General features: G+C 68.4%; 53 protein-coding genes, 1 tRNA gene and 1 pseudogene (1 of these 55 running past the window's edge). 33 read left to right on the top strand and 22 right to left on the bottom strand.

Annotated features, from left to right (window positions below):
* The 17 genes from A5781_RS02790 to A5781_RS02710 all read left to right on the top strand — a co-directional run.
* Window positions 1-839, top strand: partial view of a hypothetical protein gene (locus A5781_RS02790; protein WP_067200822.1) — the 3' portion only. 334 nt of this gene lie to the left of the window's left edge; the window shows 839 of its 1,173 coding nt (coding positions 335-1,173); its start codon lies off the left edge, out of view; it ends in the stop codon at window positions 837-839.
* Complete coding sequence (locus A5781_RS02785; protein ID WP_067200819.1) at window positions 836-2,896, top strand: penicillin-binding protein 2; 2,061 nt, start codon at window positions 836-838, stop codon at window positions 2,894-2,896. The genes A5781_RS02790 and A5781_RS02785 overlap by 4 nt, the downstream gene beginning before the upstream one ends.
* Before the next feature lie 169 nt (window positions 2,897-3,065).
* On the top strand, window positions 3,066-4,595 hold the full coding sequence (locus A5781_RS02780; protein WP_067201043.1) for a UDP-N-acetylmuramoyl-L-alanyl-D-glutamate--2,6-diaminopimelate ligase: 1,530 nt from the start codon (window positions 3,066-3,068) through the stop codon (window positions 4,593-4,595).
* Window positions 4,592-6,130: a UDP-N-acetylmuramoyl-tripeptide--D-alanyl-D-alanine ligase gene (gene murF / locus A5781_RS02775; protein WP_067200816.1), complete on the top strand. Its 1,539-nt coding sequence runs from the start codon at window positions 4,592-4,594 to the stop codon at window positions 6,128-6,130. Before A5781_RS02780 ends, murF begins: the two co-directional genes overlap by 4 nt.
* Window positions 6,127-7,206, top strand: coding sequence for a phospho-N-acetylmuramoyl-pentapeptide-transferase (gene mraY, locus A5781_RS02770; protein WP_067200813.1), 1,080 nt, complete (start codon window positions 6,127-6,129; stop codon window positions 7,204-7,206). The genes murF and mraY overlap by 4 nt, the downstream gene beginning before the upstream one ends.
* Window position 7,207: 1 nt before the next feature.
* Window positions 7,208-8,665, top strand: a complete 1,458-nt coding sequence (gene murD / locus A5781_RS02765; RefSeq protein ID WP_156624342.1) for a UDP-N-acetylmuramoyl-L-alanine--D-glutamate ligase — start codon at window positions 7,208-7,210, stop codon at window positions 8,663-8,665.
* A gap of 6 nt (window positions 8,666-8,671) precedes the next feature.
* Window positions 8,672-10,306, top strand: a complete 1,635-nt coding sequence (gene ftsW / locus A5781_RS02760; protein ID WP_067200810.1) for a putative lipid II flippase FtsW — start codon at window positions 8,672-8,674, stop codon at window positions 10,304-10,306.
* Complete coding sequence (murG, locus tag A5781_RS02755; RefSeq protein ID WP_067200807.1) at window positions 10,303-11,523, top strand: undecaprenyldiphospho-muramoylpentapeptide beta-N-acetylglucosaminyltransferase; 1,221 nt, start codon at window positions 10,303-10,305, stop codon at window positions 11,521-11,523. Before ftsW ends, murG begins: the two co-directional genes overlap by 4 nt.
* A complete protein-coding gene (gene murC, locus A5781_RS02750; protein WP_067200804.1) occupies window positions 11,520-12,980 on the top strand; it encodes a UDP-N-acetylmuramate--L-alanine ligase in 1,461 nt (486 codons plus the stop codon). Before murG ends, murC begins: the two co-directional genes overlap by 4 nt.
* Window positions 12,977-13,918 (top strand): cell division protein FtsQ/DivIB, encoded by a 942-nt coding sequence (locus tag A5781_RS02745; protein WP_067200802.1) that lies wholly within the window; start codon window positions 12,977-12,979, stop codon window positions 13,916-13,918. Before murC ends, A5781_RS02745 begins: the two co-directional genes overlap by 4 nt.
* A 223-nt stretch (window positions 13,919-14,141) precedes the next feature.
* Entirely contained in the window at window positions 14,142-15,293 is a 1,152-nt protein-coding gene (gene ftsZ, locus A5781_RS02740) for a cell division protein FtsZ (protein ID WP_066957092.1), read from the top strand.
* A 101-nt stretch (window positions 15,294-15,394) separates the two neighbouring features.
* A complete protein-coding gene (gene pgeF / locus A5781_RS02735; RefSeq protein ID WP_197503667.1) occupies window positions 15,395-16,099 on the top strand; it encodes a peptidoglycan editing factor PgeF in 705 nt (234 codons plus the stop codon).
* A gap of 5 nt (window positions 16,100-16,104) precedes the next feature.
* Entirely contained in the window at window positions 16,105-16,887 is a 783-nt protein-coding gene (locus A5781_RS02730; protein WP_067200798.1) for a YggS family pyridoxal phosphate-dependent enzyme, read from the top strand.
* Between the two features lie 62 nt (window positions 16,888-16,949).
* Complete coding sequence (locus A5781_RS02725) at window positions 16,950-17,591, top strand: cell division protein SepF (protein WP_067200795.1); 642 nt, start codon at window positions 16,950-16,952, stop codon at window positions 17,589-17,591.
* Window positions 17,592-17,737: 146 nt separating this feature from the next.
* On the top strand, window positions 17,738-18,028 hold the full coding sequence (locus A5781_RS02720; RefSeq protein ID WP_046187069.1) for a YggT family protein: 291 nt from the start codon (window positions 17,738-17,740) through the stop codon (window positions 18,026-18,028).
* A 260-nt stretch (window positions 18,029-18,288) separates the two neighbouring features.
* Window positions 18,289-19,098: a DivIVA domain-containing protein gene (locus A5781_RS02715; protein WP_067200792.1), complete on the top strand. Its 810-nt coding sequence runs from the start codon at window positions 18,289-18,291 to the stop codon at window positions 19,096-19,098.
* 96 nt (window positions 19,099-19,194) lie between these two features.
* Window positions 19,195-19,518 (top strand): hypothetical protein, encoded by a 324-nt coding sequence (locus tag A5781_RS02710; RefSeq protein WP_067200788.1) that lies wholly within the window; start codon window positions 19,195-19,197, stop codon window positions 19,516-19,518.
* 3 nt (window positions 19,519-19,521) lie between these two features.
* Here the strand turns inward: A5781_RS02710 and A5781_RS02705 are convergent.
* The 5 genes and pseudogenes from A5781_RS02705 to A5781_RS02685 form a co-directional block, all read right to left on the bottom strand.
* Window positions 19,522-20,205, bottom strand: a pseudogene (locus tag A5781_RS02705) (phosphoribosyltransferase); the annotation flags it as partial.
* A gap of 32 nt (window positions 20,206-20,237) precedes the next feature.
* Window positions 20,238-20,624: an STAS domain-containing protein gene (locus A5781_RS02700; protein WP_067200785.1), complete on the bottom strand. Its 387-nt coding sequence runs from the start codon at window positions 20,622-20,624 to the stop codon at window positions 20,238-20,240.
* Window positions 20,621-21,703, bottom strand: a complete 1,083-nt coding sequence (locus A5781_RS02695) for a B12-binding domain-containing protein (RefSeq protein ID WP_067201026.1) — start codon at window positions 21,701-21,703, stop codon at window positions 20,621-20,623. Before A5781_RS02695 ends, A5781_RS02700 begins: the two co-directional genes overlap by 4 nt.
* A gap of 17 nt (window positions 21,704-21,720) precedes the next feature.
* On the bottom strand, window positions 21,721-23,382 hold the full coding sequence (locus A5781_RS02690; protein ID WP_067200781.1) for a PP2C family protein-serine/threonine phosphatase: 1,662 nt from the start codon (window positions 23,380-23,382) through the stop codon (window positions 21,721-21,723).
* A gap of 200 nt (window positions 23,383-23,582) precedes the next feature.
* Window positions 23,583-23,668 (bottom strand) — tRNA-Leu (locus A5781_RS02685).
* Between the two features lie 115 nt (window positions 23,669-23,783).
* On the opposite strand from A5781_RS02685, the gene A5781_RS02680 reads away from it, so the two are divergent.
* Entirely contained in the window at window positions 23,784-25,130 is a 1,347-nt protein-coding gene (locus A5781_RS02680; RefSeq protein ID WP_197503663.1) for a M20/M25/M40 family metallo-hydrolase, read from the top strand.
* Window positions 25,131-25,159: 29 nt separating this feature from the next.
* Window positions 25,160-25,690 (top strand): YbhB/YbcL family Raf kinase inhibitor-like protein, encoded by a 531-nt coding sequence (locus A5781_RS02675; RefSeq protein WP_067200775.1) that lies wholly within the window; start codon window positions 25,160-25,162, stop codon window positions 25,688-25,690.
* Window positions 25,691-25,869: 179 nt separating this feature from the next.
* On the opposite strand, the gene A5781_RS02670 is transcribed toward A5781_RS02675, so the two are convergent.
* Genes A5781_RS02670 through A5781_RS02660 form a run of 3 tightly spaced genes read right to left on the bottom strand, consistent with a single transcriptional unit; the run spans window position 25,870 to window position 28,270 of the window.
* The gene (locus A5781_RS02670; RefSeq protein ID WP_197503672.1) at window positions 25,870-26,940 is read right to left on the bottom strand and encodes a quinone-dependent dihydroorotate dehydrogenase; all 1,071 of its coding nucleotides are present in this window, start codon (window positions 26,938-26,940) and stop codon (window positions 25,870-25,872) included.
* 26 nt (window positions 26,941-26,966) lie between these two features.
* Window positions 26,967-27,221 carry a DUF5703 family protein gene (locus A5781_RS02665; RefSeq protein WP_067200769.1) on the bottom strand — a complete coding sequence of 85 codons (255 nt, stop codon included), beginning with the start codon at window positions 27,219-27,221 and terminating at the stop codon, window positions 26,967-26,969.
* Window positions 27,218-28,270: a YncE family protein gene (locus tag A5781_RS02660; protein WP_067200766.1), complete on the bottom strand. Its 1,053-nt coding sequence runs from the start codon at window positions 28,268-28,270 to the stop codon at window positions 27,218-27,220. The genes A5781_RS02665 and A5781_RS02660 overlap by 4 nt, the downstream gene beginning before the upstream one ends.
* A gap of 125 nt (window positions 28,271-28,395) precedes the next feature.
* Here A5781_RS02660 and A5781_RS02655 point away from each other — a divergent pair, with 125 nt between their 5' ends.
* From A5781_RS02655 to A5781_RS02625, 7 genes are all read left to right on the top strand, one after another.
* Window positions 28,396-28,698 (top strand): hypothetical protein, encoded by a 303-nt coding sequence (locus A5781_RS02655; protein ID WP_067200764.1) that lies wholly within the window; start codon window positions 28,396-28,398, stop codon window positions 28,696-28,698.
* A gap of 72 nt (window positions 28,699-28,770) precedes the next feature.
* The gene (locus A5781_RS02650; RefSeq protein ID WP_067200761.1) at window positions 28,771-29,523 is read left to right on the top strand and encodes a histidine phosphatase family protein; all 753 of its coding nucleotides are present in this window, start codon (window positions 28,771-28,773) and stop codon (window positions 29,521-29,523) included.
* 63 nt (window positions 29,524-29,586) lie between these two features.
* The gene (locus A5781_RS02645) at window positions 29,587-30,174 is read left to right on the top strand and encodes a DUF3090 domain-containing protein (protein ID WP_067200757.1); all 588 of its coding nucleotides are present in this window, start codon (window positions 29,587-29,589) and stop codon (window positions 30,172-30,174) included.
* Window positions 30,158-30,973: an SCO1664 family protein gene (locus A5781_RS02640; RefSeq protein WP_082939195.1), complete on the top strand. Its 816-nt coding sequence runs from the start codon at window positions 30,158-30,160 to the stop codon at window positions 30,971-30,973. Before A5781_RS02645 ends, A5781_RS02640 begins: the two co-directional genes overlap by 17 nt.
* Window positions 30,974-31,072: 99 nt before the next feature.
* Complete coding sequence (locus tag A5781_RS02635) at window positions 31,073-31,861, top strand: 3'(2'),5'-bisphosphate nucleotidase CysQ (protein WP_067200751.1); 789 nt, start codon at window positions 31,073-31,075, stop codon at window positions 31,859-31,861.
* Between the two features lie 24 nt (window positions 31,862-31,885).
* The gene (mshC, locus tag A5781_RS02630; protein WP_067200748.1) at window positions 31,886-33,121 is read left to right on the top strand and encodes a cysteine--1-D-myo-inosityl 2-amino-2-deoxy-alpha-D-glucopyranoside ligase; all 1,236 of its coding nucleotides are present in this window, start codon (window positions 31,886-31,888) and stop codon (window positions 33,119-33,121) included.
* Between the two features lie 18 nt (window positions 33,122-33,139).
* Window positions 33,140-34,021 carry an SDR family oxidoreductase gene (locus tag A5781_RS02625; protein WP_067200745.1) on the top strand — a complete coding sequence of 294 codons (882 nt, stop codon included), beginning with the start codon at window positions 33,140-33,142 and terminating at the stop codon, window positions 34,019-34,021.
* A 10-nt stretch (window positions 34,022-34,031) separates the two neighbouring features.
* Here A5781_RS02625 and A5781_RS02620 read toward each other — a convergent pair whose 3' ends face one another.
* Entirely contained in the window at window positions 34,032-34,922 is an 891-nt protein-coding gene (locus A5781_RS02620; protein WP_067200743.1) for a PAC2 family protein, read from the bottom strand.
* Between the two features lie 422 nt (window positions 34,923-35,344).
* Here A5781_RS02620 and metH point away from each other — a divergent pair, with 422 nt between their 5' ends.
* Window positions 35,345-39,127: a methionine synthase gene (gene metH / locus A5781_RS02615; protein WP_067200740.1), complete on the top strand. Its 3,783-nt coding sequence runs from the start codon at window positions 35,345-35,347 to the stop codon at window positions 39,125-39,127.
* Window positions 39,128-39,163: 36 nt separating this feature from the next.
* Here the strand turns inward: metH and A5781_RS02610 are convergent, their stop codons facing one another.
* Genes A5781_RS02610 through A5781_RS02565 form a run of 10 tightly spaced genes read right to left on the bottom strand, consistent with a single transcriptional unit; the run spans window position 39,164 to window position 49,650 of the window.
* On the bottom strand, window positions 39,164-39,931 hold the full coding sequence (locus A5781_RS02610; RefSeq protein WP_156622633.1) for a mannan-binding family protein: 768 nt from the start codon (window positions 39,929-39,931) through the stop codon (window positions 39,164-39,166).
* Window positions 39,928-40,644, bottom strand: a complete 717-nt coding sequence (locus tag A5781_RS02605) for a tetratricopeptide repeat protein (RefSeq protein WP_067200737.1) — start codon at window positions 40,642-40,644, stop codon at window positions 39,928-39,930. The genes A5781_RS02610 and A5781_RS02605 overlap by 4 nt, the downstream gene beginning before the upstream one ends.
* A gap of 29 nt (window positions 40,645-40,673) precedes the next feature.
* The gene (locus A5781_RS02600; RefSeq protein WP_067200734.1) at window positions 40,674-41,933 is read right to left on the bottom strand and encodes an MlaD family protein; all 1,260 of its coding nucleotides are present in this window, start codon (window positions 41,931-41,933) and stop codon (window positions 40,674-40,676) included.
* Window positions 41,930-43,144, bottom strand: coding sequence for an MlaD family protein (locus tag A5781_RS02595; RefSeq protein ID WP_197503661.1), 1,215 nt, complete (start codon window positions 43,142-43,144; stop codon window positions 41,930-41,932). The genes A5781_RS02600 and A5781_RS02595 overlap by 4 nt, the downstream gene beginning before the upstream one ends.
* Window positions 43,141-44,256, bottom strand: a complete 1,116-nt coding sequence (locus A5781_RS02590) for an MCE family protein (protein WP_067200728.1) — start codon at window positions 44,254-44,256, stop codon at window positions 43,141-43,143. The genes A5781_RS02595 and A5781_RS02590 overlap by 4 nt, the downstream gene beginning before the upstream one ends.
* Complete coding sequence (locus A5781_RS02585) at window positions 44,253-45,308, bottom strand: MCE family protein (RefSeq protein WP_067200725.1); 1,056 nt, start codon at window positions 45,306-45,308, stop codon at window positions 44,253-44,255. The genes A5781_RS02590 and A5781_RS02585 overlap by 4 nt, the downstream gene beginning before the upstream one ends.
* The gene (locus tag A5781_RS02580; RefSeq protein WP_067200722.1) at window positions 45,301-46,356 is read right to left on the bottom strand and encodes an MlaD family protein; all 1,056 of its coding nucleotides are present in this window, start codon (window positions 46,354-46,356) and stop codon (window positions 45,301-45,303) included. Before A5781_RS02580 ends, A5781_RS02585 begins: the two co-directional genes overlap by 8 nt.
* On the bottom strand, window positions 46,353-47,936 hold the full coding sequence (locus tag A5781_RS02575) for an MlaD family protein (protein ID WP_067200719.1): 1,584 nt from the start codon (window positions 47,934-47,936) through the stop codon (window positions 46,353-46,355). The genes A5781_RS02580 and A5781_RS02575 overlap by 4 nt, the downstream gene beginning before the upstream one ends.
* A gap of 9 nt (window positions 47,937-47,945) precedes the next feature.
* Window positions 47,946-48,809 carry an ABC transporter permease gene (locus tag A5781_RS02570; RefSeq protein ID WP_067200715.1) on the bottom strand — a complete coding sequence of 288 codons (864 nt, stop codon included), beginning with the start codon at window positions 48,807-48,809 and terminating at the stop codon, window positions 47,946-47,948.
* 1 nt (window position 48,810) lies between these two features.
* Entirely contained in the window at window positions 48,811-49,650 is an 840-nt protein-coding gene (locus tag A5781_RS02565; RefSeq protein ID WP_067200712.1) for an ABC transporter permease, read from the bottom strand.
* Between the two features lie 306 nt (window positions 49,651-49,956).
* Between A5781_RS02565 and A5781_RS02560 the strand changes: the two genes are divergently transcribed.
* The 5 genes from A5781_RS02560 (at window position 49,957) to A5781_RS02540 (ending at window position 53,771) form a co-directional block, all read left to right on the top strand.
* Entirely contained in the window at window positions 49,957-50,559 is a 603-nt protein-coding gene (locus A5781_RS02560) for a TetR family transcriptional regulator (protein ID WP_067200709.1), read from the top strand.
* Window positions 50,560-50,615: 56 nt separating this feature from the next.
* Window positions 50,616-50,897 (top strand): phosphoribosyl-ATP diphosphatase, encoded by a 282-nt coding sequence (locus A5781_RS02555; protein ID WP_066946853.1) that lies wholly within the window; start codon window positions 50,616-50,618, stop codon window positions 50,895-50,897.
* 2 nt (window positions 50,898-50,899) lie between these two features.
* Complete coding sequence (hisG, locus tag A5781_RS02550; protein ID WP_067201021.1) at window positions 50,900-51,757, top strand: ATP phosphoribosyltransferase; 858 nt, start codon at window positions 50,900-50,902, stop codon at window positions 51,755-51,757.
* Window positions 51,758-51,879: 122 nt separating this feature from the next.
* On the top strand, window positions 51,880-52,389 hold the full coding sequence (locus A5781_RS02545; protein ID WP_067200706.1) for a DUF4126 domain-containing protein: 510 nt from the start codon (window positions 51,880-51,882) through the stop codon (window positions 52,387-52,389).
* Entirely contained in the window at window positions 52,386-53,771 is a 1,386-nt protein-coding gene (locus A5781_RS02540; protein WP_067200702.1) for an FAD-containing oxidoreductase, read from the top strand. Before A5781_RS02545 ends, A5781_RS02540 begins: the two co-directional genes overlap by 4 nt.
* An 88-nt stretch (window positions 53,772-53,859) precedes the next feature.
* Here A5781_RS02540 and A5781_RS02535 read toward each other — a convergent pair whose 3' ends face one another.
* Complete coding sequence (locus A5781_RS02535) at window positions 53,860-55,155, bottom strand: DEAD/DEAH box helicase (RefSeq protein ID WP_067200699.1); 1,296 nt, start codon at window positions 55,153-55,155, stop codon at window positions 53,860-53,862.
* Window positions 55,156-55,419: 264 nt separating this feature from the next.
* Window positions 55,420-56,298, bottom strand: coding sequence for a RecB family exonuclease (locus A5781_RS02530; RefSeq protein WP_067201019.1), 879 nt, complete (start codon window positions 56,296-56,298; stop codon window positions 55,420-55,422).
* 73 nt (window positions 56,299-56,371) lie between these two features.
* Between A5781_RS02530 and trmI the strand changes: the two genes are divergently transcribed.
* Window positions 56,372-57,214: a tRNA (adenine(58)-N(1))-methyltransferase TrmI gene (trmI, locus tag A5781_RS02525; RefSeq protein WP_067200696.1), complete on the top strand. Its 843-nt coding sequence runs from the start codon at window positions 56,372-56,374 to the stop codon at window positions 57,212-57,214.
* A 62-nt stretch (window positions 57,215-57,276) separates the two neighbouring features.
* Here the strand turns inward: trmI and A5781_RS02520 are convergent, their stop codons facing one another.
* Complete coding sequence (locus A5781_RS02520; protein WP_066946832.1) at window positions 57,277-57,570, bottom strand: DUF503 domain-containing protein; 294 nt, start codon at window positions 57,568-57,570, stop codon at window positions 57,277-57,279.
* Window positions 57,571-57,671 lie beyond the last annotated feature (101 nt).

Genomic DNA, 57,671 nt, shown 5'->3' with positions numbered 1-57,671 from the left:
CAAGCAAGGTTCCGTTCGTCGTCTTGGTCATCGGTGCGCTTGGCCTGGGGCTGGGCCTCACGCTGTGGTTGTCCACGGATTCCGCCGAGCGCTCCTACAAGTTGAGTCACGCCCGCGAGAAGACGCGGCTGCTGCAACAGCAGAAGGAGGCGCTGGAACGCGATGTGCGCGAGGCGGAATCCGCCCCGGCGCTGGCGGAGGCGGCCCGCAAACAGGGCATGATCCCGACGCGAGACACCGCGCATCTGGTCCAGGACCCGTCCGGCAACTGGGTGGTGGTCGGGACGCCCAAGCCGGCTGACGGGGTGCCGCCGCCGCCGTTGAACAGCAAGCTCCCCGACCAGGGCCCGCCGCTGCCCCCGGCGCCGCCGGCGCCCGCCGCGGAGGTCCCGGTCCGGCTGCAGCCCGATCCCGCGGCGCCGCCCGCACCGGCGGGGTCCGGGCCCGAGGCGCTGCTACGCGCACCGGACGGGGCGTCGACACTGGGCGGCCAGCACCTGGCACCGGCCGGGCCTCAACTGCCGGCTGCGCCGGGTGTGCCGGTTGCGCCGGGTGTGCCGGTTGCGCCGGTCACCGGGCAGGCCCCGGTGCTGCCGGCGCCGGGGCTGCCCGCGCCGGCGGGACCCGCACTCGCTCCGGCGCCCGCCGAGGTGTCGATCCCGTTGGGCGGCTTGCCCATTCCACCGCCCGGGCAGCTGCCCGCGCCGCTACCCGCGGAGGTGCCGGTTCCGGTGCAGCGCGGGCCGGCCCCCGCGGCTCCCGTGGTCCCCCTCGCTCCGGTGCTCGGGCCGCAGCCCGTGGCGCCGGGCCCCGTCGCGACGCCAGGTGCGCCCCGGTGAGCCGCGGCGACTCCTCGCGCAACCGCCGGTCGCAGCCGACGCGCGGTCCCCGTAAGGCGCAGGAAGCCAAGGGGGTTCGCCAGCCCAAGCGGCGTGCGAAGCAGCAAGCCGAGGACGTCCGGGAGCCGAAGCGGTTCCGGAAGGCCAAGGAAGCCAAGGACGCCAAGAAGGCGCGCCCGGCCGACCGGCCGGACGCCGCCGCCACCGGGCACTCGGCGCGGGAGCGGCGCACCCGGCTGGTGCAGGCGGGCACCCGCGGCGCGTCGTTCGTCTTCCGGCATCGGGCCGGGAACGCCGCCATCGGGGCCTTGATCGTGGTGGCCGCGGTCCAGTTGTTCGTCCTGCAGGTGACCAACGCGCCGGCGCTGCGCGCCCAGGCCGCGGGCCAGCTCAAGGTCACCGACGTCGAAAAGGCGGTGCGCGGCAGCATCGTCGACCGCAACAAGGATCAGCTGGCTTTCACGACCGAATCGCGCGCGTTGACGTTCCAGCCCAAGAGGATTCGCAAGCAACTGGAAGAGGCCAAGAACAAGAACTCGGTGGCCCCCGATCCCCAGCAGCGCCTGCGAGATATCGCCAAGGAGGTCTCCACCCGGCTGGGCAACAAGCCGGACTCCGCGACCGTGCTGAAGAAGCTGCAAAGCGACGAGAACTTCGTCTACCTGGCGCGCGCCGTCGATCCGGCCGTCGCCAGCGCGATCTCCGACAAGTACCCCGAAGTCGGTTCGGAGCGACAGGATCTGCGCCAATATCCGGGCGGGTCGTTGGCGGCCAACATCGTCGGCGGCATCGACTGGGACGGGCACGGGCTGCTGGGGCTGGAGGAGTCCCTGGACTCGGTGCTGTCCGGAACCGACGGCTCGGTCACCTATGACCGCGGATCCGACGGCGTCGTCATCCCCGGCAGTTACCGCAACCGGCACCGGGCGGTAAACGGTTCGACGGTGCAGCTGACCCTCGACGACGACATCCAGTTCTACGTCCAGCAGCAGGTCCAGCAGGCGAAGAATCTCTCTGGCGCGCACAATGTCTCGGCGGTCGTGCTGGACTCGAAGACCGGCGAAGTGCTGGCCATGGCCAACGACAACACTTTTGACCCGTCGCAGGACATCGGGCGCCAGGGTGACAAGCAGCTGGGCAACCTGGCGGTGTCCTCGCCGTTCGAGCCGGGCTCGGTGAACAAGGTCATCACCGCGTCGTCGGTGATCGAGTACGGCCTGTCCAATCCCGATGAGGTGCTGCAGGTGCCCGGGTCGATCCAGATGGGCGGGGTGCCCATCCACGACGCGTGGGACCACGGCGTGATGCCCTACACAACCACCGGCGTGTTCGGAAAGTCTTCCAACGTCGGCACTTTGATGCTTGCGCAGCGCGTCGGACCGGAACGCTTCTACGACATGGTCCGCAAATTCGGTCTCGGGCAACGCACCAACGTGGGCCTGCCCGGTGAGAGCGCCGGGCTGGTGCCGCCCATCGACCAGTGGTCGGGCAGCACCTTCTCGAACCTGCCTATCGGGCAGGGCCTTTCGATGACGCTGTTGCAGATGGCCGGCATGTATCAGACCATCGCCAACGACGGGGTGCGGATACCGCCGCGGATCGTCAAGGCCACCATCGCGCCCGACGGCACCCGGACGGAAGAACCGCGTCCCGACGGCGTGCGGGTGGTTTCGGCGCAGACGGCCCAGACCGTCCGCAACATGCTGCGCGCCGTCGTGCAACGCGACCCGATGGGTTACCAGCAGGGCACCGGGTCGGCCGCCGCGGTGACGGGCTACCAGATGGCCGGCAAGACGGGTACCGCGCAGCAGATCAACCCGGCCTGCGGCTGCTACTTCGACAACGTCTACTGGATCACCTTCGCCGGCATGGCCACCGTCGACAACCCGCGTTACGTCATCGGCATCATGATGGACAACCCGGATCGCAACGCGGACGGTACGCCGGGCCACTCGGCGGCCCCGCTGTTCCACAACATCGCCGGCTGGCTCATGCAGCGCGAGAACGTGCCGCTGTCGCCCGACCCCGGTCCGCCGCTGACACTGCAGGCAACTTAGCGGCGATCGCGAGCGCGGCGTATGCCGGGCGCTGCGGGTCGCCGCCAGGCAACCCACGTCACCTCCCCGCACGGCGGGAACGCCTCATGGCCGATGCGCCTAGGTAGGGTGTCATGGCCGATCATGAGGATCACGCGGGTCTGCAGGGAGGTGTGAACAGGTGGTGCCGATGCCCACGGGGCTGCGGCCCAGCGCCGGTGCTGGCACGCGCCTGCCCGCACTGGCGGCCCAGGTCGGGGCGGTGCTCGCCGACCACGCCGCGGTGGTGCCCGACGTCGCGGTCACCGGCGTCACGCTGCGTGCCCAAGATGTGCGGCCCGGCGACCTGTTCGCCGCGCTGACCGGCGCGTCGACGCACGGGGCCCGCTACGCGGCCGAGGCGATCGAGCACGGCGCCGTCGCGGTCCTCACCGACGCCGCCGGGGTGGCGGAGATGGGTGCGTCGGCATCGGCCGTCCCGACGCTGGTGCACCCGGCGCCCCGCAACGTGCTCGGCGCCCTGGCCGCCACGGTCTACGGGCACCCGTCGGAGCGGACAACGGTGGTCGGGATCACCGGAACCTCCGGCAAGACCACCACGACGTATCTGGTCGAATCCGGGCTGCGCGCCGCCGGCCGGACGGCCGGGCTGATCGGCACGGTCGGCATCCGCATCGCCGGCGCGGACGTTCCGAGCGCGCTGACCACCCCGGAGGCCCCCGCGCTGCAGGCCATGTTCGCGGCGATGGCCGAGCGCGGGGTGGACACCGTCGTTATGGAGGTGTCCAGCCACGCGCTGGCGCTGGGCCGGGTGGACGGCACCGGGTTCGCGGTGGGCGCCTTCACCAATCTGTCCCGCGACCACCTCGACTTTCACCCCACCATGGCGGATTACTTCGAGGCCAAGGCGAAGCTGTTCGATCCGGCGTCGCCGCTGCGGGCCCGCCGGGTTGTGGTCTGCATCGACGACGACGCCGGGCGCGCGATGGCCGCCCGGGCCGGCGACGCGATCACCGTCAGCACCGCCGACCAGCCCGCGCATTGGCGCGCCATGGACGTGACCCCGTTGGGCGGCGGGGGACAGCAGTTCACCGCAATCGACCCCGCCGGCGTGCGCCATCGGGTCGGCATCCGGCTGCCGGGGCATTACAACATCGCGAATTGCCTTGTCGCGCTGGCGATTTTGGATGCGGTGGGCGTGTCTCCGGAGCAGGCTGCGCCGGGGCTGCTCGAGACCCGGGTGCCCGGCCGGATGCAAGACATCGACTGCGGCCAGGATTTCCTCGCGCTGGTCGACTACGCACACAAGCCGGGCGCGTTGCGGGCGGTGCTGACCACCCTGGCGCGTCCGGGGCGCCGGCTGGCGGTGGTGTTCGGCGCCGGCGGCGAGCGCGACCCGGGCAAGCGGGCGCCGATGGGCGCGACGGCGGCCGAGCTGGCCGACCTGGTCGTCGTCACCGACGACAACCCGCGCGGCGAGGACCCCGCCGCCATCCGCCGCCAGATCCTGGCCGGGGCGGCCGCCAGCGGCGGTGCGGCCGAGGTGGTCGAGATCGGCGACCGACGGGCGGCGATCGAACACGCGGTGGCCTGGGCCGGGCCGGGCGACGTGGTCCTGGTGGCGGGCAAAGGCCACGAAACGGGCCAGCGCGCGGCGGGGGAGGTCCGCCCCTTCGACGACCGGGTGGAGCTGGAACGAGCGCTGAAGGCGCGGCGATGATCGACCTGACCGTCGCGCAGATCGCCGACATCGTCGGCGGCACGCTGGCCGACATCTCGCCGCAGGCCGCCGCCGGGCTCCGCGTCACCGGCACCGTCGAATTCGACTCGCGCGCCGTCGGTCCCGGCGGCCTGTTCCTCGCGCTGCCGGGGGCCCATGCCGACGGGCATGACTACGCGAACGCGGCGGCGGCGGCCGGCGCGGTCGCCGTCCTGGCGGCCCGGCCGGTGGGGGTGCCCGCCATCGTCGTGCCTCCGGCACCGACGGCCCGCCGCGCCGACGGCGGCCTGGCCGGGGTGCTCGAACACGACACCGACGGCTCGGGCGCGGCGGTGCTGGCCGCGCTGGCCAAGCTGGCCCGGGCCGTGGCCGCGGAGCTGGTGGCGGGCGGGCTGACCATCGTCGGAATCACCGGCTCGTCGGGGAAGACGTCGACCAAAGACCTGGTGGCCGCCGTGCTCGAGCCGCTGGGCGAGGTGGTCGCGCCGCCCGGGTCGTTCAACAACGAGCTGGGACACCCCTGGACGGTGTTGCGCGCGACGCGCAGCACCGACTACCTGGTGCTCGAGATGTCGGCCCGCCATCCCGGCAATATCGCCGCGCTGGCCGAGATCGCCCCGCCGACGATCGGGGTGGTCCTCAACGTCGGGACCGCCCACCTCGGCGAGTTCGGCTCCCGGGAAGCCATCGCGCGTACCAAATCCGAACTGCCCCAATCTGTTCCGTCATCCGGAGTGGTCATCCTCAACGCCGACGACCCGATTGTGGCGGCGATGGCCGACCTCACCGAGGCGCGGGTGGTGCGGGTCAGCCGGTCCAGCCGCACCGATTCCGGTCCCAGCGACGTCTGGGCCGACGGAGTGTCGCTGGACGAACTGGCCAGGCCCCGCTTTACCCTGCACGCGATGGACAGCGCGGTCGAGGTGCGGCTGGGCGTGTACGGCGACCATCAGGTCGCCAACGCGCTGTGCGCCGCCGCCGTCGCGCTGCAATGCGGCGCCACCGTCGAGCAGGTCGCCGTCGCGCTGGCGCACGCCGGGCCGGTGTCGCGGCACCGGATGCACGTGACCACCCGCGGGGACGGGGTCACGGTGATCGACGACGCCTACAACGCCAACCCCGACTCGATGCGCGCCGGACTGCAGGCGCTGGCCTGGATCGCCCACGGCGCCGACGAAAAGCGCAGGAGCTGGGCGGTGCTGGGCGAAATGGCCGAGCTCGGCGAGGACGCGGTGGCCGAACACGATCGCATCGGCCGGCTGGCCGTGCGCTTAGATGTGTCTCGACTTGTCGTCGTGGGAAGTGGGAGGTCGATGAGCGCCATGCACCACGGAGCGGTCATGGAGGGCTCGTGGGGAGCTTCCGGTGATCGTGGGGCCGTCAACGTGGCCGATGCCGACGCCGCCCTCGCGTTGCTGCGGGCCGAAGTCCGGCCCGGCGACGTGATCCTGGTCAAGGCCTCCAACGCGGCCGGGCTGGGCGCGCTGGCCGACGCGCTGGCCGCAGACGACACCGAGAGCGGGACGGGCGCGTGAGGCAGATCCTGATCGCGGTGGCCGTCGCGCTCGCTGTGTCAATCCTGTTGACGCCGGCGCTGATTCGGTTGTTCACCCGGCAGGGCTTCGGCCATCACACCCGTGAGGACGGGCCGCCCAGCCATCACGCCAAGCGCGGCACGCCGTCGATGGGCGGGGTGGCGATCCTGGCCGGCATCTGGGCGGGATACCTCGGGACGCACCTGGCCGGGCTGGCCTTCGACGGCGAGGGCGTTACCGCGTCGGGTCTCCTGGTGCTGGGCCTGGCGACCGTGCTCGGTGGCGTCGGCTTCCTCGACGATCTGATCAAGGTTCGCCGGTCGCGCAATCTCGGGCTGAACAAGACGGCCAAGATCGTCGGGCAGGTAGCCGCCGCGGTGCTGTTCGGGGTGCTGGTTTTGCGGTTCCGCAATGGCAGCGGGTTGACACCGGCCAGCTCGGATTTGTCCTACGTGCGCGAGATCGCCACGGTCACTTTGGCTCCGGGGCTGTTCGTGTTGTTCTGCGTGGTGGTCGTCAGCGCCTGGTCAAACGCGGTCAACTTCACCGACGGCCTCGACGGGCTGGCCGCGGGGTGCATGGCGATGGTCACCGCCGCCTACGTGTTGATCACCTTCTGGCAGTACCGCAACGCCTGCGTCACCGCTCCGGGCCTGGGCTGCTACAACGTGCGTGACCCGCTGGACCTGGCGCTCGTCGCGGCCGCCACCGCGGGCGCCTGCATCGGCTTTTTGTGGTGGAATGCCGCTCCGGCAAAGATTTTCATGGGGGATACCGGATCACTGGCGCTGGGCGGCATCATCGCGGGCCTGTCGGTGACCAGCCGCACCGAGATCCTCGCCGTCGTGCTGGGGTCGCTATTCGTCGCCGAGGTCACTTCGGTGGTGCTGCAGATCCTGGCCTTCCGCACCACCGGGCGCCGGGTGTTCCGGATGGCGCCCTTCCACCACCACTTCGAGTTGGCCGGCTGGGCCGAAACCACGGTGATCATCCGCTTCTGGCTGCTCACGGCGATCACCTGCGGTCTGGGCGTGGCCCTTTTCTACGGTGAGTGGCTGGGCGCGATCGGTGCCTGACGTGCCCGGGCTCGAGCCCTTGGTGCCGGGCGCACCCGTGCTGGTGGCCGGCGGCGGCGTCACCGGCAAGGCGGTGCTGGCGGCCCTGGCCCGGTTCGGCGCGGCGCCGACCCTGTGCGACGACGACCCGGCCACGCTGCGGCGCTACGCCGAAGCCGGCGTGGCGACCGCGACCACGCCGGCGGCCACGCAAAGCGTTGCGGACTACGCGCTGGTGGTCACCAGCCCGGGATTTCGGCCGGACACACCGCTGCTGGTCGCCGCCGCGGCGGCGGGCGTGCCGGTCTGGGGCGACGTGGAATTGGCCTGGCGGTTCGACGCGGCGGGCCAGTACGGGCCCCCGCGGCGCTGGCTGGTGGTGACCGGCACGAACGGCAAGACCACCACGACGTCGATGCTGCACGCGATGTTGACCGCCGCGGGCCGGAGCAGCCTGTTGTGCGGCAATATCGGCGATCCGGTCCTCGATGTCCTCGACGCGCCCGCCGAGCTGCTGGCCGTCGAGCTGTCCAGCTTCCAGCTGCACTGGGCGCCCTCGGTGCGGCCCGAGGCGGGCGTCGTCCTCAACATCGCCGAAGACCACCTGGATTGGCACTCCACCATGGCCGAGTACGCGGCGGCCAAGGCGCGGGTGCTCGACGGCCGGGTGGCGGTCGTGGGGCTCGACGACGCCCGGGCGGCCGCGTTGCTGGATACCGCCGCGGCCCCGGTGCGCGTCGGCTTCCGGCTCGGCGAGCCGGCGACGGGCGAACTGGGCGTGCGCGACGGCCAACTCATCGACCGCGCCTTCGCCGACGACCTCGCGCTGCTGCCCGTCGAAACGATCCCCGTGCCGGGGCCCGTCGGCATCCTGGACGCGCTCGCCGCGGCGGCGCTGGCGCGCAGCGTCGGTGTGCCGGCCGGGGCGATCGCCGATGCGATCGCGTCCTTCCGGGTGGGCCGGCACCGGGCCGAGGTGGTCGCGGTCGCCGACGGGATCACCTACGTCGACGACTCGAAGGCCACCAACCCGCACGCCGCCGAGGCGTCCGTGCTGGCTTACCCCCGCGTGGTGTGGGTGGCCGGCGGTTTGCTCAAGGGCGCATCGGTGGACGCCGAGGTCGCCAAAATGGCCCCCCGGCTGGTCGGCGCGGTGCTCATCGGCCGAGATCGCGAAGAGGTTGCAGAGGCGTTATCGCGACACGCGCCGGATGTGCCCGTCGTCCAGGTTGTGACAGGCGAGGATGCTGATATGAATGCGACGGCTGTGGTTGTTGGTGCAGATGTGACAGAAGTGAAACCTTCGGGCGGGGATCTCGGCACTTCCGTCATGACCGCGGCGGTGGCCGCGGCCCGCGACCTGGCCCGGCCCGGCGACACGGTGTTGCTGGCGCCGGCCGGCGCGTCGTTCGACCAGTTCAGCGGGTATGCCGACCGTGGCGACGCCTTCGCTGCCGCCGTCCGCGCGGCCACCCGGTAGGCGGGCGTGGGTAATCCGCTGGCCCGGCTGAGAGGCCGGGGCAAAGCAACCGAAGCGACCGCCGACACCGCCGCGGCCGAGCCGGGCGAGGCCGACGCCGACGAGGCGACCGGCCCCGTGAGCACCGCCGGCACTTCGGAGGCCAAGCCGGCCGCGAAAACGCAGGTCAAAAACGAAGAGCGCAGCCGGTTCGGCGCCTGGCTGAGCCGGCCCATGACCTCCTTCCACCTGATCATCGCGGTGGCCGGGCTGCTGACCACGCTCGGCCTGATCATGGTGCTGTCGGCGTCGGGGGTGCGGTCCTACGACGCCGACGGGTCGGCCTGGGTGATCTTCGGCAAGCAGGTGCTGTGGACGGTGATCGGCCTGATCGCCTGCTACGCCTCGCTGCGCATGTCGGTGCGGTTCATCCGCCGCGTCGCCTTCACCGGGTACGTCGTCACCGTCATCCTGCTGGTGCTCGTGCTGGTGCCGGGCATCGGAAACCTGGCCAACGGGTCGCGGAAGTGGTTCGTCATCGCCGGCTTCTCCATGCAGCCGTCCGAGCTGGCCAAGATCGCCTTCGCCATCTGGGGTGCGCATCTGCTGGCGGCCCGCCGGCTGGAGCGGGCCTCGCTGCGCGAGATGCTGATCCCGCTGGTCCCGGCCGCGGTCATCGCGCTGGCGCTGATCGTGGCCCAGCCCGACCTCGGGCAGACGGTGTCGCTGGGCATCATCCTGCTCGCGCTGCTGTGGTACGCCGGGCTGCCGCTGCGCGTCTTCGCCACCTCGCTGCTGGCGGTCGTCATGGCCGGCGCGATCCTGGCCATGTCCGCGGGTTACCGCTCGGACCGGGTGAAGTCCTGGATGAACCCCGAGAACGACCCCATGGACACCGGCTACCAGGCCCGCCAGGCGAAGTTCGCCCTGGCACACGGCGGCATCTTCGGCGACGGCCTGGGGCAGGGCGTGGCCAAGTGGAATTACCTGCCCAACGCCCACAACGACTTCATCTTCGCGATCATCGGCGAGGAGCTGGGCTTCGTGGGCGCGTTCGGCCTGCTCGTCCTGTTCGGGTTGTTCGCCTACACCGGGATGCGCATTGCCCGGCGCTCGGCCGACCCGTTCCTGCGGCTGTTGACCGCCACCACGACGATGTGGGTGCTGGGCCAGGCGTTCATCAACATCGGTTATGTGATCGGGATCCTGCCGGTGACCGGCATTCAGCTGCCGCTCATTTCCGCGGGCGGAACCTCCACGGCGGCAACGCTTTTCATGATCGGGATCATGGCCAACGCGGCCCGTCACGAACCAGAGGCGGTGGCCGCGCTGCGTGCCGGCCGCGACGACAAGGTGAACCGGTTCCTGCGGCTGCCCCTGCCCCAGCCGTACGTGCCGACCCGGCTGGAGTCGTTCCGCGACCGCAAGCGCGGCGGCAAGCAACCGGCCAAGGGTGCCCCGTCGCGCAACGGCACCCGGAAGGCCGCCCAGGCGCCCGCCCGCAAGCGTTCCCGCAAGGCTGAGGAACCGCTGCGGCCGGCCTTCTCCAGCACAGCCGCCCGGCCGGCCCGCAAGGCGGTGCATCATGGATCTGGCCAGCGGTACGCCGGCCAGCGCCAGGCACGGCGCGCTCGCGCATTGGAAGGTCAGCGTTACGGGTGAACGACACGGTCAGCAAGCCGGCCGGCGGGCGGGGGGCAACCCCCCAGCCCGCCGGTGCCGCGTTGTCGGCTCTTAAGCCCCTCAAGCCGCTGTCGGTGGTGCTGGCCGGCGGGGGCACCGCCGGTCACGTGGAGCCCGCGATGGCGGTGGCCGACGCGCTGAGCGCGCTCGATCCGCAGGTTCGCATCACCGCGCTGGGCACCCACCGCGGGCTGGAGACCCGGCTGGTGCCCGAGCGCGGTTACCACCTCGAGCTGATCACGCCGGTGCCGCTACCGCGCAAGCCCAGCGGCGACCTGGCCCGGTTGCCCCCGCGGGTGTGGCGCGCGGTCCGGGAGGTGCGGGCCGTGCTCGAGGCGGTCGACGCCGACGTCATCATCGGCTTCGGCGGATATGTGGCGCTACCGGCGTACCTCGCCGCCCGCGGGATTCCCCGCGGTCTCGGCCGCAGGCGCCGCGTCCCGGTGCTGATCCACGAAGCCAACGCCAGCGCCGGGCTGGCCAACCGGGTCGGCGCCCGCCGTGCCGACCGGGTGCTCGCCGCGGTGCCCGATTGCGGGCTGCCGCGCGCCGAGGTGGTCGGGATACCGGTGCGGGAGGCCATCACCTCGCTGGACCGCGCCGCCCTGCGCGCCGAGGCGCGCAGGCACTTCGGCTTCGCCGACGACGCGCGGGTGTTGCTGGTGTTCGGCGGCTCGCAGGGCGCCGTGTCGCTGAACCGGGCCGTGTCCGGGGCCGCCGCCGACCTGGCCGCCGCGGGCGTGTCGGTACTGCACGCGCACGGACCGAAAAACACCCTCGAGCTGCGACAGAGCCAACCCGGTGACCCGCCGTACGTGGCGTTGCCCTATCTCGACCGGATGGACCTGGCCTACGCCGCCGCCGACCTGGCGATCTGCCGGTCGGGGGCCATGACCGTCGCCGAGGTCTCGGCGGTCGGCCTGCCGGCCATCTACGTGCCGCTGCCGATCGGCAACGGCGAGCAGCGGCTCAACGCGCTGCCCGTGGTCAACGCCGGGGGCGGAATGGTGGTCGCCGACGCCGCCTTGACGCCGGAGCTGGTCGCCCGCGAGGTGGCCGGGCTGCTCAACGACCCGCCGCGGTTGGCGGCGATGACGACGGCCGCCGCGCGCGTGGGGCACCCCGACGCGGCGCGGCAAGTGGCACAGGCGGCGCTGGACATCGCCAGGAAGGCAGCGGCGGGAGGGCGACGGTGAACGCCGAACAGCTGCCGCCCGAGCTGCAGCGGGTGCACATGGTGGGCATCGGCGGCGCCGGCATGTCGGGCATCGCCCGCATCCTGTTGGACCGCGGCGCGCTGGTATCCGGGTCGGACGCCAAGGAGTCGCGCGGCGTGCACGCGTTGCGGGCCCGGGGCGCGTCGATCCGCATCGGCCACGACGCGTCGTCGCTCGACCTGTTGCCGGGCGGCCCGACCGCGGTCATCACCACCCACGCCGCCATCCCGAAGACCAACCCCGAGCTCGTCGAAGCCCGGCGGCGCGGCATCCCGGTGATCCTGCGGCCGGCGGTGCTGGCCCGCCTGATGGACGGGCGCACGACGCTGATGGTCACCGGCACGCACGGCAAGACCACGACGACGTCCATGTTGATCGTGGCGCTGCAGCATTGCGGACGTGACCCGTCGTTCGCGGTCGGCGGCGAGATGGGGGAGGCCGGAACCAACGCCCATCACGGCAGCGGCGACTGCTTCGTGGCCGAGGCCGACGAAAGCGACGGCTCGCTGCTCGAGTACACGCCCAACGTCGCGGTGGTCACTAATATCGAGGCCGATCACCTGGACTTCTACGGCAGCGCCGACGCCTACGTCGGGGTGTTCGACGCCTTCGTGGAGCGGCTCGCCCCGGGGGGAGCGCTGGTGGTGTGCGTCGACGACCCGGGCGCTGCCGCGCTGGCGGGGCGCACCGCCGAGTTGGGAATCCGGGTGCTGCGCTACGGATCCGCGCCGGAAAAGGACCACGCCGCCACCCTGTTGTCCTGGGAGCAGCAGGGCACCGAGGCGGTCGCGCACGTCCAGCTGGCGGGCGAAAAGTATCCCCGGGTGATGCGGCTGTCGGTGCCCGGACGGCACATGGCGCTCAACGCGCTGGGCGCGCTGCTGGCGGCGATCGAGATCGGCGCCCCGGTCGACGCGGTGCTCGACGGGCTGGCCGGATTCGAGGGGGTGCGCCGCCGGTTCGAACTCGTGGGCAACGCCGGGTCGGTGCGCGTCTTCGACGACTACGCCCACCATCCCACCGAGATCAGCGCCACGCTGGCGGCGGTCCGCACGGTCCTCGAGCAGAGCGGCGGCGGTCGCAGCCTGGTGGTGTTCCAGCCCCATTTATATTCGCGCACAAAGGAATTCGCCGCGGAGTTCGGTCACGCACTCGATGCGGCCGACGAGGTGTTCGTCCTCGACGTCTACGGCGCGCGCGAGCAACCGCTCGCCGGTGTCAGCGGCGCCAGCGTCGCCGAGCACGTCAGCGCGCCGGTGCGCTACCTGCCCAACTTCTCCGCCGTCGCCGAGCAGGTGGCCGCGGAGGCCGGCCCCGGCGACGTCATCGTCACCATGGGCGCGGGCGATGTGACCTTGCTCGGGCCGGAGATCGTGACCGCGCTGCGGGACAGGGACAACCGCAGCGCGCCCGGCCGGCCGGGGGTGTTGCGATGACCCAGCCGAACGACGCCGAGGACACGGGCAATCTGCACGTGGGCGAGCCCGCCGGCGACGAGGTCACCGAGCCGCTGTTCGTCGGGGGACCCGGAGCCGAAACCCCGGTCACACCGGACGAATTCGAGGGACCACGCCGGCGGGCCCGCCGCGAACGAGCCGAACGCCGCGCCGCGCAGGAGCGCGCCACCGCCATCGAGGAAGCCCGCCGCGAGGCCAAGCGCCGGGTGAGTGGACGCACGGTCGACGAGCCCAAACCCGTCGCGCGGGGCGTGGTCCGTGGCCTGAAGATGCTGTTGGTGACGGTGTTGCTGGTCGTCTTGGGGATCGGGCTGGCGCTGATCCTCTACTTCACGCCCGCGATGTCGGCCCGCAACATTGTCGTGGTCGGCACCGGGGTGGTGACCCGGGAAGAGGTGCTGGACGCGGCGCGGGTGCGGCCGGGGACGCCGCTACTGCAGATCAACACCAACCAGGTCGCCGACCGGGTGGCGGCGATCCGGCGGGTGGCCAGCGCGCGGGTGCAGCGGCAGTATCCGTCGGCTCTGCGCATCACCATCGTCGAGCGAGTTCCGGTGGCGGTGAAGGACTTTCCGGACGGTCCGCACCTCTTCGACCGTGACGGCGTCGATTTCGCGACCGGGCCGCCGCCGCCGGCGCTGCCGTACCTCGACGTCGCCGACCCCGGCCCGAACGACCCGGCGACCAAGGCCGCGTTGCAGGTGCTGACCGCGCTGCGGCCCGAAGTCGCGGGTCAGGTGGGCCGGGTCGCGGCCCCCTCGGTGGCCTCGATCACGCTCACGCTGGGCGACGGTCGCGTCGTCATCTGGGGGACGACCGATCGCACCGACGAGAAGGCCGAGAAGCTGGCCGCGCTGCTGACCCAGCCCGGACGGACCTACGACGTCTCGAGCCCGGATCTCCCAACGGTGAAGTAGCGGCGCCCCGTGTGACCGCCGTAACAGAAAAAATTTGCGGGCGGCGCTTCGGCGCGCCTGCGGGGTTAGGGCGCGCCATACCCATACCGTTCTGGTTGCGCGGAACTACTTGACATAACTCTAACTCTATGGTTGAGGTTGAGGGTTTGCCAGGGAGGACCGCGGACGCTCGGGAAGGAAACCCGTCGCGCAGAACTGAGCCCACCAGGGAGGAAAACGAATGATGACCCCCCCGCATAACTACCTGGCCGTCATCAAGGTCGTGGGTATCGGTGGCGGCGGCGTCAACGCCGTGAACCGAATGATCGAACAAGGTCTCAAGGGCGTGGAGTTCATCGCGATCAACACCGACGCGCAGGCGCTGTTGATGAGCGATGCCGACGTCAAGCTCGACGTCGGCCGCGACTCCACCCGCGGGCTGGGCGCCGGCGCGGACCCGGAGGTCGGCCGCAAGGCCGCCGAGGACGCCAAGGACGAGATCGAGGAGCTGCTGCGCGGAGCGGACATGGTGTTCGTCACCGCCGGCGAGGGCGGCGGGACGGGCACCGGCGGCGCGCCGGTCGTGGCCAGTATCGCGCGAAAGCTGGGCGCGTTGACCGTCGGCGTGGTCACCCGGCCGTTCTCGTTCGAGGGCAAGCGGCGGGGCAACCAGGCCGAGAGTGGCATCTCGTCGTTGCGTGAGAGCTGCGACACCCTCATCGTGATCCCCAACGACCGGCTGCTGCAGATGGGCGACGCCGCCGTGTCCCTGATGGATGCGTTCCGCAGCGCCGACGAGGTGCTGCTCAATGGCGTCCAGGGCATCACCGACCTGATCACCACGCCCGGCCTGATCAACGTCGACTTCGCCGACGTCAAGGGCATCATGTCCGGCGCGGGCACGGCCCTGATGGGCATTGGCTCCGCGCGCGGCGAAGGACGCTCGCTCAAGGCGGCCGAGATCGCGATCAACTCACCGCTGCTGGAAGCGTCGATGGAGGGCGCCCACGGCGTACTGATGTCGATCGCCGGCGGCAGTGACCTCGGCCTGTTCGAGATCAACGAGGCGGCCTCGCTGGTGCAGGACGCCGCCCACCAGGACGCCAACATCATCTTCGGCACGGTCATCGACGATTCGCTGGGTGACGAGGTGCGCGTCACCGTCATCGCAGCGGGTTTCGACGCCGCCGGCGCCGGCCGCAAGCCCGTGGTGGGTGGCACGGCGGCGGAGAAGGGCGGGGCGCACCGGATCGAGTCGGCGAAGGCCGGCAAGCTCACCTCGACCCTGTTCGAACCCGTCGACGCCGTCAGCGTGCCGGTCCACACCAACGGCGCCACGCTGAATATCGGCGGTGACGACGACGACGTCGACGTGCCGCCGTTCATGCGTCGCTGAGGGTCTCGATTTGCTTGCCAGTGCGCGACAAACCGGCCACGAAAATCAGGGGCTGGATGGCGCTGCCCGCCGGCAGGCAGTGCACTCCGGATACTGAAAAGGTGAGCGTGCGCATCCGGCGGGTGACCACCAGCCGCGCGGGCGGTGTCTCGGGACCACCGTTCGACACCTTCAACCTGGGCGACCACGTCGGCGACGATCCGGCGGCGGTGACTGCCAACCGAGATCGGCTGGCGGCAGCCATCGGCCTGGGTTCCCACCGCGTGGTGTGGATGAATCAGGTCCACGGTGATCGGGTGGAGGTGGTCGACGGGCCCCGGAGCGCCGTCGACGGCACCGACGCGTTGGTGACCAGCACCCCGCGACTGGCGCTGGCCGTGGTGACCGCCGACTGTGTGCCGGTGCTGTTGGGCGACGCGCGCGCCGGCGTGGCCGCAGGGGTGCATGCGGGCCGCGTCGGCGCCCAGCTCGGGGTGGTGGCCCGCACCGTGGAGGCGATGTTGGGGCTGGGTGCGCACGTCGAAGACATCTCGGTCCTGCTGGGACCGGCGGTCAGTGGGCGCAACTACGAGGTGCCCGCCGCCATGGCCGACGAGGTGGAGGCCGCGCTGCCCGGCAGCCGCACCACGACCGCGGTGGGCACCCCCGGACTCGACCTTCGGGCCGGAATCGCTTGCCAGCTAAAGCAGTTGGGTGTCACGGCCATCGACATCGATCCGCGGTGCACCGTGGCCGACCCGACGTTGTTCAGTCACCGCCGGGACGCCCCAACCGGGCGGCTGGCCTCGCTGGTGTGGATGGAGTGACTGCGATGGCGGGTGGGGCCCCGGAGAGTCACAGCGACCGCGAAACGGAATTGACCCACGCATTAGCGGCCGTGCGTTCGCGCCTTGCGGCGGCAGCGGAAGCGGCGGGTCGCAATGTCGGTGAAATCGAACTTCTGCCGATTACCAAATTCTTTCCAGCAACCGATGTCGTGACTTTGTCGCGATTGGGTTGCCGGGCCGTCGGCGAATCGCGGGATCAGGAAGCGTCGGCAAAAGTGAGCGAAGTCACCAAACTCTTAGCGGCCTCGTCGCGGGCGGACGTACCGGCCCTGCGCTGGCACATGGTGGGCCACATTCAGCGAAACAAAGCCCGGTCGGTTGCCCGCTGGGCGCACACCGCCCACTCGGTGGACAGCTCCCACCTCGTCAGCGCGCTCGACCGGGGCGTGTCGGCGGCCCTGGCCGAGGGCCGCCGCTCCGATCCGATGCGGGTCTACATCCAGGTCAGCCTCGACGGCGACGAGACGCGGGGCGGCGTCGACATCTCGGCGCCGGGAGCGGTCGACCAATTGTGCGCTCAGACCGAGGACGCGAAGTGCCTGGAACTGGCCGGTCTGATGGCCATTCCGCCGCTGGGATCGAGTCCCGACGCGGCCTTCGAACGCCTGCGAACCGAGCACCTGCGCATCCTGGAATCCCATCCGAACGCCGTCGGCCTGTCCGCCGGCATGTCCGACGATTTCGAAATTGCCGTTAAACACGGATCGACGTGTGTGCGTGTCGGTACCGCGCTATTGGGTCCCCGGCCGCTACCGTCACCGTATTAAGTCACTGTAGTCACATCTTCATCACTGACACCAAGCATCAGGGGCTAGAAGGGGTCAACGCAATGAGCACACTGCACAAAGTCAAGGCCTATTTCGGTATGGCCCCGATGGACGACTACGACGACGAGTATTACGACGACCACGCGCCCTCCCGCGGTTTTCCGCGGCCGCGTTTCGACGACGGGTACGGCCGCTACGAGGGGCGTGACTACGACGACCCGCGCGAGCCCGCCGACTACCCGCCGCCGAGCGGCTACCGCGGCGGCTACGGGGAGGAGCCGCGCTACGGCGCCGTCCACCCCCGCGAGTTCGAGCGGCCCGAGATGGGCAGGCCGCGCTTCGGATCCTGGTTGCGCAATTCCACCCGCGGCGCGCTGGCGATGGACCCGCGCCGGATGGCGATGATGTTCGAAGAGGGCCACCCGCTCTCGAAGATCACCACGCTGCGGCCCAAGGACTACAGCGAGGCCCGCACCATCGGCGAGCGGTTCCGCGACGGCACCCCGGTCATCATGGACCTGGTGTCCATGGACAACGCCGACGCGAAGCGGCTGGTCGACTTCGCGGCAGGCTTGGCCTTCGCGTTGCGTGGCTCCTTCGACAAGGTGGCGACCAAGGTGTTCTTGCTCTCGCCCGCGGACGTCGATGTGTCCCCCGAGGAGCGTCGCCGGATCGCCGAAACCGGTTTCTACGCTTACCAATAACCCGCGGTTGAGCGGCGCCGGGTTCGGCGCCGCTTCGGTGGCCGGACCGGCTGAGATGTGGCCCGAGGCCCGGAGTCGGTACGCTGGCAGGCGCCGCGAAAGCCCGCGGCGCTTGACTTCTCATCGGTAAGGTCGGGGCTCTTCAGTTGGTGCTGTTCTTTCAGATCCTTGGGTTTGCGCTGTTCATCTTCTGGCTGCTGCTCATCGCCCGGGTTGTCGTCGAGTTCATTCGCTCGTTCAGCCGTGACTGGCATCCCACCGGTTTCACGGTGGTGATCCTCGAGATCATCATGTCGATAACGGATCCGCCGGTGAAGTTGTTGCGGCGGCTGATCCCACAGCTCACCATCGGGGCGGTCCGTTTCGACCTGTCGATCATGGTGTTGCTGCTGGTCGCGTTCATCGGCATGCAGCTGGCCTTCGGCGCCGCGGCGTAAGCCGATCCGGCCGTCGGCGGGAGCCGCCTTCCAGCCTGGAGACGGTTCGGCCACGTTTTAGCCTCGGTTTGGTGCCTGCGATTTAAAAATTCTAAGGTTTCGGATTTTATTGCCCTGAGTGTTTGAAATTGGTTCTTATTTATTGGCCTAAACAGCAACCGTCGCGCCTGGTGTGACAGGATGGACGGCAGTTGCGCGACGGCTACCACTGCGTTCTACACTTTCCAGAACGTTAGACAGGAACTTGAGGGGACGAAACAATGCCGCTTACACCAGCCGACGTCCACAATGTGGCGTTCAGTAAGCCACCGATCGGCAAGCGGGGCTACAACGAAGACGAGGTCGACGCCTTCCTCGATCTGGTGGAGGCCGAGCTGACGCGGCTCATCGAAGAGAACAGCGATCTGCGTCAGCGGATCGAGGAACTGGACCAGGAGCTTGCTGCCGGCGGTGGCGCCAGCGCCGCTCCCGCGGCCGCGCCCACCCAGGCGATCCCCGTTCCCGAGCCGGAGCCGGCGCCCAAGGCGGCACCGGTCGCCGCACCCGCCGCTCCCGCCGCCCCCGCGGCGAGCAACGAGGAACAGGCCATGAAGGCCGCTCGGGTGTTGAGCCTGGCCCAGGACACCGCCGACCGGCTGACCAGCACCGCCAAGGCCGAGTCGGACAAGATGCTGGCCGACGCCCGCGCCAACGCGGACCAGATCCTCACCGAGGCCCGCCAGACCGCCGAGACCACGGTCACCGAGGCCCGGCAGCGCGCCGACGCGATGCTCTCGGATGCGCAAACCCGCTCCGAGACCCAGCTGCGTCAGGCCCAGGAGAAGGCCGACGCCCTGCAGGCCGACGCCGAACGCAAGCACTCCGAGATCATGGGCACAATCAACCAGCAGCGCACCGTCCTGGAAGGCCGCCTCGAGCAGCTGCGCACCTTTGAACGCGAGTACCGGACCCGGCTCAAGACCTACCTGGAATCGCAGCTGGAAGAGCTCGGCCAGCGCGGATCCGCGGCGCCCGTCGACTCCAGCGCCGAGGCAGGCGGATTCGACCAATTCAATCGGGGTAACAACTAGCCTCACAGGCGTGCCGGACACTCGCCGAACTGCGCGGTTGGCACACTAGACCTGCACACGAACTGGCTGTCCCGCTCGCCGCTTGGAGGATGACCGATGCTGATCATTGCGCTGGTACTGGCCCTGGTCGGGCTCGTCGCGTTGGTGTTCGCCGTGGTCACGAGCAACGAGTTGGTGGCCTGGGTATGCATCGGCGCCAGCGTGCTCGGGGTGGTGCTGTTGATCATCGACGCGCTGCAGGAGCGGCAGCGGCGCGACGCGGGCGGAGCAGCCCAGCACGAGGACGTTCAGGCCGATGCCGGCGACGAGGCCGTCGACTATCCCGAGGACGCCCCGCACGAACCGGGGGAAGCCGACTCAGAGGCCACCGAAGAGTCGGCGGTGCCGGCCGAGGGCCGCGGTGACGAGGCCGCCAAGTAGCACTCAGCCGGTGGGCGTGGCGAGCGCCGCGCGCACCTCGTCGTCGCTGACCTGGTGAAAATCGCCGTACACCTGGCCGACGGCTTCGAACCCGGGCGGCATCGTCACGCACACCACCTCGTCGGCCTCAAGCTCGAGCTCACGGCAGCTCGACGGCGGTCCCACGGGGACCGCGACGATTATCGATCGGGGTCCGGCGGCTCGCACCGCTCGGACGGCGGCCAGCATGCTGGCACCGGTGGCGATCCCGTCGTCGACCAAGATCACCACTTTGTCGCGCGGGTCGGCCACCGGGCGCCCGCCCCGGTACGCGTCCTCGCGGCGGGCGAGTTCGGCCGTCTCGCTCTCGATCACCTCGCGCACCTGTTCGTCGGATATGCGCAGGCTGGACACCACGTCGTCGTTCATCACGACGCCACCTCCGCTGGCCACCGCGCCCATCGCGAGCTCCGACCAGCGCGGCACCCCGAGCTTGCGGACCAGAAACACATCCAGGGGGGCGTGCAGCGCCGCGGCGACCTCCCAGGCCACCGGGACGCCGCCGCGGGCCAGCCCGAAGACCAGCACGTCATCCCTGTCGCGATAGGACATCAGCTGTTCGGCCAGCGCGTGACCGGCCTCGCGACGGTCGCCGAACGTGCGCGTCGCAGTGCGCCGGAGGAATCCATTGGGTGTCATCGGTCGCATTCCACCCTACGGGCTTTCGTGGCGGCCGCCGGTCAGCGAACCCGGGATTCTCCTGGGGTGTTCTGATCGCGCCGGTCCGGGCTCGCCGTCCCCACATCGGAGTGGGACGCGGTGACGAGATGCTCGAACGTACCGGTCACGTCCAGGATGCGATCGAGGAATCGCGGTCGGTGGTCCAGGTGCAGACGCACGCCCTCCTGACAGCTGCGGCGATGGACCAGGAGCAGGGCGGACAGACCCGCGGAATCGCAGAATGCCAGTTCCGAGAGGTCGAGATGCAGGTCAGCCAGGGCGGGCTGCCGGGCGAGTAGTTGACCGGCGGCGTCCACCATGGCGTCGACGGTTTCGTAGACCAGGTCGCCGGCGACCTGCACGCAGGCCGATCGCCTTGTCGCGGCGACGCTCAGGAACAGGTTCATCGGGACGCTCCCGGGCCGGCGACGGCGCCGAGGGCATCGTTTGCTGTGCGCAGCAGGCGCTGGCTGCGGGGGAACTCCTTGAGTTGTGCATCCAGCAAATCCAACGCGGGGTGAAGCGACGCCGCCGGAACGCCCCGCGCGGCGAGGATGTCGGCCGTCCAGGTGATGAAGTCGGCGAACAGCGCGTCGTCGTCGGTGTACAGGCTCACGGCGAGGAAGTCGACGATGTGGGCGACGTCCTCCACGGTGTGCTGGCGCTGCGGCGTGGAGTAGGCGCGCATGGCGGGAAAGCGGTCCTCCAAATCGGCGACGGTGGACTTGACCAGCTGACCCGCGCTCCGGCTCACCATGGTGTACTCCTGGTCGGCCAGATGCGGCAGGTCATTGACCGGCTGGCGGCTGAAAGTGCGTCGAACGGCGGGGAATCCGCGGCGCAGGCGTTTGTCGGCGGTCCGCGCGTCGGGTGCCCACGCGTCGGCGCTCAGCTGCCGGGCGAAACGGCCGTCGCGGCCGAACGCGGCCCCGCCGGCCAGGACGGGGAAACCGGCGGACTGGCACGCGATGATCGCGGCGTGCGCGTTGGGCAGCCGGGTGGGGATCGAGCAGGAGAGCGCCACGACATCGGGTCCGTGCTGGTGCAGGTGGGCGATCAGGTGCGGGGTCGGGACCTGCGCCCCGAGGAAGTCGACCTGCCAGCCACGCAGCCGTAGGACCTCCGCCAGCAGCCGGGCGGGCAAAGCGTGCCACTCACCGTCCACGCAGGCCAGAGTGACTCGACCACCATGGGCCGGGGTTTTGCTGGTGGGGTGGTGGGCCAGCGCGGCGATGACGCGGTCGTTGATGGCCGTGGCCGCGTGCTCCTGCGTGACGCTGACGCGGTTGGCGGCCCATTCCGTGCCCACCTTGCGCTGGACGGGGGCGATCACCTCCAGCAGCACGTCCTCGGGCGTCATGCCCGCATCCATCGCGGCGAACACGGTGGCTGCCGCCGCGTACTCGTCCCGGTCCGCGAGGGCCCCCCAGAGCCGCTCGCGGATCACGAGTTCGTCGGCGGCACCGGTAGCGCGTGGGGCGGTCATATCGGTGTCGTAGGACCTCATGCCACGTACCTGCCCCGGGTGTGGCCGTCGACGGCGCTGAGGTGGGTGCGCTGCGGGGCGGTGATCGCCACGATCGCGATGTCGTCGTGCACGCGTTGCCCCACCCACTGCGTGGCCAGCATCAGGATGCGCTCGACGACCGCTTCGGCCGGCATTCCGGCACATCCGGTCAGTGCGGCCGCCAGGCGCTGCTCACCGAAGAAGTCATCGCCCAGCGGACCGCCGCGGGCCTCGGTGATGCCATCGGTGTACAGCACGCACGTCTCGCCCGGCGCCAGGGAAGTCTCAAACGATTGCACGGTGATGCGCTCCAGCGCGCCGACCAGCGTGCCCTTGGTGTTGGCCTCTTCCACCTGCCCGTCGTCGCGCACGATCAACGGCGGCGGATGCCCGGCGCAGGTCAACCGCAGCATTACCTGGCCGTCCCGGTAGGCGACCGAGGCCAGGACCAACGTGGCGAACCGGGTGTGGTCCGACGACAACATGGCGCGGTTGAGCAGCGTGAGCACACCCTCGTGGTCCTGCGCCAGCGGCGTCAGGGCCTGCAGTGTGTTGCGGATCTTGCCGGTCATCACGGCGGCCTCGAGCCCCTTACCGCACACGTCGCCCAGCACCACCAGCGTCTCGTCCTCGGGGCGCGCGGCGGGATGGAAGTCATAGAAGTCGCCGCCGACGACCTCGTAATCCTTCGAAGCCCGGTAGCCGCCGGCGAATTCGATGCCGTGCAGCCCGTGCAGCGGGGGAGGCAACAGGTCACGCATCAGGGTGCGGGTGATGGCGGCCTGTTCGGCGTAGAGGCGTGCGGCGGACAACGCCGCCCCGGCACGCGCGGCGAACAGGCCGGCGAAGAGTTCTTCGTCCGCGCTGTACACCGGCCGGTCGGTGCGCCGCAGCAACACCAGAGCCCCCGCCGAAACCCCGTGCCCGGGCAGCGTCAGGATCATCACGGACCCCACCGGGCCCGAGAAATCTTGCGGTACAAGCCAATCGGGTACCGTCACGGGATCGATCCAGCCCGAGGAAACGGGTGGGAACCCGTGCAGAGCCTCGCTCAAACCCGCCACCACCGCTGGGTCGGCGTCGACGCTGCATTGCTCAACGGCCCCGGCCGCGCTGCTGTAGAAGACCGGCAGCCGCCGGCCGCGGCCCGCGGGGGCCACCAGCGCCGCCGCGTCCGACAGGTGCCGGGTGGCCATCTGCACCGTCGCTTCCCGGCAGCGGTCGACGTTCAGCGACGCGTTCAACACCGAAGACGCCTCGAGCAGGATCGCCGTGCGTTCCTGCTCGCGCGCCAGCGCTTCTTGCGCCTCCCGCAACAACTGGCCGGTGTCCTCGACCAGCGACCACGCCACCTCACCGCTGGGCAGAACCGCTGCGTGCGCGTCGAATTTTCGACTCTCCACGCTTCCCGACACGACGGACGCCTTCCGATCGACGGCATCGGGGTCAAGCTGGACGAGACGGTGATGCGCGCGCGACAGCCAGTCAACGGACTCGTCGATCCGGCCGCCCTGCGTCGCACCGGGCAGCAGGGACTGGGCCGATCCGCTCAGCGCCCGCACGATTCCCTCGCGATCGATGACCAGCGTGGGGCAGGGCACGGCCGCCCACAAAGCGTCGAGGTCGATCTCGACGCCTACGTGGGCACCATCATGCATGCGGTTGACCTGTCAACGCAGAAAGTTTGATCTTGCTGACGCTACGCCGACCCTAGGCGTACTAGCTTGCGAGAGAGGGTCGTTCGTACTGGCCGAGCGTCGATCGTGCAGCGGAAGGGCCATTTCTCGACCCCGATAGCGGAAACTCTACAGGGCCGTCTCTCCCGACTCCGACGCGAGAAGCGACCGTGCGCCATGCGTGTCCGAGGGGGGACTTGAACCCCCACGCCCATTAGTAGGGCACTAGCACCTCAAGCTAGCGCGTCTGCCATTCCGCCACTCGGACAAACCAACCGCATGGGTTGGCAGCTAAGGCTATCGGATTGTCTCACGCGCGCCCAACCCAGCCGGGCCGCTCAGCACCGAGCCCGGCGGCCCCGGCAGTGGTAGGAAAGGTGGTTGTGACCGCCCAGACCGAGTTCCCGAACAGCCCGAGTGACGACGTGGTCGAGGTCGTCAGCAGGCTGATCCGATTCGACACCACCAACACCGGTGAACCGGAGACGACGCGGGGCGAGGCCGAGTGCGCGCAGTGGGTCGCCGAGCAACTCGCCCAGGTCGGGTATGCGCCCCAATATGTGGAATCGGGTGCTCCGGGCCGCGGCAACGTGATCGCCCGCCTCGCGGGCGCCGACAGCTCGCGCGGCGCATTGCTGATCCATGGTCATCTCGACGTGGTGCCGGCCGAGCCGGCCGAGTGGAGCGTGCACCCGTTCTCCGGCGCGGTCAAGGAAGGCTTCGTCTGGGGCCGCGGTGCGGTCGACATGAAGGACATGGTCGGCATGATGATCGTGGTGGCCCGGCGGTTGAAGCAGGCCGGGATCGTGCCGCCACGGGATCTGGTGTTCGCCTTCGTTGCCGACGAGGAACACGGCGGCACCTTCGGGGCGCGGTGGCTGGTCGACAACCGGCCCGACCTGTTCGAGGGCGTCACGGAAGCGATCGGCGAAGTGGGCGGCTTCTCGTTGACCGTGCCCCGCCGCGACGGGGGCGAACGCCGGCTCTATTTGATCGAGACCGCCGAGAAGGGTTTGTCCTGGATGCGGCTGACTGCCCGCGGCCCGGCCGGACACGGATCGATGGTGCATGACCGCAACGCCGTCACCGCCGTCGCCGAGGCGGTCGCCCGGTTGGGCCGGCACCAGTTTCCCCTCGTACTGACCGACACCGTCGCCCAGTTCCTGGCGGCCGTCAGTGAGGAGACCGGGCTGACGTTCGACGTCGAGTCGGGCGACCTGGCGGGGGCAGTCGAAAAGCTCGGCCCGATGGCCCGCATGCTCAAGGCCGTGCTGCACGACACCGCGAACCCGACGATGCTCAAGGCCGGGTACAAGGCGAACGTCGTCCCGGCCGTCGCGGAAGCGGTGGTCGACTGCCGAATCCTGCCGGGCCGTAAGGAGGCGTTCGAGGCCGAGGTCGACGAACTGCTCGGCCCGGACGTCACACGGGAGTGGATCAAAGACTTCTCGTCCTATGAGACGAGCTTCGACGGTGACCTGGTGGACGCCATGAACGCCGCCGTGCTGGCCCTCGACCCGGATGGCCGCACGGTGCCCTACATGCTCTCCGGCGGCACTGACGCAAAATCGTTCGCGCGCTTGGGTATTCGTTGTTTCGGTTTCAGCCCGCTGCGGTTGCCGCCGGACCTCGATTTCACCGCGTTGTTCCATGGTGTCGATGAGCGGGTACCCATTGACGCGCTGAGGTTCGGCACCGAAGTGCTGGCACACTTCTTGACGCACTGCTGAAGACACGACACGTAACGAGAGGATCGCTCATGAGCACCGCGCCCGACCCGTACGCCGCGCTGCCGCAGCTGCCGACGTTCACCCTGACATCGGAGTCGATCACCGACGGCCAGTCGCTGGCCAAGCCACAGGTCAGCGGGATCATGGGCGCGGGTGGAGAAGATGTCAGCCCGCAGTTGAGCTGGTCGGGATTCCCGGGGGAGACCCGCAGCTTCGCCGTCACCGTCTACGACCCCGATGCGCCGACGGCCTCGGGGTTCTGGCACTGGGCGGTGGCCAACCTGCCGGCCGACGTCACCGAACTGCCCGCGGGGGCGGGGGACGGGAGCGACCTGCCCGGTGACGCGCTGACGCTGGTCAACGACGCCGGGATGCGCCGCTACATCGGTGCGGCGCCGCCGCCCGGGCACGGGCCGCACCGGTACTTCATCGCGGTGCACGCCGTGGACGTCGACAAGCTGGACCTCGCCGAGGACGCCAGCCCGGCCTACCTTGGCTTCAACCTTTTCCAGCACGCGATCGCGCGTGCCGTTATTCACGGCATCTACGAACAGAAGTAGCCGCGCGTCCCTACGCAGTCGCGGCGCTCTTCGCCGCTCTCGACGAAGCGTCAACTCGTGGCGCGTCTTTCGCGGAGTTGATGGATTTGCTTGATTTCCACCAGCGTCTGCGGCGCGAAGGGGAGGCACTGGAGTATGAGGCCACTAGCCCGTTTACGGGACCATGGTGAGGAGCGCGACTAACCGCGTTTCGGTGCAGCCGAGCCGACGGCATCACTGAGCGAGGCGAACCCGCCGTCGCGCAACCGGCGCGCGATGCCGTCGTGAATGCGCTTGGGCCACAAGCCTCCTCCGTAGATGAAGCCGGTGTAGCCCTGCAGCAGCGACGCGCCCGCGGTGATGCGTTCCCACGCGTCGTCGGCCGTTTCGATGCCACCGACGCTGATCAGCACCAGGCGATCACCGACCCGGCAATAGAGCCGGCGCAGCACCTCGGCGGCGCGGCGTGCCACCGGCGGCCCGGAAATGCCGCCGGGGCCCAGCGCGTCGACCCCCGGCGTCCGAAGGCCCGTACGCGACACCGTGGTGTTGGTGGCGACGATCCCTGCCAGGCCCAGCTCGACAGCCAGGTCGGCCACATCATCGAGATCGGCGTCGGAAAGATCGGGCGCGATCTTGACCAGCACCGGCTTCGACGTCTCGGCGAGGACGGCCGACAGGATTGGTCGCAGCGACTCGACCGCCTGCAGGTCGCGCAGGCCGGGCGTGTTCGGCGAGCTGACGTTGACCACCAGGTAGGACGCCAGCGGCCCGACCAGGCGGGCGCTGGCCCGGTAGTCGTCGACGGCGTCGGCGGCCGGCGTGGACTTCGTCTTGCCGATGTTGACCCCGATCGGGACGTCGGGTCGGTGACGCGCGAGCTGGATCGCCAGCGCGCCGGCGCCGAGGTTGTTGAAGCCCATCCGGTTCAGCAGGGCGCGGTCGGCGGGCAGCCGGAACATCCGCGGGGGCGGGTTGCCGGGCTGCGCGTTCGCGGTGACGGTCCCGACCTCCGCGTACCCGAATCCCAAGGCGCCCCAGGTCATCAACCCCTTGCCGTCCTTGTCAAAGCCGGCGGCCAGCCCGACCGGACCCGGGAACCGCACCCCGAACACCGTGCTCGCCAGCACCGGATCGGTAGGGCCAAGCAGGCGGTGTAACAGCCGCCGCGTCAGGCCGACGACGGTGGCGCCACGCAGCACCGCGAAGACCAGCGTGTGGATGCGCTCGGGCGGAATCAGGAAGAAGAGCCGTCGCACGAGGCCGTACACCAGGCCTTCGCGCGGTGGGGCCATCGTCACAGTTGCGGCTGGTCGGGTCGGCGGTTGTCCAGACGAGACTTCTTGCGGCGCAACAGCACTCGTCTGCTGCCGTCGGTGTAGAGCCGCACCCGGGTCAGCTCCCAGCCCCGGTATTCGGCCTCGATGGACAGCCGGATGGACGCGCTGACACGGGTCACCTCAGGCGGCAGGCGCAGCGGCACCCACTCGTATTCGTCGGACAGCTCGGTGTCCCAGCCCACGGGCAACTGACTTCGGCGCGGCGCGGTCAACGCTTACCCGCCGCGTGATCGATGACCTGAACCCCCGCACCGGACCCCGACACCACGTACAAGGTGTCTGACGCTTCATCGAAGGCCAGTGAGTTCGGTTGCTGCACGGTCGGGTAACGCACCTTTTCGACGGGAATTCCGGTGGACAGATCGTAACCAATCACCATATTGGAAGCGGTCTGGGTTACCCAGCTCAACTCGCGGGAGCCGGCCAGGCCGTATGGCGCCTGGGGAACCGGATAGGCCTGTCGCAAGATCAGCGGGTCGACGCCGTACACCAGCAGCTGGCCGCCCCGGGTGTCGGCGACCAGCACCCGGCCCCACGGGTCCGCGGCCATGGTGGTTGCGCCTTCGCCCGCCCGCAACGCCTGGCGGGCTTGACCGTCGGCGCCGATCGTGGTCACCGAGGTTTGCCCCCGGTCCAGGACCGCCGTCGTATTCCCTTGCGTGGCAAGCGCATCGACGCGGGCGAAGATCTTGGTCCGGCTGCCGACGGTAGCGGTGTCGACGCTGCCCGGCGTCGGCGAGGCAAGGGTATAGACGGCCCCGTCGGCGCTGCCCAGCACCAGTTTGCCGTCGGCGCGTTGGGCCACCGCGGTGAAGTCGGCCTGCTCGGCGTCGGTGACGTTCACCTGCCTCGTGTGGCCGGTAGTCAGGTCGATTACGACATAGCCACCCCGGACGGCCAGGAAGAGCCTGCCGTGGCCGTCGTCGGTCAACGACGTCGCCGGTACCGGCAGATCGATGACGCGCGGTGCGGCCCTGGGGTCACCGAAGATGGTGACGGTGGCAGGCCCGGGCGGAGCGGCGGCGAGCGCCAGCACCGCCAGCTGGTGGGTGCCGCCGTCGAACGCCGCGGCGGAGGCGCGGGCGGCCAGCGCGCGCACCTCGCCGGCCGGGTTCTGCGACACCGGCGGCGACACGGCGGCCACGGCCGGTTCGATGGTGGGCGGCGCGGATTTGAATGTATTCGACGAACATCCCGTGACGGCGCCCAGCAAAAGCGCGATGCCAAGTAGACTCCGGTGAGCTGGCGCTCGGCGACGCATGTGCGTTGACAGCAATTATTTTCCCTCGCGTAACGACTATGGACTAGGCATACTAAGGAACGCCTTCGCATCCAATATGGCCATGTCGCCTACATCAAGTCCCGCGGGCGAGGTATGGTCGGGCCATGGCCGTCACCGTTGACCGGCATACCGCGGAGAAAGAGTTTGCTGTCGAGGATTTGTCGACAGGCATTTTCGCCAGCGGGTATGGACAAGTCGGTGATGGGCGCAGTTTTGCGTTCCACATCGAGCACCGATCGCTTGTCGTCGAGATTTACCGACCGCGCCTTGCCGGGCCAGTTCCCCAGGCGGATGAGGTGGTCGCCAGGGCGATCCGCAGCCTGGTCGATATCGACGTCTCCGACGAGCGCAGCCTGATCGCCGCCGTTCGTGACTCGGTGGCGCACGCGGTCCCGGTCACGCGCTAGTCAAGAACCCGCACCCGCACCGGGTACGGTCGTGATCGTGGTTTGGGCGACGTCTCGGTGGGACACCGCGGCATGACGGTCATCCTGTTGCGCCATGGTCGCTCCACCTCGAACACCGCCGGCGTCCTCGCCGGACGCTCCGAGGGCGTCGACCTTGACGACAAGGGCCGCGATCAGGCCGCCGGGCTGATCGACCGGATCGGTGACCTGCCCATCCGGGGGCTGATCAGTTCGCCACTGCTGCGTTGCCGGCGCACCGTCGAGCCGCTCGCCGAGGCGCTGTGCCTCGAGCCGCTCATCGAAGACCGGCTCGCCGAAGTGGACTACGGGGAGTGGACCGGCCGCAAGATCGCCGAGCTGGCCGGGGAGCCGCTGTGGCGGGTTGTGCAGGCCCACCCGAGCGCGGCGGTGTTCCCCGGCGGCGAGGGGCTGGCGCAGGTGCAGGCGCGCGCCGTGGCCGCCGTCCGGGAACACGATCGGCGGCTGGCGGCGGAGCACGGCGGCGACGCCCTGTGGGTGGCCTGCACTCACGGTGATGTCATCAAGGCGGTCGTCGCCGACGCCTACGGCATGCACCTGGACGCGTTCCAGCGGGTCACCGCCGACCCGGCGTCGGTGAGTGTGATCCGATACACCGAACTGCGCCCGTTTGTGTTGCACGTCAACCACACCGGTGCGAAGTTGGCTGCAGCGCTGCGGGCCGGACCGCCGCCCCAGGATGAGGCGAAGGCGAAGACGGACGGCGAGTCCGGGGCGGGGCCAACGGAACAGCCGGCCGCGCCCGTACCGTCCGGCGACGCGGTGCTCGGCGGCTCGACTGATTAATTCAGCTGTCGCGGGGCAATCGAATCGCACGGCGAAGGCAACAGCCGGTATTTTGGAGGTGCCATGGCCCGCGCAATTCACGTCTTCCGCACACCCGACCGCTTCGTGGCCGGGACCGTTGGTCAGCCCGGAAACCGCACGTTCTACATCCAGGCGGTGCACGATGCCCGGGTGGTGTCGGTGGTGTTGGAGAAGCAGCAGGTGGCGGTTCTGGCCGAGCGCATCGGTGCGCTGCTGCTCGAGGTGAATCGCAGGTTCGGCACCCCGGTGCCGCCGGAGCCCGCCGAGGTCGAAGACCTGAACCCGCTGATCACCCCCGTCGATGCCGAGTTCCGGGTCGGAACCATGGGCCTGGGCTGGGATTCGGAGGCCCAGACCGTGGTGGTCGAGTTGCTGGCCGTCACCGACGCCGAATTCGACGCGTCGGTCGTGCTCGATGACACCGACGAGGGGCCCGACGCGGTGCGGGTGTTCTTGACGCCGGAGTCGGCGCGGCAGTTCGCCTCGCGCTCCAACCGCGTCATCTCAGCGGGGCGCCCGCCGTGCCCGCTGTGCGACGAACCGTTGGATCCGGAGGGCCATATCTGCGCGCGCGCCAACGGGTATAGGCGCAGCGCGCTGCTCGGGCCTGACGATGAACTTGAGGCCTGACGACCGTGAGGTGTTGCGCAACGGCGAGCTGACGGTCATCGGACGCATCCGCTCAGCCAGCAACGCCACGTTCTTGTGCGAGTCCACGCTCGGCGAATCGACCGTGCACTGCGTCTACAAGCCGATCTCCGGCGAAGCCCCGCTGTGGGACTTTCCCGACGGAACGCTGGCCGGTCGCGAACTCGCGGCCTACCTGGTGTCGACGCAGTTGGGGTGGAACATCGTGCCCTACACGGTGATTCGTCACGGGCCGGCCGGTCCGGGCATGCTGCAACTCTGGGTGGACCAACCGGGCGACGCGGCCGACTCCGACCCGAGGCCCGGCCCTGACCTGGTCGACCTGTTTCCCGCCAACCAACCCCAACCCGGTTACCTGCCGGTGCTGCGGGCCTACGACTATGCCGGCGACGAGGTCGTGTTGATGCACGCCGACGACATCCGGCTGCGGCGGATGGCGGTCTTCGACGTGCTGGTCAATAACGCCGACCGCAAGGGTGGTCATGTTCTGCGTGACGTTGAGGGCCACATCTACGGCGTCGACCACGGTGTGTGCCTGCATGTCGAGAACAAGCTGCGCACGGTGCTGTGGGGCTGGGCCAACAAGCCGGTCGACCAGAAGATGATGGAGGCGGTCGCCGGGCTCACCGAGGCCCTGACGGGCGCGCTGTGCGACGAACTGGCCGAGCACATCACGCGGGCGGAGATCGCGGCGCTGCGCAGGCGCGCGCACGCGCTCCTGGACGATCCGGTGATGCCGGGACCCAACCGGCACCGACCCATTCCGTGGCCGGCCTTCTAGGGCCGGACGTGTGAGGCGATGGCAAGCGCGGCGTAGCCGGGCGCGGCCGGTCGCCGCCACGGGTTTAAGCCCCGCACGGGCGTCGGCGATACTGAACCGGTGAGCCAGGCCCCGGATGAGCTGACCGACGCCGCACTGGCCGCCGAACTCGCCGCGGACGCGGGGGAGTTGCTGCTGAAAGTGCGCGACGAGATCGGCTTCGGTCATCCGTGGGCGTTGGGCGACGCCGGGGACACCCTGGCCAACGAGCTGATCCTGCGGCGGCTACGCGCCGAGCGCCCTGACGATGCCGTGCTCAGCGAGGAGGCCTACGACGACCTGGTCCGACTCAAGCACGACCGGGTGTGGATCATCGACCCGCTGGATGGCACCCGTGAGTTTTCCACGCCGGGCCGCGACGACTGGGCAGTGCACATCGCGCTCTGGCAGCGTCCCAGCAACGGCCAGCGGGAGATCACCGACGCCGCGGTGTCGTTGCCGGCCCGCGGGAACACCGTGTACCGCACCGACACCGTGACTGCCGACGCCGCGCGCGTCGGCATACCGCACACGTTTCGCATCGCCGTCAGCGCCAGCCGGCCGCCCTTCGTGCTGCACCGGATGCGCCAATCGCTCGCGATCCAGCCGGTGGCCATCGGCTCGGCGGGCGCCAAGGCGATGGCCATCATCGACGGCGACGTCGACGCCTACCTGCACGCGGGCGGCCAGTGGGAGTGGGATTCGGCCGCGCCGGCCGGGGTGGTGATGGCCGCCGGGATGCACGCGTCCCGGTTGGACGGCTCGCCGATGCGCTACAACCAGTTCGATCCGTACCTACCCGACTTCGTGATGTGCCGCGCCGAGGTGGCACCGATCCTGCTCGCTGCCATCCGCGACGCATGGCGCTAGGCCACCGCGTTTAGAGTCGATGCCATGCAGTCGTGGGAGTTTCCGCCGCTTCCGGTGTTGCCGGGACGTGGCCCCGAGCTCCGGCTGTATGACACCTCCGACCGGCAGGTGCGGCCGGTGGCGGCCGGATCGACTGCGACCATGTACGTCTGCGGCATCACCCCGTATGACTCCACTCATCTCGGTCATGCGGCCACCTATCTGACCTTCGACCTGGTCTACCGACAGTGGCTGGACCTCGGCCACGCCGTGCACTACGTGCAGAACGTCACCGACGTCGACGATCCACTGTTCGAGCGCGCCGACCGCGACGGTGTCGACTGGCGTGAGCTCGGCGATCGTGAGGTCGCGCGCTTCCGCGAGGACATGGCGGCGCTGCGGGTCCTGCCGCCGCGCGATTACGTTGCGGCCACCCAGGCGATCCCCGAGGTGGTCGAGCTCGTCGAGAAGATGTTGGCGTCCGGGGCGGCGTACGTCGTCGACGGCGACTACCCGGACGTCTACTACCGGGCCGACGCCACGCCGCAGTTCGGCTACGAGTCCGGCTACGACCGCGAAACCATGCTGCGGCTCTTCGAGCAGCGCGGCGGCGACCCACGGCGGCCCGGCAAGAGCGACGAGCTGGACGCCCTGCTGTGGCGCGCCGCGCGGCCGGGGGAGCCGAGCTGGCCGTCACCGTTCGGCGACGGCCGGCCCGGCTGGCACGTCGAGTGCGCGGCGATCGCCCTCAGCCGCATCGGCAGCGGCCTGGACATCCAGGGTGGGGGCAGCGACCTGATCTTCCCGCACCACGAGTTCACCGCCGCACACGCCGAATGTGTCCGAGGCGAACGGCGATTCGCCCGGCACTATGTGCATGCCGGGATGATCGGCTGGGACGGCCACAAGATGTCGAAGAGCCGCGGCAACCTGGTGCTGGTGTCGACGTTGCGCGCGCAGGGCGTCGAGCCGGCGGCCATCAGGCTGGGCCTCCTGTCCGCGCACTACCGCGCCGACCGGTTCTGGAGCCAGCAGGTGCTCGACGAGGCCAACTCCCGGCTGCGGCGCTGGCGCACCGCGACCGGCCTGCCCGCCGGCCCGGACGCCGCCGATGTGATCGCGCGGGTGCGCCAATACCTGGCCGACGACCTGAACACACCCAAAGCGCTTGCCGCGCTTGATGGTTGGTCCACCGATGCCCTCGAATACGACGGCCACGACACCGAGGCGCCGAAGCTGGTGGCAACCGCGATCGATGCGCTGCTCGGGGTAGAACTCTAAAGGCGGTACCTTGACGCCATGACGTCGCTGCAGGACAGAGTTGTTTTGATCACCGGCGGGGCCCGGGGGATCGGGGCCGAGGTCGCCCGCCGGCTGGGCAAGAAGGGCGCCAAGCTCGTGCTCACCGACCTCAACGACGCCGAGCTGGCCGCGCTGGCCGCCGAGATCGGCGGCGACCGGGTGCTGACCGCGGTCGCCGACGTGCGCGACCTGCCGGCCATGCAGGCCGTGGCCGCTCAGGCGGTCGAGCGCTTCGGCGGCATCGACGTTGTGGTGGCCAACGCCGGCATCGCCAGCTACGGGTCGGTGTTACAGGTCGATCCCGAGGCATTCAAGCGGGTGATGGACATCAACGTGCTCGGCGTCTTCAACACCGTGCGCGCCACGCTGCCGGCGGTGATCGAGCGCCGCGGCTACGTGCTGATCGTCTCGTCGCTGGCCGCCTACGCCGCCTGTCCGGGCCTGGCCCCCTACAACGCGTCGAAGGCCGCCGTCGAGATCTTCGCCAACGCGCTGCGGCTGGAGGTTGCCCACCGCGGCGTCAGCGTAGGCTCGTCGCACATGTCGTGGATCGACACCGCACTGGTCCGCGACACCGAGGCCGACCTGCCCGCCTTCGGCAAGCTGCTCGCCAGCTTCCCGTGGCCGCTGAACAAGACCACCACCGTCGACAAATGCGCGGACGCGTTCGTCAAGGGCATCGAGGCTCGCCGGAATCGGATCTACTGCCCGCGCTGGGTGGCCCTGTTCCGCTGGATCAAGCCGGTGCTGTCCACCCCGGCCGGGGAACTGCCCCTGCACAAACCCACCGCGGAGCTGCTGCCCCAACTGGACGCCCAGGTGGTCGCGCTCGGGCGCTCCACCAGCGCCTACAACCAGGGCTTGGGCAAAAAGGCTTAGCGGCCGAGGTTTACCGCCCGAACCCGGGGCGGCGGCGGCGCAAATACCGCTCGAACTCGGCGGCGAGCGCGTCGCCGTCGATCTTGCCCAGGGCATCGTTCATGTCGACCTCAGCGTCGCCGCGCTGCTCCAGCGACGACACGTATTCGGCCAAATCCTCGTCCTCGGAAGCCATCTCGGTGATGGCCTGCTCCCACTCCTCGGCCTCCGTCGGCAGGTCGGCCAGCGGAACCTCGATGTCGAGCACATCCTCGACGCGGCGCAGCAGCGCCACCGTCGCCTTCGGGTTCGGCGGCTGCGACACGTAGTGCGGCACCGCCGCCCAGAACGTCACGGCGGGAATCCCGGCGGCCACGCAGGCGTCCTGGAACACCCCGGCGATGCCGGTCGGGCCCTCGTAGCGGCTCTCCTCGAGCCCAAAGCGCTTCGCCGACTCGGGGGAGTAGGCCGCGCCCGAGACCGGCACCGGCCGGGTGTGCGGCGTGTCGGCCAGCAGGGCGCCCAGAATGACCACGGTGTCCACGTTGAGCTTGTCGGCGATGGCGACCAATTCGGCGCAGAAGGTGCGCCAGCGCATGTTGGGTTCCACCCCGTGCATCAGCACGACGTCGCGGTCGCTGCCCGGCGGGCGACAGTGCGAGATGCGCATCGCCGGCCACACCAGCTCGCGGGTCACGCCGTCGACCTGCCGAATGACCGGGCGATTCACCTGGTAGTCGTAATATGCCTCGTCGTCGATCTCCAGGATCGGGTCGGCTTCCCAGATGGCCTCGAGGTGCTCGAGCGCGTCGCTGGCCGCGTCGCCGGCGTCGTTCCAGCCCTCAAACGCCGCCACGACGATGGTGTTGTGCAGTTCGGGCAGCGCGGCTTCTCTGTCGGGGAGGCCCTGGGGCGGGGTCACAGATTTAGCGTACGGCCTTGCGCCCCGATGTTCGGTGCGCGGTGGCCGTCGATTGCCGGCCGATGGGCGCTTCACCGGGGGATTTGCATAGGCCGACTATCCTTATAGAGGTGGCTGCCGCTAACGAACATCGCTACGACACCGACATCCTCGACACTTTCGCGCAGCGGGTGACGGTCGGCGACGCGGTCGAGACGAAATACGTTCAGCTGCAAACTGGTTAACATTGGTAACTACGACATCGCCGACACGATCCGCAAGGTGGCGCGTACGGGCACTGCGAACGCCAAGCGGGTCACGTCGAGCTGGGCGTCCAGACGTCGAGTGGGGACGTAGACTTTTCTGGTCGAGAGGCGTTGCAACGGTTCGCCGGTCCATGCCGGTATCCGCCACGCTCGGCAGAGTCAAGGACGCCTTCCGCCATGGAAGGAACGTACGTGAACGCCCCTAATAGCGCCCCGGCGTCAGAGACCTTCGTGCCGAACATCCGCCCCGACTGCACCGACGAGCTGACGACCGCTCTGCGCGAGCGGATCATGGTGATCGACGGTGCGATGGGCACGGCGATCCAGCGGGACCGGCCTGACGAGGCCGGCTACCGCGGCGACCGGTTCACGGAGTGGCCGACCGCTCTTCAGGGCAACAACGACCTGCTCAACCTGACGCAGCCGCAGATCATCGAGGGGATCCACCGCGAGTACCTCGAGGCGGGCGCCGACATCCTGGAGACCAACACGTTCAACGCGAACGCGGTCTCGCTCTCCGACTACGGCATGCAGGACCTGAGCTACGAGCTGAACTACGCCGGTGCTGCCCTGGCCCGCAAAGCCGCCGACGAGTTCAGCACCCCGGAGAAGCCCCGCTACGTCGCCGGCGCAATCGGGCCGACTACGCGCACCGCGTCGATCTCGCCGGATGTCAACGACCCCGGAGCCCGCAACGTCTCCTATGACCTGCTGGTCGCTGCCTACCTCGAAGCCGCCAACGGCCTGGTCGACGGTGGTGCCGACCTGCTCATCATCGAGACGATCTTCGACTCGCTGAACGCCAAGGCGGCGGTGTTCGCCGTTGAGACGCTGTTCGAGGAGCGCGGACGACGCTGGCCGGTGATCATTTCGGGGACTATCACCGATGCTTCCGGGCGGACGTTGTCCGGCCAGGTCACCGAGGCGTTCTGGAACTCCATCAGGCACGCCAAGCCGCTGGCGGTCGGCCTGAACTGCGCGCTGGGCGCGCCGGAGATGAGGCCCTACATCGCCGAGATGGCGCGGATCGCGGACACCTTCGTCTCGTGCTACCCGAACGCCGGCCTGCCCAACGCCTTCGGCGAATACGACGAGGACCCGGAGCGCCAGGCGAGCTATATCGCCGACTTCGCCGAGGCCGGCCTGGTCAACCTGGTCGGTGGCTGCTGCGGGACGGCGCCGCCGCACATCGCGGAAATCGCCAAGGTCGTCGAGGGCAAGCCACCGCGCGAGCTGCCGGAGACCGAGGTGGCCACCCGGCTTTCGGGCCTGGAGCCGCTCAACATCACCGACGACTCCCTGTTCGTGAACATCGGTGAGCGCACCAACATCACCGGTTCGGCCCGGTTCCGCAACCTGATCAAGGCCGAGGACTACGACACCGCCCTGTCGGTCGCCCTGCAGCAGGTCGAGGTCGGTGCGCAGGTCATCGACATCAACATGGACGAGGGCATGATCGACGGCGTCGCCGCGATGGACCGGTTCACCAAGCTGATCGCGGCCGAGCCGGACATCAGCCGAGTCCCGGTGATGATCGACTCCTCCAAGTGGGAGGTCATCGAGGCGGGCCTGAAGAACGTGCAGGGCAAGCCGATCGTCAACTCGATCTCCATGAAGGAGGGCGAGGAGAAGTTCATTCGCGAGGCGCGGCTGTGCCGCAAGTACGGCGCCGCCGTGGTCGTGATGGCCTTCGACGAGCAGGGTCAGGCCGACAACCTGGAGCGCCGCAAGGAGATCTGCGGTCGTGCCTACCGGATCCTGACCGAAGAGGTCGGTTTCCCACCCGAGGACATCATCTTCGATCCGAACTGCTTCGCGCTGGCGACCGGTATCGAGGAGCACGCGACCTACGGGATCGACTTCATCGAGGCCTGCTCCTGGATCAAGGAAAACCTTCCCGGGGTGCACATCTCCGGCGGTATCTCGAACGTGTCGTTCTCGTTCCGGGGCAACAACCCCGTGCGCGAGGCGATCCATTCGGTGTTCCTGTTCCACGCCATCAAGGCCGGCCTGGACATGGGCATCGTCAACGCCGGTGCGCTGGTGCCCTACGACTCGATCGACCCCGAGCTGCGGGACCGGATCGAGGATGTCGTCCTGAACCGTCGCGAGGACGCGGCCGAACGGCTCCTGGAGATCGCTGAACGGTTCAACAGGTCGGAGAAGTCCGAAGACCCGACGGCGGCCGAATGGCGCAGCCTCCCGGTCCGCGAGCGGATCACGCACGCCCTGGTCAAGGGCATCGACGCCCACGTCGATGCCGACACCGAGGAACTACGGGCCGAGATCGCCGCCGCGGGTGGTCGCCCGATCGAGGTGATCGAGGGCCCCCTGATGGACGGCATGAACGTCGTCGGTGACCTGTTCGGCTCGGGCAAGATGTTCCTTCCCCAGGTCGTGAAGTCGGCCCGGGTCATGAAGAAGGCCGTTGCGTACCTGCTGCCGTTCATCGAGGCGGAGAAGGAAGAGTCGGGCGCTGCTGCGGGCAAGGACACCAACGGCACGATCGTGATGGCGACCGTCAAGGGTGACGTCCACGACATCGGCAAGAACATCGTCGGAGTCGTCTTGCAGTGCAACAACTTCGAAGTGATCGACCTCGGCGTGATGGTGCCAGCCGAGAAGATCCTGGCCGCTGCGAAGGAGCACGACGCCGACATCATCGGGCTGTCCGGCCTGATCACCCCGTCCCTCGACGAGATGGTGAACTTCGCCGTCGAGATGGAACGCCAGGGCCTGGAGATCCCGCTGCTGATCGGTGGTGCGACCACGTCGCGCGCCCACACGGCCGTGAAGGTGTCGCCGCGCCGCAGCGGTCCGGTGGTCTGGGTCAAGGACGCGTCCCGCTCGGTGCCGGTCGCTGCCGCACTTCTCGACGACAAGCAGCGTCCAGCGCTGCTGGAGGCCACCGAGAAGGACTACGCGTCGCTCCGCGAACGGCACGCCCAGAAGAACGAGCGGCCGATGGTGACGCTGGAGAAGGCCCGGGCCAACCGGACGCCGATCGAGTGGGACGGCTACACGCCGCCGGTGCCCGCCCAGGGCCTCGGTGTGCGGCAATTTCTTGACTATGACCTCGCCGAGTTGCGCGAGTACATCGACTGGCAGCCGTTCTTCAACGCATGGGAGATGAAGGGCAGGTTCCCCGACATCCTCAACAACCCCGTCTCGGGCGAGGCGGCCCGCAAGCTGTACGACGACGCCCAGGAGATGCTCGACACCCTGATCAAGGAGAAGTGGCTGACCGCCAACGGGGTGATCGGGTTTTTCCCGGCCAACGCCATCCCTGGCGGCGAGGACGTCGAGGTGTACACCGATGAGACCCGTACCGAGGTGCTGACGACGTTGCACAACCTGCGCCAGCAGGGCGAGCACCGCGACGGCATCCCGAACCGGTCGCTGGGCGACTACATCGCGCCCAAGGGCACCGGTCTGGCTGACTACGTCGGCGCCTTCGCTGTCACCGCGGGCCTCGGCAGCCAGGAAAAGATCGCGGAGTTCAAGGCGGCCGTCGACGACTACAGCGCGATCCTGCTCGAGTCGATCGCCGACCGGCTGGCGGAGGCTTTCGCCGAACGGATGCACCAACGGGTCCGCAAGGAGTTCTGGGGGTTCCAGCCCGACGAGCAGCTGGACAACGAGGCACTCATCGGTGAGAAGTACGTGGGAGTCCGCCCAGCCCCGGGCTACCCGGCCTGCCCGGAGCACACCGAGAAGGCGACGCTCTGGAAGTTGATGGACGTCAAGGAGCGGACTGGTATCGAGTTGACGGAGTCGATGGCGATGTGGCCGGGTGCCGCCGTCAGCGGCTGGTATTTCTCGCACCCGCAGTCGCAGTACTTCGTGATCGGTCGGATGGCCCAGGACCAGGTCGCCGACTACGCGAAGCGCAAGGGCTGGACTCTGCGGGAAGCCGAGCGCTGGCTCGGCCCGAACCTCGGCTACAACCCCGAGGACTGAGTCAACGGAGACAACCCGCGGCAGCGGTGGACGCTCCTAGATGCGCAGCACCGGCGCCAAGGCGGACAGCGGGATGTGCGCCTGCACCGTGCCGCCGTCCATGAACCACTGCATGACGCCGGGCGTGAAGTTGAGGGGCTCGTCGTGAGCCACCGGATAGTCCGGCATGTACAGGATCAACTCGTCCGGAGTCACCGCCCAGGCCTTGTAGGCCCCGGAGTACACCTTGTCCGGAGTCCAGCGGTCGACGGTGAACGGGTAGGTTCCCGGGTCGTGTTGCGGCGGCGCCTGATTGAGCGCGGTTTCGATAAACGGTTGAGCCAGTGGGGGAATGGCCGTCAGCGGATTTGACGTCGTCAGATCCGCGAGCTGCACCCGCCGGCCGCTTGCCATGTCGAACGTGAAGGTCCGGTAGGCGTTGTTGGGCTTCGGCCCGTCGGCGTGGTAGTCCTCGTGGAACACGGCGCTCAGTAGATTGCCGTGCCGGAATACTTCGAAGTTCTCCTCGCCGTAGCTGTCGGCGGCCATGGCGCCGTTGGCCGTCTTCCAATTGTTGACCAGGGTGTGCAGGTAGTCGCGGATCACCGGGCCCGTGGTGGGGTTGTCGACCAGGTCGTCGGGCACCGCGACCTTGATGTCCCGGACGGCCTTGCGTTCCGACGTGACCGAGGTGTGGCAGTACTGGCCGTCCCAGTCGCCGCCGAGCTCGCCGCAGAACGACGGCGCGGATGCGTGCGCGTGAGCCGTGCCGGGAATCGTTGCGGCGGCGATCATCACCGATGCCGCGAGTATTCGCCGCATCACAGCAGCTGGACCTTGCTTGCCCGCCAGCGACCATCGACCTTTTCCATGGTCATCTTGATCCGGCTGCGGTCGATGCGCGGGTCGGGCGCCGCGGTGTTGGTGACCGTCTGGTCGATGAAGACCAGCACGACAACCTTGTTCGCCGACTCGGACTGAATCGCCGAGTCCACCACCACGCCGTGTGCGGTGGCCTTGTTGTCGATCAGCAGCTGCCGAAGCTTGACGCTGGACTGGGTGTACATGTCCTTGAACTCGCCCGTCGCGCCATCGAGAACCTGCCTGAAGTTCTCGTCGACCTTGTTCGAATCAATGCTCGTCAGCACTTGCGCGTAGGCGATGGCCGCCTGTTGGGCCTGGTCGCCGGCCAGTTTGACCTGATGTTCTTGCCACAGCCGCCAGCCGAGGAACCCCGAAACGGCAAGTGAGGCAACGAGTAACACCGGCAACACGCTGCGACGCAGATAGTGTTTCCACGGGCGCTTAGGGCGGTCGCTCTCGCGACGCTTGCCTTTGAGCAGCGCACCGACGTCCTCGTCTTCCTCGGATTGCCCATCATCGTCTTCGTCGGAGGCCTCGTCGACGGCATCGGTGGATTCTTCGATGCGTGCCTCGTCGGCGTCTTCGGTTGCGGGTTCCGGTGTTTCGGCGTCCCGCTCCACTTCGGCGCGCGCCTTGGCCTTCGGGTTCTTCTTGGTGGTCACGATCACGGTCATCTCCTAGGGATCGGCTCAGATGTTCGGGTTCAGTGGGGCGGTTCGATCGGCAGCGGCGGCCCGCCGTAGGGGGTGGGAATGGTGTAGCGGCCTCGGGGGGTCGGGTCGGTCCGTTGGCCCAGGTCCGCTCCCGGCGGCGGACCGGCGGTGTCGTCGCCGCCCGGCCGCGGCGCGTTCTTGGCGCCGCGGATCGAGACCGCGGGGTCGTCGTCGCGGCAGTAGGTGTACATGAACGGCTCGTAGTAGTCGGCGGCGGAGGAGGCGTGCGATGGCGTCCCGTAGTCGCACACGTAGCGGGGATAGAGGTCGGCCGTCGCCCACACCCCGTGGTCGTGGAAGGTGCTCGTCACCGCGTCCAGCACCGAACCACGGTAGTCGGGGAACAGCGCGTTGAGCGCCGGCACCCGCAGATAGAACAGTTGCGACATGGTGGCCATGCTGCCCAGCAGCTGCACCATCGTGTCGGAATTGTCGGAGAACAGGTTGTCGACAGCCGACAGTGTGCGCGGCGTCCGGTCGGTCAAGCGGCGGTAGCCGGCTTGCATCCTGGCCACGCCGGTCAGTGTTTTGTCGAGTTCCGTTGCGGCAGCACCCAAGCCGGCGTTCTTGTCGCTTGCCAGTGTGAGCACGACCCGGCTGGTCTTGATGATGCTGGTGGTTTGGGGCAGCACCGAATCAAGGGTCGACAGCAGGAACGTCCCGCCGTCGACGATGGCGGTCAGCTTCGCCGGGCCCTCCTTGCTCAGGCTCAGCTCCTTTTTGATCAACTCGAGCTTGTGGGGGTCAACCTGGGCCAGTAGCCCGTCGGCGTCGGCGAGCAACTGCGCCAAGCTGACCGGGACGGTGGTGTGGTCCGAGGTGATGAGGCTGCCGTCGTGCAGGTACGGTCCGGCGTCGGATGCGGCCTCAAAGTTGATGTATTGCTCACCGGCCGGCGAGAGCGCCGACACGTGGACGAAGCTGTTGGCCGGGATCCGCACCTTCGACGCGATGCTGGCGACGGCGTTCACCCCGTTGTCGGTGATCTGCAGCGACTCGATCCGGCCAACGCGCACTCCTCGCAGCGCGACATCCTGATTCGGCAGCAGGCCGCCGGATTCCGCCAACTGCACGGTGACCCGGTAGGACGAGGCGAATGGCTTCACCCGCAACGCGCCGATGAGCAGGTAGGCGGTGGCAACGACCAAGATGAGTACCAGCCCCGCCACCGACAGCCAGACCTGGTGCCGGTGACCGGTACGCACCGCTCGCACAACGGTATTGGCGAAGTTGTCGACGGCGCGGATCATGGTTGCGGTCCTGGCGTGGCCGGTGCCGGTGGTGGCCCGGGGGCGACGTCGATTTGGCCCGGGATGTTCGGGTCAGGTATGACGGGAACCTGCGGCGAGTTCGGACCGCGGCCGACGACACGTTCCTGCAGCCGCCAGAGGGTGTATTTGAGGGTGCCGACGAGCAGGTTCACGTTGTAGTGGTGCGGTCCGTGCAGCCCGATGTCACCGGGGAATCCAATATCGGGGATCGAACCGAGCATGATCTTGTCTACGCCTACGTTCACCGAAATCGAGTTTCCTGCAGTCGATTTGACCAGCGCGGGAATCAGCCGGTTAAGCGCCAGCCAGCTGGTATCCGGGCTCATCGCGACGTCGTTGGCGGCCCCGGCGACCGTGTTCAGGTCACGGATGATGCTGCGGCCGCTGGTGTCGGTCCCACCGATCGACGGGAACCTGGCCAGCAACCGGGATGTGTCACCCACCTGCACGGCGAGATCGGAAAGCTGGGTGGTGTTGTCGGCCAGTGCCGAAGTTGCGGGACTGGCCGCCGCCATCAGGTCGGTGATTGTTTGGTTCTTGGCGTCGAGTTGGTCGGCCAGTCGCGACAATTGGGTCAACGCGTTCGAGATCTGATCGGACCGGGAATCCAGTCTCCCGAGCAACTCGTTGGACTTGCGGATCATGTCCCCGAAGGCCTGGCCCTGGTCACCGGTCGCTTTGCCGAAACCGTTGATGATGTTGGTGAAATTGCGTACCGCACCGCCATTCACCAGAATCGCCGCTGAGCTCAGCACCGACTCGACGGTCGCCGCGGCCGCCGTCGAATCCAGGCCGATCGTGTCGCCGTTTCTCAACAGTGGCCCGTCGGGATCGCCCGCGGCCGGCGGCTTGAGCGCGACGAACACGTCGCCCAGTGGTGTCGCGGTGCGCAATTCGGCGGTGCTGCCCCGGGGCAATCGCACTCCGTCCCTGATGCGCAGCCGGGTGACCGCGGTGTAGTTGCGTGCGACCATCGATTCGAGCTGGCCGACGTCGGCGCCGGCGAGCTTCACCTTGGCGTTCATCGGCAGGTTGAGCGCGTTGGAGAACACCGCGTTCAGCGAATAGCCTCCCGAGCCCAGCCCCGGCGCCGGAAGGGGCAGGCTGGCAAGGCCGTTCGTAGCGCATCCCGCGGTGACCATTGCCGCGGCCACCGCCGCAAGCATTCCCCGCGCGCCCGCGGTAGTCACTTCTGCCCCATGGCGGCCATTCCGTCCAGCACATAGGTCAAGCCGAAATCGGGGCCGAAATCCTGAATCGTCCCTGTGCTGCATCCCAGTTGCCGAAGGCCCATCAAGTTACAGATCTCTTTGGTGTACTGGCTGTCGAAGAGCAGCCGGTCCGTGAGGAAGCGTGCGCGCACGCTGCCGTTCGCCCGGTCGACCATGTTGTAGGCGTTGTCGGCCACCAGCGGAGCAAGGTCCAGGAGCTCGGCCAGGTCGCGCCGCTGGTCGGTCACCATCTTCAGCGTGGCATTGCCGTTGAGGGCGGCCTGCTTGATGTTGTCGCGGTTGGCGTCGAGCAGGTCGCCGGCCCGCTGGATCAGTTGATCCAGTTTGCGTCCCGTGCTGCCGCTGCCAATGTCCTCGTCGGCCATGATCTGGCTGACTTGGTGGATGGTGGAGGCGAATTCGCGCAACTTCGTGTCATTGGCGGCCACCGCATCGAACAGCGTGCTGATGTTTCTGACTATCGTGGTGATCTGCTCGCGGGTCGTGGCGCCGCCGTCGCTGGACAGGCGCAGCGCCTTGGAGAGCTCACCCAGCGCCGCTTTGATCTTCTCGCCGTTGCCTTTGACCACCTCGGTGCCGCCGCCGAGCACATCGGCGATCGGGCCGCCGCCATGTCCGTCGCCCTCGAGCGACTTGGTCACCTTGTCCAAAACGTTGAGGACACTGCTGAACTCGACAGGCGTCTTGGTGCGGGGCAAGCCGATGGTGTCGTGGTTTTCCAGGGTCGGTCCGCTGTGATAGGGCGGCGTGAGTTCGATCTGCCGGTCGGTGAGGATGGAGGTCGACACCGTGACGGCCTGCACGGTCGCGGGAATTTTGACGTGGCGGTCGACGGTGAATTCGACTTCGACATAGCCGCCCTTGGCATTGATCTTGGTGATCTTGCCGACCGGCATGCCCAGTACCGCCACCACGTTGCCCTCGTAGAGGCCCGAGGCGCTGTCGAATTGGGCGGTCACGGAGATCGTGTCCTCGTCGGAACCCAGGTACCACCAACCGATGCCGGCCACCGCTGCGATGACCGCGACGGCGGTGACGACGGCCACCGCTTTGGATGCCGGGCCCGTCACTTGCAGTCCTTGAAATACTGGATCATGCCGAATTGCTTGGCACGGCCACTGATCGCGCACATCCACGAGTCGATCAACGGAACGTTGGGGGCGTTGAAGTTGATCGCGTTGCCGTCACCCGTGAGGTTGGCCGCCTCCCGGAAGAAGATCGGACTGGTTTGCAGCATGCTGTGCAACAGATCGTCGTGCGCAGACATCAGGTTGGTGAAGTCCCGCATGTCTTTGATCAGCGCGTCCAGACCCGACCGGTCGTTGACAACAACCTGGCTCATGGTGTCGACAAGACTGGAGAGGGATTGCATCATCGCGTGGAAAACGGCGCGCCGCGCGACGAATTGGCCCAGCAGGTCTTGGCCCTGGTCGACCAGAGTGCCGATGCCGGCCTGCTGACGCCGCAGCGTGTTGGTCACCTGCTCGGTGCTGCGCAGCAGCTGCCCGAGTTGGTCACGTCGTACCGCGATGATCGACGACAGTGTGTTGATGTTCGAAATCGCCTGCGGCACAACCGCCGGTAGGCCCTCGAGCTGCTTGCCGAGCACCGCAAGCGATTGTGCGAACCGGTCGGAGTCGACCTGCTCGAAAGTGGTGGTGGCGTCCTGCAACGCGGCTTGCAGGTCGTAGGGCACCTCGGTGTGCGCCAAGTCGAAGGTGTTGTTCGGCAGGTGCGCCGGGCCGTTGGGTTCCAGCGCGAGGTAGCGCGAACCGAGAATGGTGGTGACCTTGATCTGCGCCCGGGAATCCTTGCCCAACGCGATGTTGTCCCGGATCTTCAGCCCCGCCTCCACATGGTCACCGACGAGTTTCATGCTGGTGACGTTGCCCACCGGGATGCCCGCGACCACGATCGGGTTGCCGGCCCGCAGCGAGGCCGCTTGCAGGAACTCCGCGGTGTAGTGCCGGTATCCGGCGCCGAGCGCATGCACCAGCAGCATGACCCCGATGATCACCGCGACCACCGCGACGGCGATGAACCCAAGCCAGGTCTTGTTGTAGCTTTCCAACGGACGCTTTTTCATCCGCGAAAACCGAAGCCGTACGGACGGGTCAGCCATCAGCCGTACTCCTGCATCTGGGGGTGTGCCATGCCTTGTTGCCCGGCGTCGCCGCGTTGATGATGATCGGCACCACGTCGTTGAGGCCGGGGAAGAACCCCATGAAGTTCACGTCGCACACGTAGGCATTGCCGTACGCTCCCTGATTGCCGACCCGGGTAAGCCCCTTCAGCAGCAGCGGGATGTTGTCGCCGAAGAAGGCCACCTGCGGTTCGACGTCCATGATGTGTTTGGTGACGCCGGGCTGGCGATCGATGAATTCGCGCAATGCGGGGTACACATCCGTGGCCGAGGCGGACAACCGGCCGGTCACCCGGGCCAGGGAACCCACCGAGCTGACCAGGTCCGGGCGCCGCGCGTCCAGCTCGCCGACGATGCTCCGGGTCTGCGTGATGACCCCGTCGAGGTCGTCGTTCTGCTGGGCCAGGTTGCCCATCACCTTGTCAAGATTGGTGATCACACTGCCAAGGGCCTGGTCGCGGCCCGCGAATGTCTCTGTGAGCGTAGACGTCTGGCCGACCAGCGTGGTGAGCGATGACGTGTCGCCTTGTAGCGACTGGATGATGCCCTTGGTGAGGTTGTCCGCGTCGTGGGGATTCAGCAGGCTGAACAATGGTTCGTAGCCGTTGAGCAGCGTAGTCACGTCGAAGGAGGGTTCGGTGCGTTCCAGCGGAATCGTGCTGCCGGGTGGGAGCGGCTCCGGACTGCCTTCCTTCCCCAGAGACAGTCCGAGGTAACGCTGACCGACGATGTTTTGATACGTCACCGACGCGAGGGTGTTGCCGAACAGCCGCTGTTCTTGCTGCACCACGAACGAGACTCTCGCCAGTTTCCCTTCGAGATCGATCTTTTCGACTCGGCCGACGCGCACTCCGGCCATCCGGACGTCGTCGCCTTCGCGAAGCCCGTACACGTCGCTGAACACCGCCGAATACTTGGCGGTGTTGCCGGCCACGTCGCGCCGCAGGCTCACATACACCAGCCACGTCAGGGTCAGCGAGACAACCATGAACAGGGTCAACGCGATGAGTGGGCCGCGAAACTTCATTTGGCCTCCCCGGGCGACTGAGCCGGTGGGTGAGCTAGCGACACCGTGGTGCCGCGGGCGACCGGACCCAGCAGCAACTCGGTGGCTTCGGTCGCGGGCGCGCCGGTGATCACGCCCAACACGTTTCGTTCGTACTGGCTCCCAACGGGTCCCACGTTCCCCCCGAAACGGGAGCCGCCAAAGGAGGCCTGCGGAATCCACGGCGCCTTGGGCGCCACCGGCGCGACCCACGGTTCGTGCGGTTGTGGTGTCGCGGGCGCCCCAGGCGACGGGTTATCGGGATTCGCGCTCCCGGGCACGGGTGGTGACGGCGTAATCCCCGCGGGCAGCGGGGGATTGGGGTCGGACAAGTTGGGGGTCGGGTTGATCAGCGGCGGACCCACCGCAACGAGGTTTCCGTCCGGACCGATCACGGTGCCGGGCGGCGGAGCCAGATCCTTGGGCGGTTGATAGTTCTGCGGCAGCAGCACGTCGGGCAGATCGGGCCGCACCGGAATCAGCGGTGCGGTGAAACAGCTGGGTCCCTTCAGCTCGCCGTAGTGCGGACAGTCGGCGCGCGTGTAGGTGGAGCTGGGGGTGAACGTCAGCATCGCGCGCATGTTGCCGAGATTGGTCTGTGGGTTCCAGACCTGCTCCATGAACTGGTTGGCCAGGTTGTCGAGTTTGGCGACCGCGGGCACGAAGTTGTTCGACTTCTGCGCCAGCACTCCCAGGACGGGGGTGAAATCGGTGGTGATTCGAATGAGTTGGTCGATGTGGTTTTCGAACGATTGTCGCGTCGTGCCGACCGTGTAGTCCGCGCCCGACAACAGCGAGGCCAGTTGCCCGCGGGTTTCGGCGAACGTCCGCATCGGCTCGACGGCCTGGTGCAACGCGTCGAGCAGATCGGGCGCCGTCTGCGCGAGCCCATTGGTCGCTTCCAGCAGTGCGGACACCGTCGAGGGGCCGGTGTCGGTGCTGACAATCGAATTGAGCTGATCGAGAAGGCGATTCAATTGCGCACCTGCGTTGAGCAGGCTCACCCGGCGGTGGTCGGTGGCGGCACCCAGCGCGGCCAGGATTCCCACCGACCTGTCATCGCGGTCGCGCCCGGCCGCGGCGAGCAGGTCGCGCAACTTGCTCACGGTCGTTTGAAACAGGACGGTCGGAAGCCGCTTGTCTTCCGGGATGTGCGCGCCATCGCGGATTTTCACGCCCGGGCCGTTGCCCACCAACTGAACCGACGACACGGCGAAGACATTGCTGGGCACCACCCGCGCGGTCACGTTGGCCGGAATCGACTTGGCGTATTCCTCTTTGAGGTCGATGTGGACATAGTTGGGTTCGCCGTGCGCTGCGGGGTCGACGCCGTTGACCGTCCCGACAAGAACGCCGTGGTATTTGACGTCCGACTTCTGCGGAAGGCCGTCGCCCACGTTCACCAGATCGGCGACCACCCGCACGTAATCGTTCAGCCGGCCGGTCGATTTGACCAACATCGCGGTGGTGAGCAGGGCGCTGACCACCACGACCGCAATGCCGATGCCGAACAGCTGCCGGTCGGACGGGCCGCGTCCGTCCATCTCAAAGGAATTGGGCATATCCGCGACCTACCCGCCGAACCGTGCGCCGGAGTCGACGCCCCACAGCGCCATGGTGAGCAGCATGTTCACGATGATCACGACGGTGATGCTGGCTCGCATACCGTGTCCCGCGGCGACCCCCACACCCTCGGGGCCGCCGCTCGCGTAAAAGCCGTAGTAGCACTGGATCGTGGATGCGATCCAGACGAAGATGACGGCCTTGATCAACGAATAGACGATGTCCTGGCCGGCCAGCATCAGCGTGAAGTAGTGCAGATAGGAACCGGTCGAGCCGCCACTGCCGATCCCCACCACTATTTGGGTGCTCAGGTAGCCGATCGCCAGGCACGCGGCGTAGAGCGGAACGATCGCCACCACCGAAGCGATCAGCCGGGTCGTCACCAGGTAGGGGATCGGGCGGATCGCAATCGATTCCATCGCGTCGATTTCCTCGGCGATGCGCATGGATCCCAGCTGGGCGGTGAAGCGGCAGCCGCCTTGCATGGCGAAGGCGAGCGATGCCATCAGAGGAGCCAGCTCGCGGGTGTTGACCAGCGAGGAGACGAACCCGGTGGCGGGACCGAGTCCGAGCAGATCCAGGAAGTTGTAGCCCTCGATGCCGACGAGCGCACCGACGGTCGTGCCGAGGACGACGGCCACGCCGGCGGTGCCGCCACCCACCACGATCGAGCCGTTGCCCCAGGTGATGTTCGACAGCAGCCGCAAGAACTCGCCCCGGTACTGGCGTAGGGCAAGCGGCACGGCGACCAGCGCCCGGACGAAGAAGACCAACAAATGGCCGAGCCGGATGATCGGTACTTTGCCCCTGCGGTAGAGCCTTACGAGCGGGACCGAAATCGGTGCAAGCGGTTGATAAGCGGAGGCCGTCACGTCACAGCCCCGTCCTGGGCGACAACATGATGTAAAGCTGGCTGATGGCGACGTTGACGATCATCAGCAGCAGGATCGCCTCGACGACCGCCGCGTTCACCGAGTTCGCGACGCCCGTTGGTCCGCCCTTGGTGGACAAGCCTTTTTGGCTCGACACGATGGCCACGATCGCGCCGAACACGATCGCCTTCACCAGCGCCAAGATCATGTCGTCGGTCGTCGCGAACGACGCGAATGTCGAAACGAAGCTGCCCGGTGCCCCGTTCTGGAAATACACGTTGAACATGTAGCTCGCCAAGAATCCCGCGAAGCACACGACGCCGGTGAGGGCCACACCGATCATCACGGCCGCGGCGAGGCGGGGGACCACCAGACGGCGGATCACCGAGACGCCCATCACCTCCATCGCGTCGGTTTCTTCGCGCATCGTGCGCGAACCCAGGTCGGCGGTGATCGCCGACCCGACGGCCGATGCCATCAGCACCGCGGCCACCAGCGACGCCCCCTGCCGGATGACCGCGAGCCCGCTGGCCGCTCCGGCCAGCGACGTGGCCCCGACCTGGCCGGCGAGCAGCGCGAACTGGATGGAGAGGGTGACGCTGATGGGCAGCGACACCAGGATCGTCGGCAATACGGCGGTGCCGGCCATGAACGCGCCCTGACGGACGAACTCCTGCCATTGGAATCGCCCGGTCATCAGGTCGAAGAAGAAGTATTGAACGGTGCGCACACCCAGAACGAACTGTTCGCCGACCGTCGTCAGCGAGGCGATCGGGTGGCGTTTGACGTATCCGACCGACCAGTCCCGAACGGCGGCGACTCCATCGAGTTGTGTCGTCATAACGGCCCGAGCTGGGGTCCGGCCAGCAAACTTATGGCAGGGGTCATCGCGTGCCAGTTACCGCTTCCATCGGCTCTCTTCCCACCCGTTGAATTCCTGAGTGCCGAGCAGACGACTTCGGGTGCCATTGACGCCCATTGTTATTAAAATAGTGTCAACAGAGCCCAAGATTCTGCAGTTCATCGGTGTGTGCCGCATCACATTAGCCTACTTGATAGGGACTTTCAATAGTGTAGAGTCACTCATCTTAGTTCGTCGCGGGACGACACCATGGGGTTGGAATGTCGGATTGACGAAGGTGATGGCATGCCCTCAGCAAACACCGGCTCGCTGCGGGACCGACGCCGTGCCGCGCTGCTCTCCCAGATTCAGCAGACCGCGCACCGGCTCTTCGCCGAGCGGGGCTTCGAGGCGGTGACGACGGAGGACATCGCCGCGGCCGCCGGGATATCCATCAGCACCTACTTCCGGTACGCGCCCACCAAGGAGGGCCTGCTGGTCGACCCGGTCCGGGAGGCGGCCGCCGAGATCGTCGGCTCCTACAGCGCGCGGCCGGCACACGAGTCGCCGGTGGAAGCGCTGATTCAGCTGTTCGTCACGCACGCCAGGGACGTCAGCGAAGTTGACGACCTCGACCCGTGGCGTCACGCCGTCGCGACCGCGCCTCACCTCTTGAGCAAATCCGTATTGGTCAGCGAAACCGACCACGCCAACCTGATCGAGCAGGTCGCACAGCGGATGGGCGTCGATGCGATGGTTGACATCCGGCCCGCGTTGTTGGTCCACACGAGTTTGGCCACAGTGCAATTCGTCCTCGATGGGTGGCTAACCTCGGACATCGTCGCCAGCCCGCCTTTCCATGCGCAATTGGAAGATGCGCTGCGGATCACGCTCGCCGGATTCGACTGACCGGGAGCCCGAATCGTCGCCCCCGGCGAAACCGAGGTGACTTTGCTCGGCGCCGCGTGAAACAATCGCTGGCCGTGAAGACCTTCGAGGACCTGTTCGCCGAACTGGGGGAGCGTGCCCGCACCCGGCCGCCCGGCAGCGCCACGGTCGCCGCACTGGACGGCGGCATCCACGGGCTGGGCAAAAAGATCCTCGAGGAGGCCGGCGAGGTGTGGCTGGCGGCCGAACACGAACCCGACGACGCGCTGGCCGAGGAGATCAGCCAATTGCTGTACTGGACGCAGGTGCTCATGATCGCGCGTGGCCTGTCCCTCGACGACGTCTACCGGAAGCTGTGAGCGTGCTACGGGTCGCGGTTCCCAACAAGGGCACGCTGAGCGAGCCGGCCAGCGAGATTCTCGCGGAGGCGGGCTACCGGCGTCGCACCGACTCCAAAGATCTCACCGTCATCGACCCGGTCAATCAGGTCGAGTTCTTCTTCCTGCGCCCCAAAGACATTGCGATCTATGTGGGTTCGGGGCAGCTGGACTTCGGCATCACCGGACGGGATCTGGTCCGCGACTCGGACGCGCCGGTGCACGAACGCCTGGCGTTGGGCTTCGGGTCGTCGAGTTTTCGGTATGCCGGGCCGGCCGGGCGGGACTGGACGACGGCCGATCTGGCCGGCAAGCGGATCGCCACCGCCTACCCGAATCTGGTCCGAAAAGACTTGGCCGAGCGGGGCATTGAGGCCACCGTCATCAGGCTCGACGGTGCGGTGGAGATTTCGGTACAACTCGGCGTGGCCGACGCTATCGCCGACGTGGTCGGCTCGGGGCGCACCCTGAGCCTGCACGACCTGGTGGCATTCGGCGACCCGCTGTGCGATTCGGAGGCGGTGCTGATCGAGGGCGCCGACCCGGACGGCCAGAACGGGACACGGGCGGCGCGCGATCAGCTGGTGGCGCGGATCCAGGGTGTGGTGTTCGGCCAGCAGTACCTGATGCTTGACTACGACTGCCCGCGTTCCGTCCTGGAGAAGGCTACGGCCATCACGCCCGGACTGGAGTCACCCACGATCGCGCCGCTCGCCGATCCGGACTGGGTCGCCATCCGTGCGCTGGTGCCGCGTCGGGGCGTCAACGAGATCATGGACGAGCTGGCCGCCATCGGCGCCAAGGCGATTCTGGCTTCCGACATCAGGTTCTGCCGCTTCTGATCGAACGGGTGCGGTGACCGTGGCTGTGTTAGCGTCCGCCTAGGGCTGTTTCGCCCGTGTCACCCCCATGGGCCGTCATCCCTGACCGTTGCCGGGCTGTTCGTTCCCTCAGGAGGGTCTTCGTGACACACGCGCTTATTCTGCTGCTGGCTCTGTTGATCGGTGTCGTCGCCGGGTTGCGCTCGCTGACGGCTCCCGCCGTCGTTGCCTGGGCCGCGTTTTTGGGTTGGATCGACTTGCACGGCACGTGGGCGGCCTGGATGGCCAACATCATCACGGCGATTGTGTTCACCGTTCTCGCCATCGGCGAACTCGTGAACGACAAGCTGCCCAAGACGCCGGCCCGCACGGCGCCGCCGATCTTCGCCGCCCGGATCATCATGGGCGGGTTGGCGGGCGCGGTGCTGGGCGCATGGCCGCACTGGACCTATACCGCGCTCGGGGCCGGCGTCATCGGCGCGGTGCTCGGCACCCTAGGCGGCTATCAGGCGCGCAAACGTCTCGCCGCCGTGGCCGGCAAGGACTTGCCCATCGCGCTGCTCGAGGACGCCGTCGCGATCTTGGGTGGGTTTGCCATCGCTGCGGCGACCGGTCACGTGCTGACGGAGTACCTGCTCACGGCGGTTAAGTGACAGAGCATTTCGACGCCATCATCGTCGGCGCCGGACAGGCCGGCCCACCGCTGGCGGGGCGACTGACGGCGGCGGGGCAGCGCGTCGCGCTGGTGGAGCGCAAACTCGTCGGCGGCACCTGCGTCAACACCGGATGCATCCCGACGAAGACGCTGGTGGCCAGCGCGTACGCCGCCCACCTCGCGCGGCGCGGTGGGGACTTCGGGGTTTCTACCGGACCGGTCAGCGTCGACATGGCCAAGGTCAAGGCGCGCAAAGACGACATCATGCTGGGCGACCGCAAGGGCGTCGAGGACTGGCTGGCGGGCATGGACGGTTGCACCGTCTTTCGCGGGCACGCCCGTTTCGAGGATCCGCACACATTGCGTGTGGACTCGCAAAATGGGCAAGACGTGCTGCACGCCGACCGGATCTTCCTCAACGTCGGTGGCCGCGCGGTGGTCCCGGACATCCCGGGCCTGTCCGACATCGAGTTCCTCACCAACGTCTCCATCCTCGAACTCGACACGCTGCCAACGCATCTCGTCATCCTCGGCGGCAGCTACATCGCGCTCGAGTTCGCGCAGATGTACCGGCGGTTCGGGGCCCCGGTGACCGTCGTCGAGAGGGGTTCGCGCCTGGCGTCCCGCGAAGACGAGGACGTGTCCGCCGCCGTCCGGGCCATCCTGGAGGGCGAGGGCATCGACGTCATCGTCGGCGCTGACGACGTGCGGATCACCAAGACCGGCAACGGTTTTGAGCTCACACCTCGTGTCGGTGCGGATCCCATTGCCGGAAGCCACCTGTTGCTGGCCGTCGGCCGGCGACCCAACACGGACGACCTGGGGCTTGAGGTGGCGGGTGTGCGAACGGACGCCCGCGGCTACATCGTCGTCGACGATCAGCTCAAGACCAACGTCGACCACATCTGGGCGATGGGCGACTGCAATGGCAAGGGGGCGTTCACCCATACCTCCTACAACGATTTCGAGATCGTCGCCGCCAACCTGCTCGATGACGACCCGCGCCGGGTCAGCGACCGCATCACCACCTATGCGCTCTATATCGACCCACCGCTAGGGCGGGCCGGCATGACCGTCGACCAGGTCCGCGCGTCGGGCCGCAAGGCGCTCGTCGGTAAGCGGCCGATGACCAGGGTCGGCCGGGCGGTGGAAAAGGGTGAGACGCAAGGCTTTATGAAGGTCGTGGTCGATGCCGAAACCCGGGAGATCCTGGGAGCGGCCATCTTCGGCGTCGGCGGCGACGAGGCCGTTCACGAAATCCTGGACGTGATGTCGGCCAAAGCGCCCTACACCACGCTGGCGCGCACCATGCACATCCATCCCACCGTCAGCGAGCTCATTCCCACCATGCTGCAGGAGATGACACCGCTATCGGACTAGTGGCGATCGCAAGCGCGGCGTAACCGGGCGCTGGGGGTCCCCCCCGCGGAGCTGGGGGACGGGTCGCCACCGTCGAGTAAGTCGCCCTCTACCGCGACGCCGTGGCGGGGCGACGGGAACGGCGTCGCCTGCTACGCGCGGCGGCCGGACCGTGGCCGGCAACCGCGGTCGGCCCGGGCCGGCGGGTCGGGGCTGAGGCGGGCGCGACGACCTTGCGGGGCGCGGCTTCGCCGGCCAAGGCGTGGATGACGGGGGAGGCCGCCGAGACCTGTTGGGGAACGGCGCGAATGGCCGCCTTGCGCATCATCGATTCGGTGTCACGGCGTTGTTCGGGCAGCGCGATGGTGACCACGTCACCGGAGGCGCCGGCGCGGGCTGTGCGGCCGGATCGATGCAGGTAAGCCTTGTGCTCCGCTGGCGGGTCGACATGGACCACCAGGTCGACGTTGTCGACATGCACGCCGCGGGCGGCGATATCGGTTGCGACGAGGACTCGCGCGTGTCCGGCCGCGAACGCCGCCAAGTTCCGGTCGCGCACGGCTTGGGAAAGGTTGCCGTGCAACTCCACCGACGCGATACCCGACTGCGTGAGTTGGCGGGCCAGCTTGCGGGCCTGGTGCTTGGTCCGCATGAACAGGATTCGCCGCGAGTCTCCCGCGGCCAACCGGTGTACCAAGTCCTTCTTGGCTTGCGGGCCATCGACACAGAAGAGGTGATGTGTCATCGCAGGGGTCAGCGACGCCGGGTCCGCGACCGAGTGTGTCACCGGACTGGTGAGGAATCGCTTCACCAGGATGTCGACCGCGGCGTCCAGCGTGGCCGAGAAGAGCAGCCGCTGGCCGGTCGCGGGGGTGGCCGCCAAGATACGGGTAACGGTGGGCAGGAAGCCGAGATCGGCGAGGTGGTCGGCCTCATCGATGACGGTGACCTGCACCGCGCTCAGATCGATGACGCGTTGCTTCATCAGGTCTTCCAGGCGGCCCGGGCAGGCGACGACGATGTCGACCCCGGACTTCAGCGCCGCGACTTGTCTGTGCTGCGGCACCCCGCCGAAGATCGTGACCACGCGCAGGCGCCGAACCGCGGCAAGCGGTTCGATGGTCGCGGCGATCTGGGTCGCCAGTTCACGGGTGGGGGCCAACACCAGCCCGGTCGGCCGGCCCGGCCGCCGATTACCGGCATCGAGTCGGCTTACCAGCGGGATCGAGAACGCGAGCGTCTTGCCGCTGCCGGTCTTGCCGCGGCCCAACACATCACGGCCGGCAAGCGTATCCGGCAAGGTCTCGATCTGGATGGGAAACGGCCGGTGAGCGCCGCCCTTAGCGAGCGCGTCAACCAACGGCTGGCTCACGCCGAGGTGAGCAAAAGTTTTGTCTTCAAGCATATTTCATTGTCCCTAAGCATCGGTGGTAGCGAGATTGCCCGTCTGGCAACATCGATCGCCGCGACTCGAGGCTGTGCGGTGCGCACCTGGTCATCTCGGACTCGGCGCCCCGCGGGGATCTGAGAGGAAATAACGAATCGATCACGACGTGCTGGCAAGCCTTTCGGCGCCAACGTTGTCAACAGCATACCCCACTAGCGGTGAGCCGGTTAGTCGGCGGTTACGCCCCAGAGACCCTCGTCACATTCTTGGGTGAACGGTCGGTCATGCCGTCGGCTCGGCTTGATGCGAAACCTCTTGTGCCGCTGTGTATTCCGGCCATCCCGGATAAGTCGGCGGCGTTCCGCCGAACAGCGGGCAGTGCTGCTGGTGGGGGCACCAGTCACACAACCGCGACTGGCTGGGACGGAAATCGCCCGTCTGCCCGGCGGATTGGATCGCACGCCAGATCGCAATCAGGGTCTTCTCAAAACGCAGCAACTCGTCGTGGTCGGGCGAGTAGTCCAGCACTTGGCCGTCGGCGAGGTAGATGAGCCGCAGCCGGGTGGGGGGCACGCCGCGGGTGCGCAACAGGGCAACCGCGTAGAACTTCATCTGGAACATCGCCTTGAATTCGGCCAGGGCCCGCGCGGCCGGCGGCGCCTTGCCGGTCTTATAGTCGACCACCCGCAGCTCGCCGGTGGCGGCGACGTCGATCCGATCGATGAACCCGCGCAGCAGCGTGCCGTCGGCGAGCTCGACCTCCACGCGCTCTTCGCAGCGGTGCGGGTCGAAGCGGGTCGGGTCCTCGAGCCGGTAATAGCCGGAGAGCAGCGCACGGGCCTCGGCGAGCAGTTGGCCGCGCTGCGCGGGATCGAACTCGCCGGCCAGGTCGGGCGCCGCGGCGATCACCTGCTCCCAGGCCGGCTCGACCAGTGACAACGCGGTGTCGGGGCCGCGCTGGGCGGCGGGCAGGCCGTAGAGCTGCTGCAGGGCCGCGTGCACCACCGAGCCGCGCAGCTGTGCGGCCGACGGCGCCTCGGGCAACCGGTCGATCGCCCGGAACCGGTACAGCAGCGGGCACTGCTTGAAGTCGGCCGCCCGCGACGGGGAGAGCGCCGGTTTCGCAGCCGGCCGCGTGCGTGTCAGCGGCTGGTCGATCATGAGCGCAGCGTAGAACCGGGTGCCGACAACCCCGAGCACCGCCCGCGGCGAGTCGGCTGGCACGCTAGACGGCGTGTCCGCAACCGGCCCGTTCACCGTCGGGGAACGCGTCCAACTCACCGACGCCAAGGGCCGGCACTACACGATGTCGCTAACGCCGGGCGCCGAGTTCCATACCCATCGCGGCTCGATCGCCCACGATGCGCTGATCGGGTTGGAGCAGGGCAGCGTGGTCAAATCCAGCAACGGGGCGCCCTTCTTGGTGCTGCGCCCGCTGCTGGTCGACTACATCATGTCGATGCCCCGCGGGCCGCAGGTCATCTACCCGAAGGACGCGGCGCAGATCGTGCACGAGGGCGACATCTTCCCGGGCGCCCGCGTGCTGGAGGCGGGGGCCGGATCGGGGGCGCTGACCTGCTCGCTGCTGCGCGCGGTCGGGCCCGAGGGGCGGGTGGTCTCCTACGAACAGCGCGCCGATCACGCCGAGCACGCCCGTCGCAACGTCTCGGTGTTCTATGGCCAGCCGCCGGAAAACTGGGAGCTGATCGTCACCGACCTCGTCGACTCCGATCGGCCCGACGGCTCCTTCGACCGGGCGGTGCTCGACATGCTCGCGCCGTGGGAGGTTCTCGACGCGGTGTCCCGCCTGCTGATCCCCGGCGGCGTACTGATGATCTACGTGGCGACCGTGACCCAACTGTCGCGCGTCGTGGAGGCTTTGCGAGCCCAGCAGTGCTGGACCGAGCCGCGGTCGTGGGAAACGCTGCAGCGCGGCTGGAACGTGGTCGGCCTGGCCGTTCGGCCGCAGCACTCCATGCGCGGGCACACCGCATTCCTGGTCTTCACGCGACGCCTGGCGCCCGGCGTCGTCGCCCCCGCGCCGTTGGGACGCAAACGCGAGGGCCGCGACGGCTAGCGGCGATCGCAAGCGCGGCGTAGCCGGGCGCGGCGGGTCGTCGCCAACGGCTGAGCTTTGCCCTAGTCGTCGCTGCGCTGCAGGCCGCGCCGCACCGACAGCAGCTCGAACTCTGGGTGCGCGGCCACCAGCCGTTCGGCCGCATCCAGGACGTCGACCGCGTGGCTCCGATCGGCGGACACCGTGGCCAGACCGATGCCCGCGCGCCGGTAGAGCTCATGTGAACCGGTCTCGGCCGCCGACACGCTGAATTTGCGCCGTAGCTCGGCGACGACGGGGCGGATCACCGACCGTTTCTGCTTTAGCGACCGGACGTCGCCGAGTAAGACGTCGAACTCGAGCCAGCCGATCCACATGCCGGGTGTCAACCGGGTGGCTCCGGGGTCGGACCGGGCTCCGGGGCGGGTGCGGGAGCTGGGGCCGGTGCGGGCTCCGGGGCGTGTCTCTTATACACATC

The sequence above is a fragment of the Mycobacterium sp. 852002-30065_SCH5024008 genome, from assembly GCF_001665645.1.
Lineage (GTDB): Bacteria > Actinomycetota > Actinomycetes > Mycobacteriales > Mycobacteriaceae > Mycobacterium > Mycobacterium paraffinicum.
This window is presented reverse-complemented; position numbering and strand designations above follow the sequence as displayed.

What these genes read in the sequence shown, in the direction of transcription:
- A5781_RS02575 (WP_067200719.1), bottom strand. Translation starts at nt 47,936, where the DNA reads ATGCCCAATTCCTTTGAGATGGACGGACGCGGCCCGTCCGACCGGCAG.
- A5781_RS02695 (WP_067201026.1), bottom strand. Translation starts at nt 21,703, where the DNA reads ATGACCGCCCCACGCGCTACCGGTGCCGCCGACGAACTCGTGATCCGC.
- A5781_RS02530 (WP_067201019.1), bottom strand. Translation starts at nt 56,298, where the DNA reads ATGATCGACCAGCCGCTGACACGCACGCGGCCGGCTGCGAAACCGGCG.
- ftsZ (WP_066957092.1), top strand. Translation starts at nt 14,142, where the DNA reads ATGACCCCCCCGCATAACTACCTGGCCGTCATCAAGGTCGTGGGTATC.
- A5781_RS02625 (WP_067200745.1), top strand. Translation starts at nt 33,140, where the DNA reads ATGACGTCGCTGCAGGACAGAGTTGTTTTGATCACCGGCGGGGCCCGG.
- A5781_RS02585 (WP_067200725.1), bottom strand. Translation starts at nt 45,308, where the DNA reads ATGGCTGACCCGTCCGTACGGCTTCGGTTTTCGCGGATGAAAAAGCGT.
- A5781_RS02560 (WP_067200709.1), top strand. Translation starts at nt 49,957, where the DNA reads ATGCCCTCAGCAAACACCGGCTCGCTGCGGGACCGACGCCGTGCCGCG.
- A5781_RS02520 (WP_066946832.1), bottom strand. Translation starts at nt 57,570, where the DNA reads ATGTGGATCGGCTGGCTCGAGTTCGACGTCTTACTCGGCGACGTCCGG.
- A5781_RS02640 (WP_082939195.1), top strand. Translation starts at nt 30,158, where the DNA reads ATGAACTTGAGGCCTGACGACCGTGAGGTGTTGCGCAACGGCGAGCTG.
- A5781_RS02565 (WP_067200712.1), bottom strand. Translation starts at nt 49,650, where the DNA reads ATGACGACACAACTCGATGGAGTCGCCGCCGTTCGGGACTGGTCGGTC.
- A5781_RS02600 (WP_067200734.1), bottom strand. Translation starts at nt 41,933, where the DNA reads ATGATCCGCGCCGTCGACAACTTCGCCAATACCGTTGTGCGAGCGGTG.
- A5781_RS02535 (WP_067200699.1), bottom strand. Translation starts at nt 55,155, where the DNA reads ATGCTTGAAGACAAAACTTTTGCTCACCTCGGCGTGAGCCAGCCGTTG.
- A5781_RS02690 (WP_067200781.1), bottom strand. Translation starts at nt 23,382, where the DNA reads ATGCATGATGGTGCCCACGTAGGCGTCGAGATCGACCTCGACGCTTTG.
- metH (WP_067200740.1), top strand. Translation starts at nt 35,345, where the DNA reads ATGGAAGGAACGTACGTGAACGCCCCTAATAGCGCCCCGGCGTCAGAG.
- A5781_RS02580 (WP_067200722.1), bottom strand. Translation starts at nt 46,356, where the DNA reads ATGAAGTTTCGCGGCCCACTCATCGCGTTGACCCTGTTCATGGTTGTC.
- A5781_RS02675 (WP_067200775.1), top strand. Translation starts at nt 25,160, where the DNA reads ATGAGCACCGCGCCCGACCCGTACGCCGCGCTGCCGCAGCTGCCGACG.
- murF (WP_067200816.1), top strand. Translation starts at nt 4,592, where the DNA reads ATGATCGACCTGACCGTCGCGCAGATCGCCGACATCGTCGGCGGCACG.
- A5781_RS02605 (WP_067200737.1), bottom strand. Translation starts at nt 40,644, where the DNA reads ATGACCGTGATCGTGACCACCAAGAAGAACCCGAAGGCCAAGGCGCGC.
- A5781_RS02745 (WP_067200802.1), top strand. Translation starts at nt 12,977, where the DNA reads ATGACCCAGCCGAACGACGCCGAGGACACGGGCAATCTGCACGTGGGC.
- A5781_RS02655 (WP_067200764.1), top strand. Translation starts at nt 28,396, where the DNA reads ATGGCCGTCACCGTTGACCGGCATACCGCGGAGAAAGAGTTTGCTGTC.
- A5781_RS02715 (WP_067200792.1), top strand. Translation starts at nt 18,289, where the DNA reads ATGCCGCTTACACCAGCCGACGTCCACAATGTGGCGTTCAGTAAGCCA.
- A5781_RS02650 (WP_067200761.1), top strand. Translation starts at nt 28,771, where the DNA reads ATGACGGTCATCCTGTTGCGCCATGGTCGCTCCACCTCGAACACCGCC.
- A5781_RS02700 (WP_067200785.1), bottom strand. Translation starts at nt 20,624, where the DNA reads ATGAACCTGTTCCTGAGCGTCGCCGCGACAAGGCGATCGGCCTGCGTG.
- A5781_RS02730 (WP_067200798.1), top strand. Translation starts at nt 16,105, where the DNA reads ATGGCGGGTGGGGCCCCGGAGAGTCACAGCGACCGCGAAACGGAATTG.
- A5781_RS02645 (WP_067200757.1), top strand. Translation starts at nt 29,587, where the DNA reads ATGGCCCGCGCAATTCACGTCTTCCGCACACCCGACCGCTTCGTGGCC.
- A5781_RS02660 (WP_067200766.1), bottom strand. Translation starts at nt 28,270, where the DNA reads ATGCGTCGCCGAGCGCCAGCTCACCGGAGTCTACTTGGCATCGCGCTT.
- A5781_RS02710 (WP_067200788.1), top strand. Translation starts at nt 19,195, where the DNA reads ATGCTGATCATTGCGCTGGTACTGGCCCTGGTCGGGCTCGTCGCGTTG.
- A5781_RS02725 (WP_067200795.1), top strand. Translation starts at nt 16,950, where the DNA reads ATGAGCACACTGCACAAAGTCAAGGCCTATTTCGGTATGGCCCCGATG.
- A5781_RS02780 (WP_067201043.1), top strand. Translation starts at nt 3,066, where the DNA reads ATGCCCACGGGGCTGCGGCCCAGCGCCGGTGCTGGCACGCGCCTGCCC.
- mshC (WP_067200748.1), top strand. Translation starts at nt 31,886, where the DNA reads ATGCAGTCGTGGGAGTTTCCGCCGCTTCCGGTGTTGCCGGGACGTGGC.